The organism is Rhizobium sp. Root491 (genome assembly GCF_001427205.1).
In the GTDB taxonomy this organism is placed as follows: Bacteria; Pseudomonadota; Alphaproteobacteria; order Rhizobiales; family Rhizobiaceae; genus Agrobacterium; species Agrobacterium tumefaciens.
This window is the reverse complement of sequence record NZ_LMFF01000020.1, coordinates 1-57,671: the sequence shown is the minus strand read 5'-3', so window position 1 is coordinate 57,671 and position 57,671 is coordinate 1. Positions and strand designations below refer to the sequence as shown.

The 57,671-nt window shown below is 56.8% G+C and carries 46 protein-coding genes and 8 pseudogenes (1 of these 54 running past the window's edge); 27 read left to right on the top strand and 27 right to left on the bottom strand.

Annotation, left to right across the window (positions count from 1 at the left end; genetic code table 11):
- The 3 genes and pseudogenes from ASD46_RS25485 to ASD46_RS26820 all read right to left on the bottom strand — a co-directional run.
- A protein-coding gene (locus ASD46_RS25485; RefSeq protein WP_060642962.1) for a DegQ family serine endoprotease crosses the window boundary here: on the bottom strand, positions 1 to 1,282 show its 5' portion. 242 nt of this gene lie to the left of the window's left edge; 1,282 of the gene's 1,524 nt are visible here — the first part of the coding sequence; its start codon is at positions 1,280 to 1,282; the stop codon falls past the left edge of the window.
- A 229-nt stretch (positions 1,283 to 1,511) separates the two neighbouring features.
- The gene (locus tag ASD46_RS27980) at positions 1,512 to 1,727 is read right to left on the bottom strand and encodes a hypothetical protein (RefSeq protein ID WP_371414570.1); all 216 of its coding nucleotides are present in this window, start codon (positions 1,725 to 1,727) and stop codon (positions 1,512 to 1,514) included.
- 792 nt (positions 1,728 to 2,519) lie between these two features.
- Positions 2,520 to 2,870: pseudogene (locus tag ASD46_RS26820) on the bottom strand (malate:quinone oxidoreductase); the annotation flags it as partial.
- Between the two features lie 240 nt (positions 2,871 to 3,110).
- Between ASD46_RS26820 and ASD46_RS25470 the strand changes: the two are divergent.
- The 6 genes from ASD46_RS25470 (at position 3,111) to ASD46_RS25445 (ending at position 8,799) form a co-directional block, all read left to right on the top strand.
- Positions 3,111 to 3,944 carry a formate/nitrite transporter family protein gene (locus ASD46_RS25470; protein WP_060642960.1) on the top strand — a complete coding sequence of 278 codons (834 nt, stop codon included), beginning with the start codon at positions 3,111 to 3,113 and terminating at the stop codon, positions 3,942 to 3,944.
- A gap of 37 nt (positions 3,945 to 3,981) precedes the next feature.
- Positions 3,982 to 5,226, top strand: coding sequence for an oxalate decarboxylase family bicupin (locus ASD46_RS25465; RefSeq protein ID WP_060642959.1), 1,245 nt, complete (start codon positions 3,982 to 3,984; stop codon positions 5,224 to 5,226).
- A gap of 130 nt (positions 5,227 to 5,356) precedes the next feature.
- Positions 5,357 to 5,674 (top strand): hypothetical protein, encoded by a 318-nt coding sequence (locus ASD46_RS25460; RefSeq protein WP_060642958.1) that lies wholly within the window; start codon positions 5,357 to 5,359, stop codon positions 5,672 to 5,674.
- A 459-nt stretch (positions 5,675 to 6,133) separates the two neighbouring features.
- Positions 6,134 to 7,717 (top strand): ATP-binding protein, encoded by a 1,584-nt coding sequence (locus ASD46_RS25455; RefSeq protein ID WP_060642957.1) that lies wholly within the window; start codon positions 6,134 to 6,136, stop codon positions 7,715 to 7,717.
- Entirely contained in the window at positions 7,710 to 8,387 is a 678-nt protein-coding gene (locus ASD46_RS25450; protein WP_060642956.1) for a response regulator transcription factor, read from the top strand. Before ASD46_RS25455 ends, ASD46_RS25450 begins: the two co-directional genes overlap by 8 nt.
- Positions 8,388 to 8,418: 31 nt before the next feature.
- Positions 8,419 to 8,799, top strand: a complete 381-nt coding sequence (locus ASD46_RS25445) for a response regulator transcription factor (RefSeq protein WP_060642955.1) — start codon at positions 8,419 to 8,421, stop codon at positions 8,797 to 8,799.
- Positions 8,800 to 8,914: 115 nt separating this feature from the next.
- Here ASD46_RS25445 and moaA read toward each other — a convergent pair whose 3' ends face one another.
- A complete protein-coding gene (gene moaA, locus ASD46_RS25440) occupies positions 8,915 to 9,958 on the bottom strand; it encodes a GTP 3',8-cyclase MoaA (protein WP_060642954.1) in 1,044 nt (347 codons plus the stop codon).
- A gap of 125 nt (positions 9,959 to 10,083) precedes the next feature.
- Positions 10,084 to 10,998 carry a LysR family transcriptional regulator gene (locus tag ASD46_RS25435; RefSeq protein ID WP_060642953.1) on the bottom strand — a complete coding sequence of 305 codons (915 nt, stop codon included), beginning with the start codon at positions 10,996 to 10,998 and terminating at the stop codon, positions 10,084 to 10,086.
- Positions 10,999 to 11,278: 280 nt separating this feature from the next.
- On the opposite strand from ASD46_RS25435, the gene ASD46_RS25430 reads away from it, so the two are divergent.
- The 4 genes from ASD46_RS25430 to ASD46_RS25415 all read left to right on the top strand — a co-directional run bounded on the left by ASD46_RS25430 (position 11,279) and on the right by ASD46_RS25415 (position 15,632).
- A complete protein-coding gene (locus ASD46_RS25430; protein ID WP_060642952.1) occupies positions 11,279 to 11,842 on the top strand; it encodes a hypothetical protein in 564 nt (187 codons plus the stop codon).
- Positions 11,839 to 12,831 (top strand): NAD(P)H-quinone oxidoreductase, encoded by a 993-nt coding sequence (locus ASD46_RS25425; RefSeq protein WP_060642951.1) that lies wholly within the window; start codon positions 11,839 to 11,841, stop codon positions 12,829 to 12,831. The genes ASD46_RS25430 and ASD46_RS25425 overlap by 4 nt, the downstream gene beginning before the upstream one ends.
- A gap of 90 nt (positions 12,832 to 12,921) precedes the next feature.
- Positions 12,922 to 13,767 (top strand): nitroreductase family protein, encoded by an 846-nt coding sequence (locus ASD46_RS25420; protein WP_060642950.1) that lies wholly within the window; start codon positions 12,922 to 12,924, stop codon positions 13,765 to 13,767.
- A 269-nt stretch (positions 13,768 to 14,036) separates the two neighbouring features.
- Positions 14,037 to 15,632, top strand: a complete 1,596-nt coding sequence (locus ASD46_RS25415) for a Na+/H+ antiporter (RefSeq protein WP_323455152.1) — start codon at positions 14,037 to 14,039, stop codon at positions 15,630 to 15,632.
- Between the two features lie 152 nt (positions 15,633 to 15,784).
- Here ASD46_RS25415 and ASD46_RS25410 read toward each other — a convergent pair whose 3' ends face one another.
- Together ASD46_RS25410 and ASD46_RS25405 are read right to left on the bottom strand one after the other, a co-directional pair.
- Positions 15,785 to 16,825 carry an MsnO8 family LLM class oxidoreductase gene (locus tag ASD46_RS25410; RefSeq protein ID WP_060642949.1) on the bottom strand — a complete coding sequence of 347 codons (1,041 nt, stop codon included), beginning with the start codon at positions 16,823 to 16,825 and terminating at the stop codon, positions 15,785 to 15,787.
- A 4-nt stretch (positions 16,826 to 16,829) separates the two neighbouring features.
- On the bottom strand, positions 16,830 to 17,843 hold the full coding sequence (locus ASD46_RS25405) for an LLM class flavin-dependent oxidoreductase (protein ID WP_060642948.1): 1,014 nt from the start codon (positions 17,841 to 17,843) through the stop codon (positions 16,830 to 16,832).
- Between the two features lie 354 nt (positions 17,844 to 18,197).
- On the opposite strand from ASD46_RS25405, the gene ASD46_RS25400 reads away from it, so the two are divergent.
- Positions 18,198 to 18,779 (top strand): response regulator transcription factor, encoded by a 582-nt coding sequence (locus ASD46_RS25400; protein WP_060642947.1) that lies wholly within the window; start codon positions 18,198 to 18,200, stop codon positions 18,777 to 18,779.
- A 26-nt stretch (positions 18,780 to 18,805) separates the two neighbouring features.
- On the top strand, positions 18,806 to 19,591 hold the full coding sequence (fdhD, locus tag ASD46_RS25395) for a formate dehydrogenase accessory sulfurtransferase FdhD (RefSeq protein ID WP_112191887.1): 786 nt from the start codon (positions 18,806 to 18,808) through the stop codon (positions 19,589 to 19,591).
- A gap of 51 nt (positions 19,592 to 19,642) precedes the next feature.
- Here fdhD and ASD46_RS25390 read toward each other — a convergent pair.
- The 4 genes and pseudogenes from ASD46_RS25390 to ASD46_RS25375 all read right to left on the bottom strand — a co-directional run bounded on the left by ASD46_RS25390 (position 19,643) and on the right by ASD46_RS25375 (position 27,039).
- A pseudogene (locus ASD46_RS25390) lies at positions 19,643 to 20,265 on the bottom strand (response regulator transcription factor).
- A gap of 53 nt (positions 20,266 to 20,318) precedes the next feature.
- Positions 20,319 to 22,610: an FdhF/YdeP family oxidoreductase gene (locus ASD46_RS25385; RefSeq protein ID WP_060642945.1), complete on the bottom strand. Its 2,292-nt coding sequence runs from the start codon at positions 22,608 to 22,610 to the stop codon at positions 20,319 to 20,321.
- Positions 22,611 to 22,734: 124 nt separating this feature from the next.
- The gene (locus ASD46_RS25380; RefSeq protein WP_060642944.1) at positions 22,735 to 25,848 is read right to left on the bottom strand and encodes an efflux RND transporter permease subunit; all 3,114 of its coding nucleotides are present in this window, start codon (positions 25,846 to 25,848) and stop codon (positions 22,735 to 22,737) included.
- A 3-nt stretch (positions 25,849 to 25,851) separates the two neighbouring features.
- Entirely contained in the window at positions 25,852 to 27,039 is a 1,188-nt protein-coding gene (locus ASD46_RS25375; RefSeq protein WP_060642943.1) for an efflux RND transporter periplasmic adaptor subunit, read from the bottom strand.
- A gap of 301 nt (positions 27,040 to 27,340) precedes the next feature.
- Here ASD46_RS25375 and ASD46_RS25370 point away from each other — a divergent pair, with 301 nt between their 5' ends.
- From ASD46_RS25370 to ASD46_RS27880, 4 genes and pseudogenes are all read left to right on the top strand, one after another.
- Positions 27,341 to 27,811 (top strand): DUF992 domain-containing protein, encoded by a 471-nt coding sequence (locus ASD46_RS25370; protein WP_060642942.1) that lies wholly within the window; start codon positions 27,341 to 27,343, stop codon positions 27,809 to 27,811.
- 105 nt (positions 27,812 to 27,916) lie between these two features.
- Complete coding sequence (locus ASD46_RS25365; RefSeq protein WP_060642941.1) at positions 27,917 to 28,372, top strand: hypothetical protein; 456 nt, start codon at positions 27,917 to 27,919, stop codon at positions 28,370 to 28,372.
- Between the two features lie 253 nt (positions 28,373 to 28,625).
- Positions 28,626 to 29,340: pseudogene (locus tag ASD46_RS27255) on the top strand (IS5 family transposase).
- Positions 29,328 to 29,534, top strand: a pseudogene (locus tag ASD46_RS27880) (IS110 family transposase); the annotation flags it as partial. The pseudogenes ASD46_RS27255 and ASD46_RS27880, both read left to right, overlap by 13 nt.
- A 256-nt stretch (positions 29,535 to 29,790) precedes the next feature.
- On the opposite strand, the pseudogene ASD46_RS25355 reads toward ASD46_RS27880, so the two are convergent.
- Positions 29,791 to 30,048: pseudogene (locus ASD46_RS25355) on the bottom strand (transposase); the annotation flags it as partial.
- Positions 30,049 to 30,323: 275 nt separating this feature from the next.
- On the opposite strand from ASD46_RS25355, the gene ASD46_RS25350 reads away from it, so the two are divergent.
- From ASD46_RS25350 to ASD46_RS25325, 6 genes and pseudogenes are all read left to right on the top strand, one after another.
- The gene (locus tag ASD46_RS25350; RefSeq protein WP_060642940.1) at positions 30,324 to 30,680 is read left to right on the top strand and encodes a hypothetical protein; all 357 of its coding nucleotides are present in this window, start codon (positions 30,324 to 30,326) and stop codon (positions 30,678 to 30,680) included.
- Positions 30,681 to 30,829: 149 nt separating this feature from the next.
- Positions 30,830 to 31,306, top strand: a complete 477-nt coding sequence (locus ASD46_RS25345; protein ID WP_060642939.1) for a DUF992 domain-containing protein — start codon at positions 30,830 to 30,832, stop codon at positions 31,304 to 31,306.
- Positions 31,307 to 31,553: 247 nt separating this feature from the next.
- Positions 31,554 to 32,255, top strand: a complete 702-nt coding sequence (locus ASD46_RS25340) for a DUF1003 domain-containing protein (protein ID WP_060642938.1) — start codon at positions 31,554 to 31,556, stop codon at positions 32,253 to 32,255.
- Between the two features lie 93 nt (positions 32,256 to 32,348).
- Positions 32,349 to 32,918 (top strand): HdeD family acid-resistance protein, encoded by a 570-nt coding sequence (locus tag ASD46_RS25335; protein ID WP_082546263.1) that lies wholly within the window; start codon positions 32,349 to 32,351, stop codon positions 32,916 to 32,918.
- 226 nt (positions 32,919 to 33,144) lie between these two features.
- Positions 33,145 to 33,435 (top strand): annotated as a pseudogene (locus ASD46_RS25330) (alpha/beta fold hydrolase); the annotation flags it as partial.
- 234 nt (positions 33,436 to 33,669) lie between these two features.
- Positions 33,670 to 33,939: a hypothetical protein gene (locus ASD46_RS25325; protein ID WP_060642936.1), complete on the top strand. Its 270-nt coding sequence runs from the start codon at positions 33,670 to 33,672 to the stop codon at positions 33,937 to 33,939.
- Positions 33,940 to 34,673: 734 nt separating this feature from the next.
- On the opposite strand, the gene ASD46_RS25320 is transcribed toward ASD46_RS25325, so the two are convergent.
- The 7 genes from ASD46_RS25320 to ASD46_RS27975 all read right to left on the bottom strand — a co-directional run bounded on the left by ASD46_RS25320 (position 34,674) and on the right by ASD46_RS27975 (position 42,111).
- A complete protein-coding gene (locus ASD46_RS25320) occupies positions 34,674 to 34,934 on the bottom strand; it encodes a hypothetical protein (RefSeq protein WP_162248403.1) in 261 nt (86 codons plus the stop codon).
- Positions 34,935 to 35,221: 287 nt separating this feature from the next.
- Entirely contained in the window at positions 35,222 to 36,823 is a 1,602-nt protein-coding gene (locus tag ASD46_RS25315) for an MFS transporter (RefSeq protein WP_060642934.1), read from the bottom strand.
- A complete protein-coding gene (locus ASD46_RS25310) occupies positions 36,820 to 37,932 on the bottom strand; it encodes an HlyD family secretion protein (protein ID WP_060642933.1) in 1,113 nt (370 codons plus the stop codon). The genes ASD46_RS25315 and ASD46_RS25310 overlap by 4 nt, the downstream gene beginning before the upstream one ends.
- A 114-nt stretch (positions 37,933 to 38,046) precedes the next feature.
- Positions 38,047 to 38,592, bottom strand: a complete 546-nt coding sequence (locus ASD46_RS25305) for a helix-turn-helix domain-containing protein (protein ID WP_112191869.1) — start codon at positions 38,590 to 38,592, stop codon at positions 38,047 to 38,049.
- A gap of 56 nt (positions 38,593 to 38,648) precedes the next feature.
- Complete coding sequence (locus tag ASD46_RS25300) at positions 38,649 to 39,608, bottom strand: AraC family transcriptional regulator (protein WP_323455151.1); 960 nt, start codon at positions 39,606 to 39,608, stop codon at positions 38,649 to 38,651.
- A gap of 152 nt (positions 39,609 to 39,760) precedes the next feature.
- Positions 39,761 to 41,008 carry a sensor histidine kinase gene (locus ASD46_RS25295; RefSeq protein ID WP_060642930.1) on the bottom strand — a complete coding sequence of 416 codons (1,248 nt, stop codon included), beginning with the start codon at positions 41,006 to 41,008 and terminating at the stop codon, positions 39,761 to 39,763.
- An 848-nt stretch (positions 41,009 to 41,856) separates the two neighbouring features.
- A complete protein-coding gene (locus tag ASD46_RS27975; RefSeq protein WP_200951534.1) occupies positions 41,857 to 42,111 on the bottom strand; it encodes a helix-turn-helix domain-containing protein in 255 nt (84 codons plus the stop codon).
- 937 nt (positions 42,112 to 43,048) lie between these two features.
- Between ASD46_RS27975 and ASD46_RS25280 the strand changes: the two genes are divergently transcribed.
- The 5 genes from ASD46_RS25280 (at position 43,049) to ASD46_RS27250 (ending at position 47,610) form a co-directional block, all read left to right on the top strand.
- The gene (locus ASD46_RS25280) at positions 43,049 to 44,485 is read left to right on the top strand and encodes a cytochrome ubiquinol oxidase subunit I (protein WP_060642927.1); all 1,437 of its coding nucleotides are present in this window, start codon (positions 43,049 to 43,051) and stop codon (positions 44,483 to 44,485) included.
- Position 44,486: 1 nt separating this feature from the next.
- On the top strand, positions 44,487 to 45,497 hold the full coding sequence (gene cydB / locus ASD46_RS25275) for a cytochrome d ubiquinol oxidase subunit II (RefSeq protein ID WP_060642926.1): 1,011 nt from the start codon (positions 44,487 to 44,489) through the stop codon (positions 45,495 to 45,497).
- Entirely contained in the window at positions 45,497 to 45,637 is a 141-nt protein-coding gene (locus ASD46_RS26800; protein WP_082546262.1) for a DUF2474 domain-containing protein, read from the top strand. Before cydB ends, ASD46_RS26800 begins: the two co-directional genes overlap by 1 nt.
- A gap of 103 nt (positions 45,638 to 45,740) precedes the next feature.
- The gene (poxB, locus tag ASD46_RS25270; RefSeq protein ID WP_373465237.1) at positions 45,741 to 47,471 is read left to right on the top strand and encodes a ubiquinone-dependent pyruvate dehydrogenase; all 1,731 of its coding nucleotides are present in this window, start codon (positions 45,741 to 45,743) and stop codon (positions 47,469 to 47,471) included.
- A gap of 1 nt (position 47,472) precedes the next feature.
- Positions 47,473 to 47,610 carry a hypothetical protein gene (locus ASD46_RS27250; protein ID WP_156390108.1) on the top strand — a complete coding sequence of 46 codons (138 nt, stop codon included), beginning with the start codon at positions 47,473 to 47,475 and terminating at the stop codon, positions 47,608 to 47,610.
- 366 nt (positions 47,611 to 47,976) lie between these two features.
- Here ASD46_RS27250 and ASD46_RS25265 read toward each other — a convergent pair whose 3' ends face one another.
- The 8 genes and pseudogenes from ASD46_RS25265 to ASD46_RS25225 form a co-directional block, all read right to left on the bottom strand.
- Complete coding sequence (locus ASD46_RS25265) at positions 47,977 to 52,008, bottom strand: AAA family ATPase (RefSeq protein ID WP_060642924.1); 4,032 nt, start codon at positions 52,006 to 52,008, stop codon at positions 47,977 to 47,979.
- Between the two features lie 318 nt (positions 52,009 to 52,326).
- A pseudogene (locus ASD46_RS25260) lies at positions 52,327 to 52,596 on the bottom strand (NTP transferase domain-containing protein); the annotation flags it as partial.
- A 60-nt stretch (positions 52,597 to 52,656) separates the two neighbouring features.
- Positions 52,657 to 53,040: pseudogene (locus ASD46_RS27970) on the bottom strand (XdhC family protein); the annotation flags it as partial.
- Positions 53,041 to 53,334: 294 nt separating this feature from the next.
- A complete protein-coding gene (locus tag ASD46_RS25250; protein ID WP_060642921.1) occupies positions 53,335 to 53,661 on the bottom strand; it encodes a carboxymuconolactone decarboxylase family protein in 327 nt (108 codons plus the stop codon).
- 1,315 nt (positions 53,662 to 54,976) lie between these two features.
- Complete coding sequence (locus ASD46_RS25245) at positions 54,977 to 55,366, bottom strand: DUF302 domain-containing protein (RefSeq protein WP_082546259.1); 390 nt, start codon at positions 55,364 to 55,366, stop codon at positions 54,977 to 54,979.
- Positions 55,367 to 55,455: 89 nt separating this feature from the next.
- A complete protein-coding gene (locus tag ASD46_RS25240; protein ID WP_035200829.1) occupies positions 55,456 to 56,151 on the bottom strand; it encodes a VIT family protein in 696 nt (231 codons plus the stop codon).
- Positions 56,148 to 56,552: an OsmC family protein gene (locus ASD46_RS25235; RefSeq protein WP_060642919.1), complete on the bottom strand. Its 405-nt coding sequence runs from the start codon at positions 56,550 to 56,552 to the stop codon at positions 56,148 to 56,150. Before ASD46_RS25235 ends, ASD46_RS25240 begins: the two co-directional genes overlap by 4 nt.
- A 540-nt stretch (positions 56,553 to 57,092) precedes the next feature.
- Positions 57,093 to 57,671 (bottom strand): SDR family NAD(P)-dependent oxidoreductase (locus ASD46_RS25225; RefSeq protein ID WP_060642917.1); only part of this gene is annotated, 579 nt, incomplete at its 5' end.

The following is a 57,671-nucleotide window of genomic DNA, read 5'->3' as shown; positions in this document are numbered from 1 at the left end:
TGAGTGCCTGGCGAACGTCATTGGTTATATCCGCAAGACCAATGCCAATCGTCGGGACCTTGTGGGCTGCGGGACCCTCCTTGCCGGCTTGGGCAGAGTCCTGCTGATCTTGACCATTTTCACCGATCGTCAACCGAAGATCTTTCGATTGTCCGCGACGCCAGACCGTAACCTCCTCGCGATCGCCGGGCGCGAGATCAGCGACCATACGAGACAGATCGCGTGGCGATGTCACGGCTTTGCCACCGAGCGCGGTAATCACGTCGCCGGTCTTGATGCCGGCCTTTGCGGCCGGCGTATCCCCGTTGACGCCCGCGACCAATGCGCCTTCCGGTTTGTCGAGACCAATCGCATTTGCAACATCGGCGGTGACCGGTTGGATCTGCACACCGATGAAGCCGTGTTCGATCGAGCCGCTCTTGATCAGTTTGGCAACGATAGCCCGGGCCTGATCGGAAGGAATGGCGAAGCCCACACCGACGCTGCCGCCGTTCGGCGAATAGATCGCAGTGTTAATGCCAACCACCTTACCGTCTCCATCGACCAGAGGTCCACCGGAATTGCCGTGATTGATCGGAGCATCGATCTGGATGAAGTCGTCATAGGGGCCCGAATGGAGGTCGCGGCCACGGGCCGAGACGATGCCGGCGGTCACCGTCGTGCCGATACCGAATGGGTTGCCGATCGCAAGGATCTGGTCGCCGAGCTTCAACGCGTCGGAATCACCCCATGATATGGTCGCCAGCGTTTTTTTTGCATCGATCTTAACGACGGCCAAATCGGATTTCGGGTCGGCGCCTATCAGTTTGGCCGGTAGTTCGGTCCCGTCATCAAGGGTAACCTTTATATCCATGGCCTTGTCGATGACGTGGTTGTTCGTGACAATATAACCGTCCGGGCTGATGATGAAGCCCGATCCAAGTGCCTGAGACCGCTGCCTCTGAGGCTGCTGAGGCACCTGGCGAGGGGTGGGCATGCCCTGTTCGCCGAAGAACTGCCTGAACTGCTCGTTGAATGGCGAGTTTTCACCAAATGGAGATCCGCTCGCCGCAGCGACAGGCTCCGCCTTCGTGGTCGAGGTGATGGTGACGACAGCAGGTTTGTCAGCGGCGACAATCGAGGCGAACGAGCCGGGGCGCGCGACCATACCGCCGACGTCTGGGGAGGTGGTCGCGGCGAAGGCGGTCTTGTTGCCGACGATAAGGGGCGTTGCCAAAGGAACGGCGATCAGAGCTGCTCCGACCAGTGTCAGGATTCTGTGTCTTTGAATGATGTTCGACATAGGGGTTCACTTTCTGTTTGATTTAGACAAGAAGGGCCTTCGCCGCGGTTGGGCGGGGTGCTCAGGCTCGGTTGGTTTTTCGCAGGGGCGGCGTTAGCCGGTGGTCGTCGACCTAGTTGCAGACGCGCGTTCGATACATGCCGCCCGATCTGTCTTGATGCCAAACGACATGGCATGAGGGGTAGTAGGAAGCGACCGGGGCCGGGCCGTAGACGTACGCCGGCGGGCCTTAAGGGGCGGGCGCAAGTTCGGGTGGACCGTAGTCGTGTGCGTGAGCGGCGCCGGCGAGCAACGTGCCGCCGACGACTGCACCTGCTATCCCGGCGGCAAGGCCGCGGCCGAAATTGTTATGTGCTTCAGCCTGGGAGGCGGTGACAAGAGCCGTGCCGGCGATCGTCAAGGCGACCAGACCCGTGGTGACGAACTGACGTGTCGCAGTCAACATGGTCGTGATCCTTCGTTTTTCGGTTACGGCCACGCGAACTTCGCTATGTCCGTGAATAGTACACTAGCCGGGGATTGATTACCGCTGGCTATCTGGGCGGTTAAACGTTCGTAATTTTTGGACAATCCGATTGTCGCAACAACCGAACAGGAGATGTGGAGGGGCCGAATTCGTCAGTCGCCACTTATTTCCGGCATCCCCAATCCGGTTCAAGCAATGTGCCTGTGGAGGTGTCTTCAGGCACACCCGGAATGGCCATAGTCGACCCGACTCCTGTCGGGAGATGCGATCTATCATCTGGGGCGTTCCGCTTCGTCTCAAAGGTATGAAGCCCGATGCCAAGACCATGCGAGACAATAATATTGCTGAACTGACCAAACGATGTGGGTCGGCTTCGTCCCTTAACCTCAAGGGAAATGTCTGATCCCTGTGACTAAATTTGCTGGCGCGGAAGGTAAAAGGGAGCCAAGACGGGCACCTCGCTCAGCTTGAAGAATGAACCGATTTTCGCGTGAGGTGGATTGTGACACCTGAGCGATGAGGTTGGACAGGTTTATTCAGGCGCACTGACGAACGCAAACGAGGCGGTTATGCCAATTTACGACAGGATGCCGGTCCTCCTCTACAAGAGTTAGCACGAGTATGCTGTGAGGGTCCTTCGACGGAATTCTCGCTTTGCAGGCATGGAAGTTCCTCTCAGATCTCGTGGGATCGGACGGACGACGCAATCAGGTCCGCGTAAAAGTCGGCACAGGAGGATGCGCCGACATTGCTTTGACGTGCCGAGAGAGGATGCGGGCAGGCATGCATAAATGCGCCGGGATCCTTGATTGCGCCTTTGCGAACGAAGTGCGACCAGAGCTGGCGGGAGATGTCGAACTCGACGTTGACTTCGAGGGCTTTGTCGATGTCGATCGTTCCGTCAGCGCGTTGAGGCGTATAGTTGAGTTAGCAATTGGCAGCGTGGCCAGTGCCGGCATTGTTCCATCCATGCGAGTTTTCGAGCGCGCAATCGAACAGCGTTTCAAACGCGACCATTGAAAGGTTGGGTTCCAGCTCCCTCAGCGTGGTTGCGACGGTCGCGCTCATGATACCTGCACCGCAGCAACGTGGTTTTGCTTTTGGGCCATCTGGTGTGCGGATAACCTCGCTGTCGCGTTCTGCGGCTTGGAGGCCAAAGGATCACTGTAGGATGAGAGATCGTCGCCTATGGGCAGGAGCTCGATCGATTTACTATGCGGTAGGGATCGGCGACGAGCAGATGGAACCGATACGATGAGGCTAGTCTCCTAAACGTACGTATGGGTTCTGCGATCCAGTGATGAGGATTACGGTCTGGCAACTCAAATGTTTTCGCCCGGCAGGGGTGGGAGAGGTCGAACCATGTACGAAGACTCCGTCAATAACTTAGCCGAAGCCGGCGCACACAAGGCGCAGGTCGTCAAAACCCAGTTCTTCGCATTTCTGATCGGCGCTGCAATGGCCGGCGCCTACATCGGTTTCGGTGATGTGCTGATGTTTACCGCTGGCGCCCATGCCGACCCGGCCTGGTCCCATCTGGTGATGGGTGTTGTCTTTTCCTCCGCCCTGACGATCGTCGTGTTCGCCGGTTCGGAATTGTTCACCGGAACTGCAATGTATATGCCGCTCGCCGTACTGACCCGCCGGGCCGGAATTGGCGATATGATCGCCGTCTGGTGTGCGGCGTGGGTTGGAAACCTCGTCGGCGCCGTGATCCTTGCCGGCCTCATTTATCTGGCAGGTGGTGGTGTTATGCTGGGTGATGGAAGCGCGGCGTTCTTTACCATTGTGTCGGGCAAGATGTCAGCCGGTTCGCTTGCACTGCTCGCGCGCGGCATTCTGTGCAACTGGCTGGTCTGCCTAGCCATCTGGATGGCAGGCAGGACAGATAATGCTGCTGCCAAGATCATGTTGATCTTTTGGCCAATCACGATCTTTGTAGCTTCCGGTTTCGAGCATTCCGTCGCCAATATGTTCGCCTTCTCCCTTGCGCTCATTGGCGACCATCCGGCTGATGTGACCTTCGCCGGTGCAGCTCATAACCTTGTTTGGGTGACGCTGGGAAATATCCTCGGTGGCGCCATTTTTATGGCCCTGGGCTATTGGGCGCAATTCTACAGTAGCGGCCATGTTTCCTTCACGCCGCAAGCCATGCCTGTTCGCATTCGCGCCAATGCCGTCCCCAGCGACAAGTGAAATTCAAATTAATCCGTATAGCGAAAAAGGAACGATCATGAATCCTCTGTCACGACGTCATATGCTTGCCCTTGGTGCCGCCGGCGGCGCCGCGCTTGCTGCTACTGCCGCGAGCGCATCGAGTTTCGGTAATCCCGACCACCCACTGGAAGGTGCGATCAACGCCAACCCGGGCTCCCTGACGGACCCTGGTCCGAAGAATCCCGCGCTGAATGAACAGTTTCCCTCTTTTCAGAATCCGCCGGCAACAGATGTTGGTGACATGCAGCTCTTCTGGGCCTCTTTCAACAACGCACCGAAGCGCATTCAGAACGGCGGCTGGGCAAGGCAAGTGACAAAGGCGGACTTCGCGATTTCGCAGGCCGTGTCGGGAGTCAATATGCGCCTCAGCGCCGGCGGTGTTCGCGAGATGCATTGGCATCGCGCAGCCGAGTGGGCCATCGTGACGAATGGGCGCTGCCGGATTACAGTGCTCGATGCTAAGGGGCGTGCCTATATCCAGGATGTCGGCGTCGGCGACCTCTGGTATTTTCCGGCAGGTTTCCCGCATTCGCTTCAGGGCCTCGGTCCCGATGGTTGCGAGTTCGTGATCGTCTTTGATCAGGGGGACCAATCCGAATACGGGACATTGCTCCTGACAGACTGGCTGGCACATACTCAGCCAGAGCTGTTGGCTAAAAACTTCGGCATGCCGCAGGATGCATTCAAGAATATTCCACTCGATGACCTGTGGATTTTCCAAGGAACCGAACCTGGTCCTTTGTCGATGGATCAGGAGGCGGTCGCTTCCGCCGGACTACCCGAATACCCCTTCACCTATCGTCTCACCGCCTCCGCACCAATCAAGGAGAGCGCTGCCGGCATGATCCAGCTTGCTGATAGCAGCGCCTTTACCGTGTCGAAGACCATCGCCGCTGCCATCGAGACAATCAAGCCAGGTGCTGTACGTGAGATGCACTGGCATCCGAATGCTGATGAGTGGCAATACTGGATCAAGGGGGAGGGGCGCATGACGGTGTTCGACGCCGGTCCGAGAAGTCAAACCGCGGATTTCCGCGCTGGCGACATCGGCTACGTCAAAAAGAGCCAGGGCCACATCATCGAGAATACCGGAAAGACTGACCTACAGTTCGTCGCAGTGTTCAAGGTCCCTGAATATCAGGAGATCGGTCTGTCGTCGTGGCTGTCGCATACGCCACCCTCGCTCGTTGCGCAGCATCTGAATATACAGCAAAGAGATATCGCGAAAATTCCGCGCGATCAGCCTGGCATCATGCCCTGAAAATTATCGAACCACCAGAGCTGCATCACGCGCTGCGCCTGGGGTCGGGCTCATCTCGACTTGAAAAGGTTCGAGTGCGCTGTCTGTGAAGCAATCCAGCTTGACATTTTAATCTGACAAAGAGCGAATTATGACGACCTTCATGCAAAGCGCCGAGCCCAGCCATGTCGGCGGCCGTATCATGGAATATTTGCCGACTGTGGATGATCTTCGGTCGCTTTCCCCTACCGCGCGCCACGACATCATAATCGAACTGGCAGCTAGGCTGGATGAGATTTCCCGAACAGCCCATGAGCGAGAGAGGGACGATCTGGAGGCCATGTTGGCCTATCTCTCCATATCGTTGCGTGAATCAGCCATAGAGATTGCGTCGGAGTGCTACGGTCCATTCCTCATCGAGCGAATGTCGGCTTCAGTGAAGCGGATAGAGCAGAATTTCGAAAGGTGATAAAGCCAAGAAAAAGGAAATCTCGTCACGTAATTCGTGCCTTCAATCAAAAAGGGGAATAACTGGCTCCACAACCATGTTGTGGGGCTCTCTTTGTGTTTGATGGTGCATCTTGTTTGCCGCTCCGAACGTCTAGATCTGGCGACACCTAAGTATAGTTCCGCTACCGCGCCGTCGGCAGTAGTCTCCATCTCGTACCTCGATCGCCGCCCCCCAACGACGAGGTCGGTAGCAAGCAGCTACCCGTCCGGGTTTCCCCTCCCCCCGGACGATCTGCGGATCACCGCAATCCGCGAAAGGCCGTCTTCCTACCCTCGGAAGACGGCCTCTTTCTTGCGAACCGATTGTCTCGGAAATGCACCAGACAGGATCGTCATTAAGTCGATCAACTAGACCATTGTATAGGTCCGGCAAGAGGCTCGAACCGGTATCCTTGATCTATAATATTTGGAACCGACCATGACACAGGTGCTGGAAGTGAGATTGGCAAGGCAAGGCGCAGGTAGTCACGACTCTATCTTCGGTGGGGCGGCTCTGTTCGTCGCTTTAACGGTGTTTGCCGTCGACACCTTCACGGAGATCGAAGGCGCGATCGCCGTCATCTATGCAATATCACTGCTTCTGGCCGCGGAAGCGGTCAACAGGCTTGGCCTCATCTTGCTCACCGCGCTGTTCATGGTGTTTTCATTGGCGTCGTTCTTTTTCACGCACGCGCCTGATCCTGATTTCCCAACATTCTTACGCCTTTGCGTCGCGCTTGCGGCGCTCGCTGTGACAGCAGCGCTGCTCTTGCGCAATGAGAATGCGCGCAGCGCCCTGCTGCGGACCAATGCGGCCCTGCTCGAAAGCGAAGAACGCTATCGCTCGATCTTTGATCGCACGCGTGTCGCATTGTGGGAACGCGACTACTCGAAATTGCTCCAATACATCATGGTACTGAAGTCTGCCGGCGTGACGGACATGAAGGCCTATATCAAGGATCATCCCGACGCTCTCGATGAATGCATTGGAAAAATCAAAGTGGTCGATGCCAATGATGCCGCTGTGGAACTTCTTGGATCGTTTACTTCGGGTGAGCCCGGTGGCGTTCTGCATCGCATAATACCGAAGGACAGCGACACTTTTGCCTCTTTGCTGCAGGCGATCATGGATGGAGCGACCTATTTTGAGGACAACGCCGAGGTATTTAACGAGGCCGGCGAACGTCGCGTCGTTCTCTTGGGCATTAGCTTTCCGACTGACCCGCAAGCCTTCAATCGTGTCATCGTGAGCATGGTCGACGTTACTCAGCGAGAAGAGGCGCGCATGGCGCTGGCTGAGGCGCAAGCGGAACTGAGCAGGGCATCCAAAGCCGCTATGATTGGCGCTCTTTCTGCATCGCTTGCTCACGAACTCAATCAGCCGCTTGGCGCGATCGCTGTCAATTCGCAGACCCTCGTCAGATGGCTTGAGCGCGACCCGCCAGATATCGACGCTGCGAAGCGCTCGGCCGAACGGATCTTGCGCGATAGTAATCGCGCCAGCGATATATTCAAAAGCACCCGAGCAATGATGCTCGCAACGCCAAAGGAGAGCGAGCCGATCGAACTCGAGACCCTTATCAGCGACACGCTGACACTGATGGATCATGACCTGCAGCGTGATCGCACCGAGGTGCAGATCGTCCGCAAGTCGATAGTCCCTCCCTTCAAGGCGGCTCGCCTGGAGATGCAGCAGGTCTTGATCAATCTAATCTCGAATGCGTCCCAGGCGATGGGCGCATCGACGACGCAGAAACGGCTCGTAACGATTATTCTGGATGCCCCCCGTGATCGTGATCACATTTCCATCGCGGTGAGAGACAGCGGTAACGGTCTGGGCACCGAGGCCAAACAGAATTTGTTCAAGCCCTTCTTTACTACCAAGGATACGGGCATGGGAATTGGTCTTTCGATTTGCAGAAGTACCATTGAAGCCAGAGGCGGTACGCTCGACGGAAACAATCATCCTGATGGCGGCGCAATTTTTGAGATCAAATTACCCAAGGAGACAGCCGATGCTTGAGTTGAAGTCCAGCAAACGGAACCTCGACGCCCCTGTTATATATATCCTCGACGATGACCTTTCCATGCGTGAGTCCCTCGTCGATCTCTTCCTGTCTATGAAATTTGAGGCTCAGGCTTTCGCTAATCCCAATGAATTCATGAGCCTGGCAGATATTACCCGCCCGGGATGCATCGTTCTTGATGTGCGCCTGCCCGGCATCAACGGCCTTGATTTTCAGACCCAGCTCGAGCGTTCGGGAAGCCTGCTCCCAATCGTGTTCATGACGGGCTATGGTGATATCTCGATGAGCGTCCGTGCCATGAAGGCGGGAGCAGTCGATTTTCTCGCTAAGCCATTCCGCGATCAGGACATTCTGGACGCGGTTCTCGCCGCGGTGGAACGCGATGCGGCACGCCGGCGCGAAATGCGTCGCCACCTTGAAGTCACGACACGCTTCGAAACCTTGACGCTGAGAGAGCGGGAGGTCATGGAGGCGGTGGTCGAAGGCCTGATGAACAAGCAGATCGCGTTCAGGCTTGGTATTAGCGAAATCACGGTGAAACTGCATCGTGGCAACGTGATGCGCAAGATGCAGGTCAAGTCGGTTGCGGAACTTGTGCGTGCCACCGAGCAAGCCAACGAACATCTGGTAAGGTCAGCAAAGCCCGCAATTGTGCGCGTTGCGTGAGCACACAGCAAACTCATGAAAGTTGGAATAAGTGCCTGATACCCCTCTCATCGCCATCGTTGACGACGACTTGGCAATCCGTGAAGCGCTCGATGACCTTGTGAAGTCGCTGGGTCATAGAAGTAAGCTGTTCGAATCTGCAGAAGCGTTTCTCAGATTTCAGCCGCGCGCATCTATCGATTGCATGGTTGTCGACGTCAAAATGCCAGGTCTGAGTGGTATCGAGCTGCAAGGGCATCTGAACCAGGATGGCGACCGACCGCCGATGATTTTCATGACGTCCTATCATGACGACCGGACGCGAACGGCGGCCTTGGATGGAGGGGCTCTGGCGTTCCTTGGCAAGCCAGTAGATCTGTCCAAACTGATCGAGTATATCGACGTGGCATTGGCATTGCCAAAGCGAACATAGCCGTTAGGGCGATTGAGCGGGCGATCAAGGTACGTTCTCGTATCTCATACGGCAGGTATTTCGAAGGGCTCATAATTTGCGCGCCCTTGAGCCGCGGTGACCTTCACGATCCAGTTCAACCGCCGGTAACGCTCATGTGGCGACCAACACTCGGCCGATTGTGCCCACGGTCGATAATGAAGTCGTGGCCTTTCGGCTTGCGGGTGATCGCGTCGTTGATCGCTGCCTGCAGACCATGATCGCTCTCACCCGCTCTTAGCACCGATCTCAGGTCAGCGGCCTCTTCCTGACCGAGGCACATATATAGCGTACCCGTGCATGTGAGGCGCACGCGGTTGCAGCTCTCGCAGAAATTGTGGGTCATCGGCGTGATGAAGCCGAGACGGCCACCGGTCTCTGCAACCTTTACATATCGCGCCGGTCCCCCTGTTCGATAGTCGAGGGAACGAAACGTAAATTGTTGCTCGAGCTCAGTTCGCAGCTTCGAAAGCGGCAGATATCGATCGGTCCGGTCTTCGTCGATCTCTCCCATCGGCATGGTTTCAATGACTGTAAGATCCATGCCTCGGCCATGGGCGAAACGGATGAGTGCCGGCATTTCTGCCTCGTTAAAACCCTTGAGCGCCACGGCATTGAGCTTAACTGCAATGCCGGCGTTCTGAGCAGCGTCGAGACCATCCATAACCCTGGAGAAATCGCCCCAACGGGTGATCTGACGAAACTTGTCTGGGTCGAGCGTGTCGAGAGAGACGTTGATGCGACGAACGCCACAATCGAAAAGCTCCGCGGCGTGGCGTGCAAGCTGAGAACCGTTTGTTGTCAACGTTAACTCGTCGAGGCCATCACCGATGTGTCTGCTGAGCTGGCGAACCAAGTGCATGATGTTCTTGCGAACGAGTGGCTCACCACCAGTAAGACGCAACTTGCGCACTCCCAGTTCGATGAAGGCCGAGCAAAGCCGGTCCAATTCGTCCAGAGTCAGTAGGTCCTTTTTAGGAAGGAACTGCATGTACTCGGCCATACAATAGGTGCATCGGAGGTCGCAGCGGTCGGTTACGGAAACCCGCAAATAGGTAATGGCGCGTCCGAACGGGTCGATCAGGCCATTCCTAGTTGTCGCAGTGAGAAGGTTAGCTTTGTTCTGGGCCGCCATCTGCATTATGTTTCCTTCCACGTTGGCTCATCAATCTCGCAGACGAAGCGACGGGACAACCATACAAACGTATAGGATGGGACTATGGGACCCGTTACACACAGCAAGAGGTGACGGGTTGAAAATGCGCCTTATCTTATCGGTTCCCAGTTCGGCGGGCTTCCTGTTGAAGCAATAAGCGCCTTCGCGAAGGCCTGAACTTTGGCACTTGGGCGCGGTAACGCACGAAGCAGATAGATGCCGGCAGGATCATTGTTCCAGTGGTCATGGCCGCCGAGGACCTCGATCAGCTTGCCTTGATGGACATCAGGACCCACGACCCATGTGGGTAGAAATGCAATGCCCATCCCTGCTTCGGACGCGCCGCGCAGTGCCTCGAAATCATCACAGCGGAATGTTACTTGTCCGTGCCCGCTCTCGCCCGCCGGTGAGCCAAGCACTTCGGTCCAGCCCAGAAGATCGGCTCCGTGAAGCTTGTCGAGCAAGCGATGGCGGTTGAGTTCCGCTAAGGTTGCCGGTGTTCCTGCCTTTCCGAGATATTCCGGACTTGCGACGAGAAGCCGGCGGAAGGGCGCTAGCTTGGTCCCGATCAAAGTGCTGTTGGGTAAGATACCCATGCGAATGACCATATCAAGGCGCTCTTGTACCGGATCGGCGAGCCGCTCCGTTAGCTCCAGTTCGATTTTCAAGGCTGGGTGTTCAGCCTGCAGGGCAGCAACGACCGGCAAGACATAGCGCTTGCCGAACGTGGGAAAGCAAGCGATCCGCAATGTGCCAGACACCGATCCGCCGAAAGCCGAGACCTCGGCGCGCGTGTCGGCGAGATCGCTAAGAAGCCTTAGGGCGCGCTCGTGGAGTTTTTCACCTGCATCAGTCAGGGTGAGTGCCCGCGTCGAGCGTATCAGCAGCGCGACGCCGAGATCGTCCTCGAGCATATCGATCTGTCGCACGACCGCAGACGGTGTGACGGCTCTCTTCCGTGCGGCTGCGGAAAAGCTACCCGCCTGGACAACGTCCACGAATGTAGAAAGGGATTCTGCTTTCATCTTTGCGCTCCGGGCAAAGCCGCTTTGAGGAAATTTGGGCTTATACGTCGCACGTGCTCGGCGCAATCTCTTGGCTCGCCAAACGGCCACAGAAAGAGGACCAAGACCAAAGGATAGGGCCGAGACCTATCCGTATAATTGAGGCTCGCTCCCCCCGATGCCACTTTGATCCCAGAGCAGACAACGGTTTGCTCAAGACGATCATTATCAGAGCGCCACGAACACTGCCAGCAAAGTCCTGGTTTTTTGGGTGCCGAAATCAGACCGAAAGGAAAAAGCCATGAAAGTTCTTACCGACAAGCTGCTATCGTTCTCCGCTTACTCACACGACATCGACGTCCCGCTAGACCAGATCGACATCGCCGATTGGCTTTTCAATCTCCCAGAAGCAGAATATCAGCGTTGCTGCGCGCCGGACCACGTCGCCTGCGGTGCTACCTTCACCGACGATGGCCGCAAGATGTCGATCAATGTCGAGAAGATTGGGACCGGCCTCGTCATCCAGCACTATGTCGCTGATGAAGCCACCCCGTCCTATTGCAAGATGAACTCGATCTCCGACGTCTTCACCCCGACCGGTGAGCGCACGCAGGTCAACGTGATCTGGGAGCTGAAGGCAGAATCGATCGAGGGCAACCGTACGCGCTACACCAATCAGGTTACATGCCACCCGACCGAGGCGTTCATGGCGTTCATTGAACAGCATGGCCAGTCCTTCGAAGATGCTGCAGCAGCTCGTCAGGCAGCAGGCGGCGATCACAATCACCGCGAAACGCCGAAGTTTGCCGAAAGCATCGCTCGCAAAGCGCTTGCCAAGGCCGCCGTCAAGGTTGCTGCAGAGTGAAGGCGATCGTTTATGATCAGTTCGGCAAGGCGGATGTGCTCCGCCTAGCCGACGTTCCACAGCCGGAGCCACGCCCAGGGGACCTCCTCGTCGAGGTCAAAGCGCTCGGTGTCAATCGCGCCGATCTCCTTCAGCGCCAAGGCTATTACGGCACCTTAACTTATGGAGAGAGTGCCTTGTTGGGATTAGAGTTGTCGGGGGAAGTCGTGTCCATCGGTTCAGATGTTACTGGCATCGCGCCGGGCGACCGGGTCATGGCTATCGTGGGCGGCGGCGCCTATGCCGAATACGCTCGGGTTGATCGCTTTATGGCTGTGCCGGTTCCCGAGGGATTCGGTTTCGTCGAAGCTGCGGCGATCATGGAATCCTTTGTCACGGCGTGGGAAGCGCTTGTCCATTTGGGCGAGATTGCTCCAGGTAACTCCGTCCTCATCCATGCCGCAGCAGGCGGCATTGGTTCGGCGGCCGTTCAGATTGGAAGCGCGCTTGGAACCCGTGTGTTTGCGACTGCGTCGGCATCGCGCCGAGCAGAAGTCGAAGCGCTGGGCGCTCGACGGGTCTTCGACTATAATTCGGAGGACTTCGAGCAGGGTATTCGCGAAGCAACGGACGGCCAGGGCGTAGACGTGATCGTCGATTTTGTGGGTGGCCACTATCTCGGTCCAAACCTGCGCAGCCTTCGTCCAGGTGGGCGATTGGTCCAGGTCGGTCTGCTAAGCGGACAGGATAATACCGATATTTCGCTCGGGCTGGTCCTCCACAATCACTTGAAGGTCATCGGTACAGTGATGAAGTCACGCAGTGCCCAGGAGAAGCGCGCAATGGTGCAGCGTTTCGCCAAAGATGGTCTTCCAATGTTCGAGGATGGTCGCTTGTGTCCGGTCATCAGCCAGACTTTTCCGCTCGCTCGCGCTGCTGAAGCGCACCGCTCGATGGAAGCGGGTGGCGGCTTCGGCAAGATCGTCCTGACTATTGACAACGAAGACTGATTTCTCCGGCAATATCTCATGCGGTGGAGGCTATCTCACGGGTCCGACCGAGCGGATGTGGTCATCGCATAAGGATAAACGAGGGTAGATATGGACGCCTATAGAAACTACGCGGTCAAACATGGCCGCCCTGTCGCAGATGCGGTTGCCGATCGCTACGGAGAAACTGACGAGCAGGTTCGGACCGGCAATGTCGTAGTCGATCACATGCTCATGCATCGAACCATCAGGCGCTTCACATCAGAGCCGGTCGCGGAAGCCGACATCGTGACCGCGATCGCGGCTGCCCAGTCAGCGGCGACATCATCGAACCTGCAGAGCTGGAGCGTTATCAAGATAAGCGATCCCGCGCACAAGCGCGAGGTCAACCGGCTATGCGGTAACCAAGGGCAGATCGAGGAAGCGTCGCTCATGCTCGTGTGGCTTGCCGACCAGAGCCGCAATTATGCAATCGGTCAGGCCTACGATACGCCCCTCGAGGCATTCGACTATTTCGAATCCATGATGCTGGGCACAGTTGATACCTGCATCGCTGCGCAGAATGCAGCATTGGCCTTCGAAGCGCTTGGCTATGGAACTTGTTTCATCGGCGCGGTGCGCAACAATGCTGCCGTTCTTGCGTCACTGCTGCAATTACCAAAGCGCTGTGCTCCGGTGACGGGTCTTGTCGTCGGTCGCCCGCATCCGGCACATGATACGGACATCAAGCCGCGGTTGCCTCAGGATGTCGTGGTTCACGAGGAGGTCTATCGGATAGCAGGACGGCAGGAAATCTCTGCCTATGACGACGTCATGAACCAGTTCCAGGGCAAGCAGGGCATGGCTCCTGTCGGCTGGTCCAGTGCTGTTGCTGCCCGCCTCGGTACAAAAGGAATTCTCCATGGCCGTGACCGATACATGGAATTTCTACGCGGCGCGGAAATGGGTGTGCGCTAGGTGCAAATCTGATGCACAACTCGCGGAACTAACCCGTTCCAGGTCCGGTCTATATGAACCCAAAACGCTTTGGGTTGGTCGTCTTCAGAGGCCGCCAAGATCAGGCAAATCCGCCGGTATGCCAGAGACAGATACTGCACGTCGTTGCGCGCATATCCTCAGCATAGCCTGCGGGTTCTGGGCGGGCAGGTCGTTACGCCATCTCCGAGCAAACCATCTTCGCGACGGTTGCCCCGTCAGCATGCCTCATGATCTGCGAGACTGCCGACATGTCCATCGAACTTGAGTATGATTTCCTGATCGGGCTGCTGATGGCCGTCCTCGGACTGGCGTTGGCAGCACGTCGCCTGCGCTTGCCGCCGGCCGCCGCCTTTATCGGCGGAGGGATCGCCATCGCCTTCATCCCCGGCATCCCCGTCGTTGCCATGGATCCCAACCTCGTGATGGTTGTCTTTCTACCACCGCTCCTGCTCAGCAGCGCGTATCAAACGGTTTGGCTCGACTTCAAACAGTATTTAGCGGCTATATCCTCGCTTGCGGTTGGTGCAGTTGCGTTCACAACCGTTGCCGTTGGCTATGTGGTGCATTGGTTACAGCCGGGTATTCCCTGGTCTGCTGCTTTCGCGCTCGGCGCCATCGTCTCTCCACCCGATGCCGTCGCCGCTAAGGCTGTCCTCGAAAGATTGCGGCTTCCAAACAGAGTGACAACCATTCTGACGGGCGAAAGCCTCGTCAATGATGCAAGTGGGCTTGTCCTGTTTCATTTCTCCATATCTTCCGTCCGCAGCGGTTCCTTTGACGCTCCCGTCGGCCTCGAAACCTTCTTCCGAGTGTCCATCGGAGGTGTGGTGGTCGGGTTCTGCCTTGGATGGGTGGCGCTCAGACTGTTGAGGAAATTCGGAAACAGCGAGTTGATAGTCACCGGCACTCTGTTGCTTGCCGCCGTTTCCTATATGGCCTCTGAACAACTGGGGTTCTCAGGCGTGCTAGCAACGGTCACGACGGGACTGATGCTCGGCTGGCAGCAGCATGAGATTTTCTCGGCTGCGACCCGGATCCGTGCCCAGTCCTTCTGGCGGGTCCTTGTCTTTCTTCTTGAATCCCTGCTGTTCATCCTCATTGGGCTTTCATTGCGACAGGCTCTTAGGCACTTCGAAAACGTCGGCGACGGTCTTCAGACACTCGGGCTCCCGGTGGTTGCTGTCGTCGCAACAGTCATAGCAGCGCGGTTCATCTGGCTCGTGGGCTCGGATGTGGTATGGACCGTCCTCTCACGGCTCGGTATCCGTCCCAAATATCCGCCGTCCCTTCCGATGACGATGATTGTCAGTTGGGCGGGGATGAGGGGCGTGGTTACCCTTGCGGCTGCTTTATCCTTGCCGATGGATTTTCCAGGGCGCGACCTCATTCTTGCGTCGGCCTTCGGTGTGATCCTTGTCACCGTCCTTGTTCAGGGAACCACTCTGCCCCTGCTCGTCAAGCTATTTCCCTCTGTCAGCCTGAAAAGCAATTCGCAGCTGGCCAGGGACGAGGGGACCATCCGAAAGAAGGTTGCACAGATCCAGTACCAGGCGATGCTTGACCACTGCCGTGAGACGCGAACGCGCCGCCGGCCGCGAGTATCCGATCGTGACCTCTTCAGTGTAGAAGTTAGCCCCCATTTCGACACCGCGCCGGAACTGCGAGGTCCTTTGTCGACGGACCATTTCGATGCCACCCTCTATGCGATCCGTATGGGTCGCTCCGAGATTCTCAAAATGTATCGGGCTGGTCAGGTCTCTGACCGGATCATGAAGAATATCGAGCAGGATCTCGACCTTCAGGAAATCGCGGCCGAACGGCGCCGTGACGAGCGAATGCAATAGGCCATGCGACCAGGACGCGGTGCGCCAAATTCGCGTACGGCTTGGCGTATAGCACTATCCCGCTCAACACCACCGTCAAAAAGAAAAGCACCTGACCTGGCCATTTCGAAGCATGAGCGCGGTGCTTTTGGTTTGGTACCTTTCGGCTATTCCTATGAAAGGCGCTCGGCAAGTGCTGCCAAGGTGAATTCGCGGTTTGGCGCCCGGTCTTTCGGCTGTGAGGAATAGGCTGCCGCGACCGGATTGATCATGATCTCCGAGCAGCCAAGATCGGCCGCAAGATTGGCTACAGCCTTTGCGGCGTGATCCGGCGACCCAATGATCCAGGAGCTGCGGAACATTTTAACGAGCCTCTCGTGATGAGCTGGAAATTCGTCGCCATCGGCTTCTTCGACAAGCATCTGCGATTTCACCGGTTCACCAGAGCGGAAAGAGGACATGAAGAAGAGTTGAGGCCTGGCAAGCCGCTCGGCCTCCAGATCAGTTTCCCCAATCACCACAATCGCGGACACCAACACGCGCGGCTCAGCAAGGTAGGCGCTCGGCCTGAACTTTTCCCGATACAGCGCGATTGCCTCCTTCGCGCCTTCGGCGCGAATGTGGTAGCCGAACGCATAGGGAAGGCCGAGTTCGGCTGCTAGCTGGGCGGAATACCAGGAGGTCCCGAGGATCCAGGGGGCTGGTGCGCCGGTCGCGTTTGGCACTGCCTGGAAAGTGAATTCTCGACCGTCCTGCGCAACCGTCAAACCTTCGGGCCGGTTCAGAGCAAGTAAATTGGTGAGATCGCTGATCATGGCTTCGTCTGACTTCGTTTCCGTGTCGCCGCGTAACAGGGAACTGGTTGCCCAATCTGCACCGGTCGATCGGCCGATGCCGAGGTCGACGCGGCCCGGATAGCAGGCCTCCACAATGCCCATCTGTTCGGCGACCAAAAGCGGCGGGTAGTGTGCCAGTAGAACGCAGCCGCCGATCCGGATACGCTTGGTGTGGGCGCCAATGACGGGTGCGAGCGAGGCAGTGTGACTGGCCGCGACCGCCGCGACATTGTGATGTTCGGCAAGCCAATAGCGATTGTAGCCAAGGACCTCGCCATGCTTTGCGAGCTCGATCATAGAATTGAAGCAGTCCGTTGCCGATTGGTTCGAGCGGATCGGGCCGATGTCCAAGACGGAAAGGGTTAGTTTTTGGCTCATACCGTCAACTCACGATCCGGTTGGCAACCTGGTGGAAAGCACGGATCTTGTCCTCGATGTCGAAACACATCGTCGTCAACATGACCTCATCCGCATCGTAAGCTGCCGCCCTTTCGCCGATTTCCTTGACCGCATCATCGACCAGCCCGATGACCTCGCGGTTGGCGATCTGCTTGAGATAGGCCTTCTGGCTTTGCGAAAATTCTACCTGATCCATTGTCTCGGGCGAGGGGACCGACTTCGGATAGTTACCGCTGTCGCGCATCAGACGGAAGTAGTCCGAGGCTTTCTTCAACTGCTCGAGCTTTTCGGTGGTGTCAGCGGCGATGAAGTTGAGGGCGATCAGAACACGCGGTTCCGGGAATTCGAGCGACGGCTTGAAGCTGCGGCGATACTGGTCAACAGCCTCCCGCGTCGCCGTTGGGTTGATGAAGAGCGCGACTGCCAAACCCATGCCCTTCTCCGACGCCATACGGCCGCTGTCGGGATGCGAGCCCGCAGAGAGAAGCCAAAGCGGCGGAGCGCCACTGACCTTCGGCATTGCAGTCGAGCGTTGATGTTCATCATGGAAAAACCGCTCCAGCTGGCCAACTTGCTGGCTGAACTCGATCCCCTCGGGCGGATTGAGGAGGGCGGTCGTATAAGGATCGCCACCGCTTGCGCGACCGATCCCGCAATCGACACGACCTGGAAACAGCGCTTCGAGAACCCGGAAATTTTCGGCGACCTTGTAGGCTGAATGATTAGGCAACATCACGCCGCCGGAACCGAGCCGGATGCGGTCCGTCTTCGAACCGATCGCCGCCAAGAGGACTTCCGGTGATGATCCTTGCAGGATGCTCATATTGTGATGCTCGGATAGCCAAAGCCGCTCGTAACCGAGGTAATCCGCTTCACGCGCGAGCCAGACTGTGTTTTGGATTGCATCCGATGGGGACCCGTGTTCCGACAAGGTCGATTGTTCAAGGATAGAGACTTTCACCGCGGCTCCTTTTGTGAACGTGACGATCCTCTCCATGCCGGCGGCATGCTCGCCGGTAGTTTTTCGAAGAGATTGAGATCGCCGACGTCATTGTTCTCAAGCTGAAGAGATCTGGATGCCGTCAACAGCGGCACAACTCCGAGAACGCTAGACCAAGCTGCAGGGAGCTGTAACTATACATGAGTGTAGGAGCGGATCGAGTTTCGGAAACCGCGCGGGAACACCTGAATTACAAGGCAAATCTGTCGTTCTGCCACCGTCATTAGAGCCTGCGAAATCATGGTCATTCCATCTGATCCGCCAACACGTATGGTGCGACCTAACCCAACGTATAGTTTAGATATCTCGGCGTTCTCCGTAACCTTCGATCATAATCGGAGATTGACCCGCATGGCAGAAGAACTTTTCGGCAAGGTATTGATCGGGGCCTGCGAGCGTCTGACGGTTCTTATCGTCGACCCTGCCCAGGCACCGGAATCCGACATGGTCCAGAAGGCGGTCCATGGTGGTTTTCAGGTTCTCATCGCAAGGAATATCGAGGGTGCTATTGCCCACATCCTCTCCTCGAGGATATCGTTCTGCGTGACTGAACTGGTGTTCGACGATGGTGAAGCACATGACGTGTTACGACTGCTTGCGGCCCATCATCCCGGTTGCAGAACGATCGTCCACAGCGCGTATTGCAGTGTGCCGACAGCTGTTGCCATGACACGAGCCGGAGCGGCAGATGTTCTGCCGAAGCCCATGTCAGTCGAATTTGTTCTGGCAATTCTGCTGGAGAAAGATTTGAGATGCTCGACCCGGATCGAATGCCTCCAAGGCCCGAATGCAGTGCGTGACGAGCACATACGACAGGTGTTGATTTCATGTGGAGCCAATGTTTCGCGAACTGCCCGCCGACTGTCGATGCACCGACGCACCCTCCAGAGAATGCTCGCAAAGTCTGATACTTTGAAGGTGCTAGTTCGATGACGTTTCTGAGGCCGACCCTGCAATCGATGCTGACACGCTCGATCCGGGATAAATGGACAGAAAGAAACAGCGTTCTCTGTGTGCCCGAGGAAGTCCCGATCGCGATATCCTATGGTGGCTCATCGCACGCCGTGTTGATGGCTACACCGGACGACCTTGTGGATTTCGGTATCGGCTTCAGCCTGACGGAAGGTGTTATCGAGAATATTTCCCAAATCCGCTCTGTCGATATTGTCGAAGGAGACCTGGGCATCGATCTGCAGATCTCGCTGGTGGATGACGTCAACGAAATGTTGCGAGCACGCAAACGCAACATGGCCGGGCCTGTCGGTTGCGGACTGTGCGGGATCGAGTCGATCGATCAGGCGATGAGGACGTTGCCGGACCTTTCATCCATCCGGTTCCAGATCTGCCATGAAGCGGTCGTTGCCGCGACTGCCAAGCTGTACGGCGCTCAAAAACTTCACAGGGAAACCAGAGCCGTACACGCGGCGGGTTTGTACCTTCCGGAGATAGGTTTGGTCGCGGCGCGCGAGGATGTGGGTCGGCACAACGCGTTGGACAAGCTCTGCGGACATGCGATCCGTTCAGCCGTGGATCCCCACCGGGGAGCGGTCGTCGTAACGAGCAGGATTTCGGTGGAGATGGTCCAAAAAACCGTGATGCTCGGCTGTCCTGTACTGATCGCAGTCTCGTCACCCACTGCCCTTGCCATTCGCACCGCCGAGGCCGCCGGCGTAACGCTCATCGCCCTCGCCCGAGGAGAGGACTTCGAGATATTCACCTGTCCGAGCCGCGTGGTGCCTCATTGACGGTAACGTTTTAGCGTTGCTGGGTACAGGCGCAACAAGGCTAGATCACGGCTACTTTCCGTAGCCGAGCGCCTCACCGATCCTCACCAGGTCCGCAAATGATCGCACGTCCATCTTGCGCATCACGTTGCCGCGATGGAGCTTGACGGTGACTTCCATGATCCCAAGTTCAAAGGCTATCTGCTTGTTCATGAGCCAGCGGACCACAAGCTGCATCACCTCCTGTTCGCGGGCAGTCAAGGTCTCTTAAAGCGCCGCCGCCGCCTCTAGGTCAGCGTCACCTCTGCGGATTTCGGCGTCGCGCTCAAGTGCTACGGAGACGGCATCCAGGAGAGCCTTTTCTCCAAAGGGCTTCGTCATGAAGTCGGATGCCCCTGCCTTTATGGCCATCACGGTCATGGGGAGGTGGCCATAGCCGGCATGAAGATGTTCGACATCTTGTTTCACTTGGCATTGAGATGTGCCTGCAATTCGAGCCCGTCGACATGCGGCAGTCGAATATCAAACAGGATGCACCGCGCCCCGGATCTGGCGGCCGCGAGGAAGGATGCGGTATCCCCAAAGGCAAGGGCGTCCATCGATATCGACGTGAACAGATCAACAAGTGGTTCACGCATCGAACGATCGCCGTCGACGATGTAGACGACCGCATAGGAGGTTCGAGAGGCGATCATAATATCAGTATTTCCATTGCCTCCTCAAGCCATGTTAAGGTCGCTTCTCCTTCTTAGCCAGTCTGGGAGCGAAAGATCTTGACCGGAACGCCCTTGTAGGCTGGTGTTCCGGACTTGTGATCGTAATGGGTCAGGGCGACGACAGCGTTCATTTCCGGATAATAGCCGCCGACCGAACCTTGGGGAAGGTCATAGGCGACGGCAGTATATCCGCGAACCGACCTCTCCGGTCCTGTGGTAACCGCAACCACGTCGATCCGATCGCCGTCCTGCAGGCCGCGAGCCTTGAGGTCGGCAGCGCTAATGAAGATGACATCGCGCCGGCCAAAGACGCCTCGATATCGGTCGTCTAGTCCGTAGACAGTCGTATTGTACTGGTCGTGGCTACGCATCGTGGCCAGCACAAGCGTTTCGGGATCCTTCAGTCTCGGATCCTCGTCCAGACCGCAGGAAATCAGGAAATTCGCCTTTCCGGACGTAGTGCGCCATTCGCGATGTGAAGCAGGAATGTTAAGCCTGAAACCTCCACGTACACGCACGCGCCTGTTGAAATCCTTGAAGTCGGGGAAAACGATCTCGATCTTGTCACGGATCCGGTCGTAATTATCGATCATCCCCGCCCAGTCGATCCCGTATTTATCCCCGAGCGTTGCCTGGGCGATTCCAGCCAGAATAGCGGGTTCGGATTTGAGGAAAGGGCTTGGTGGATTGAGGAAACCGCGCGAGGCATGCACCATTGACATGGAATCTTCGACCGTCACGGATTGTGGTCCTGACGCCTGTGTATCGAGGTCGGTCCTGCCGAAACATGGCAAAACGATGCAGGTCTTTCCGGTCAAAAGATGCGACCGGTTCAGCTTCGTCGAAATGTGGACGGCAAGATCGAGCTTGCGCATACCGGGAAAGGTCACCGTCGGGTCCGACATGGCGACCGCGAGATTGCCCCCGAGGCAGATCAGCGCTTTAGAGCGGCCTTCTGCGATAGCTTCGATTGCCTCGACCGCATTGTGGCCCTTATCGCCCGTCGGCCGGAATCCGAAGGCACGTTCCATGCCGTCGAGAAGTGCTGCATTGGGAATTTCAGTAATCCCAACAGTCCGGTCGCCCTGGACGTTCGAGTGGCCGCGGACCGGACATATCCCGGCACCTTTGCGCCCAACATTACCACGCAGCAACAGGAGATTTGCGGCCTGCTGAACGTTATGCGTTCCGTTCGCATGCTGGGTGAGACCCATGCCATAGCAGAGGATGACATTCTTGGCCTTAAGATAGACGTCTACCGCGCTTTCAATTGAAGCACGCGAGAGGCCGGAATAATACAGGATCTGGTCCCAGCTGGTCTCTTCGACGTCACGGCGCAACTCGTCGATGCCAAGGGTGTGTTCCGCTATGAAGGCGCGGTCGAGGACACCTGGTCCGCCCTTTGCGAGATCAGCGGCGTCCCGTTCGAAGATAAGTTTCATCATGCCCTTGAGTGCCGCGAGATCGCCGCCGGTGCGAACCTGATGATAGGCGGATGCGATCTCTGTCGAGGAGAAGGTCGCCATCTCGATCGGATCCTGGGGGGCCGCGAATTTCTCGAGCGCCCGCTCTTTGAACGGATTGAAGACGACAATCGGCGTGCCTCGACGCGACGCTTCATGCAGAGTCGTCATCATGCGCGGATGGTTGGTGCCCGGATTGTGCCCGAAGCTGAAGATCGCATCGCAGTGGTCGAAGTCTTCGAGCGTGACCGTTCCTTTGCCGACACCGATCGATTCCGGAAGTCCGACACTGGTCGCCTCGTGGCACATGTTCGAACAGTCTGGGAAATTGTTGGTGCCGAAGGCACGCACGAAGGCTTGATAGACGAAAGCGGCTTCGTTCGAGGCGCGGCCCGATGTGTAGAATTCGGCCTGATGCGGGCTTTCGAGGGTGTTCAACTCCTTGCCGATAAGGCGAAAGGCTTCGTCCCATTCGATTGGCTGATAGCGGTCGATCTTTGCATCGTAGATCATCGGGTGCGTCAGCCGCCCCTGGTTTTCCAGCTCGTGGTCGGTCCATTTCCAAAGCTCGGCAACCGTATGGTCGGCGAAGAAATCGGGGCTGACGCGCTTGGCAGTCGATTCCCAGGTGATCGCCTTTGCACCGTTTTCGCAAAACTCGAACGACGAGGTATGTTTCGGGTCGGGCCAGGCGCAGCCGGGACAGTCGAAACCTTCAGGCTGGTTCGCTTTCAGCAATGTTGCCGTGCCTTGTGCAACCACCTGCTGCCTGGCGAGCGTCTCGGCAACAGCTTTCAGAGCTCCCCAGCCGCCTGCCGGTTCATTATATGCCTTAATGCCGTCTGGGCGCTTTTTCGTCATCGGGGGTCTCCACAGTTGATCGTTGGCAAGCCTAGCAGCTCAAGGGGACGTCCGAAGCTATACAGAAGCATAGGTGCTATAGACGCGCACCACAGATTGCCGTTCGTTCAAAGAGAATGCCGCATCATTGCTGTTCGCGTGGCTTGGGCTGCTGAGATAAGGGACTTTTTTGTCCAAACAGATGGCTAAGCCGCTCGAGATAGAGATAGACAACCGGTGTTGTATAGAGCGTCATGAACTGACTGATGATCAGGCCCCCGACAATCGTGTAGCCGAGTGGCTGGCGCAACTCTGATCCGGTACCATGTCCCAACATCAGCGGGACGCCCGCGAGCAATGCCGCAAAGGTCGTCATCAATATCGGGCGAAAGCGCTGAAGACAGGAATGGCGGATCGCCTCTTGTGGTGTCAATCCCAAGTCCCGCTGAGCTTCGAGCGCGAAGTCGACGATCAAGATGCCGTTCTTTTTCACTATACCAATCAGAAGGATCACCCCGATCAATGCGATAATTGTGAAGTCGAAGCCAAAGCCCCACAACATCGCAAGTGCCCCAAGCCCGGCCGAGGGAAGCGTTGAGAGGATTGTTACCGGATGGACGTAACTTTCATAAAGCACCCCCAGAATGAGGTAGATGACACAAAGCGCGGCAAGCACCAGAAGCGGTTCGCTTGCCAATGACGACTGGAAGGCCTGCGCATTACCCTGAAAGGTGCCTGTCAATGATGCTGGCGTGCCAATCTGGTTCTGCGCGGTGCCGATGGCACTAACGGCCTGGCTGAGCGCCACGCCTTTCGCAAGATTGAATGACAGCGTCACGGACGGGAACTGGCTCTGATGTGTGACGGCAAGAACCGCAGTTGGTCCCGTCGACTGTTTCACCAGAAGGCTAAGCGGAACCTGCTCGCCAGTCAGCGGCGATTTGATGTAAAGACCATCGATGGCCGCCGGACTGTCCTTGAAGCCGGGACTGACCTCCAGGACGACGTGGTAGCTGTTGACGTCAGTGAAAAACTGGGCGACTTGGCGCTGACCAAAGGCATCGTAAAGCGTGTTGTCTATCGTCTGTGCTTCGATGCCGAAACGCGCAGCCTGATCGCGGTCGATCGCAAGCGTGATCGTCGCGCCGCCATTCTGCTGGTCAGAGGCGACATCTGCCAATTCCGGAACTGTCTTGAATTTGGCAAGCAGTTTACCTGCCCATTCATCGAGCTCTGATCCGCTGGCGTCCTGCAGAGTGTATTGATACTGGGTTGCCGATGCGCGACCACCAACATTGATGTCTTGGGCCGGCTGCAGGAAAATTTGGGCGCCGTTCATCTGCTCCAGCTTCGGATTGAGCCGGCGAATGATGTCGCTGGCTGATGCCGTGCGCTGGTCGTGGGGTTTTAGCGTGATGAACATCCGGCCGATATTGACCGTTGTCCCGGCGCCACCACCGACCGCCATCCCGATCGTCGCGACATCCGGATCGCTTTGTATGATGGCGCCCGCCTGCTTTTGCAGTCGAACCATCTGGGCGAATGATATGTCTTGAGACGCCTCTAGCTGACCGATCAGCAATCCCGTGTCCTGGGTCGGGAAAAATCCCTTCGGGATCTCGATGAAGAGAATAGCAGTTGCGACCATCGAGGCGAGGAATACCGAGAAGGTAAGGGCATGAAATCTCAACGCCAGATCCAGCGTTCGGCGATAGCCGGCAAGCAGTGCGTCAAAGCCCTTCTCGAAGGCCATGAATATCGGGCCACGCTTAGCCTGCACTTCGGGTTCCAGAAAACGAGCAGCCAGAGTTGGAGTGACTGTCAGTGACACGATTGCTGACACAACGATCGTCATCGTTACCGTGAGTGCGAATTCCTGAAAGAGTCGGCCGACCAGACCGCCCATCAGGAGAAGCGGTATGAACACTGCAACCAGAGATGCGCTGATCGAGACAATCGTAAAGCCTATTTCGGCTGCCCCATCGAATGCCGCCACGCGCGGCGATTTGCCCATTTCGATATGGCGCTGGATGTTCTCGACCATGACGATCGCATCGTCGACGACGAAGCCGATCGCAATACTCAATGCCATGAGTGAAAGGTTATCCAGGCTGAAGCCGGCGACATACATCAGCGCCAAAGTCGTCATCAGCGCCAAAGGCACGGTCACACTAGGGATAGCAGTCGCCCAGAAGCTTCTCAAGAAGACGAAGATGACCATAACGACGAGGCCAATAGTGATCGCAAGCGTCGTCTCGACATCCAGAACCGATGCCTGGATGGTTTCGGTACGGTCGCTGAGGATCGAGATGTCGACCGCACCGGGCGAAATCGCCTTCAACTGCGGCATGGCGGCCTTTATAGCCGCCACCGTGTCAATCACGTTCGCGCCTGGCAGTTTGAAGATCGGCAGCAGGATCGCCGGCTTGCCATTCGCCCATGCTGCAAGCTGCATATTCTCAGGCGCGCTGACGGCCTGACCTATGTCCTTGACTCGAACGGGAGCGCCACCCTTGTAGGCAACGATCGCTTCGTTCCAACCTTCTGCGTCGAGCAACTGGTCATTGTCGTAGATCGTATAGGTACGCGAGGCCCCCTGAATGGTGCCTTTCGGCGCATCGGTTGAAAGTGTTGAGATTGCACTTCGGACGTCTTCCAAACCGAGGTTTCGACCTGCAATCTCTGACGGGTTGACCTGCACCCGTATCGCCGGTTTCTGCTGACCAAAAACGACCACCTGCGAGACTCCGCTAAGCTGGCTGATATGCTGGGCGAGCACATTTTCTGCATAGTCGTCGACGGCCGTCAGGGGGATCTCGGCGGAGGTCAGGGCAAGGATCATGATCGGCGGGTCGGCCGGATTTACCTTCCTGTAGGTGGGGGGAGAGGGCAGACCTGTCGGCAGTTGGCCGCCCGCAGCGTTGATCGCGGTCTGCACGTCCTGTGCTGCGCCGTCGATGTCGCGCGAGAGATCGAATTGCAGGATGATAGAACTGCTTCCCAACGTACTAGTGGAAGTCATCTGCGACACGCCGGGGATCTGTGCGAACTGCCTTTCAAGCGGCTGCGTGACAGACGTGGCCATCGTGCGCGGGTCCGCACCAGGTAATTGCGCCGAGACTTGGATCGTCGGAAAATCAATCTGTGGCAATGCCGCAACCGGCAGGAAGGGATAGGCAGCGACCCCGACCGCAAAGAGAGCGACCATGAACAGCGAGGTGGCGATGGGCCGCTTGATGAACCAGGAGGATATCGACATCGGCTACTCCTTCGCTGCGGTTGGGGCTGCAACGGGCGTCGCGTCCACCGCGGTACCTGGGGAAAGCCGGTATTGTCCCGTCACAACGACATCGTCGGTTGCCGCCAAACCGTTTGCGATCATGGCAAAATGTTCCTCGATCGGCCCGACTGTTACATTCTTCACCTGCGCCCTCCCATCGGAATCTACGACGTAGAGGAAGTAGCCATCCGGTCCGCGTTGCAGCGCAGCGGACGGCACCGTGAGGGCGTCAGGAAGGAGTTTTTGAAGGATACGTAGAGAGATGGACTGGCCCGGCCAGAGTTTTGCCTGCGGGTTGGCGAACGTAGATTTGATCTTTATCGTGCCGGTGTCCTGATTGATCTCATTGTCGATCAGAAGGACATCGCCGCTCCCGAGCTCCGTTGTCATGTCCATTGACAACGCCCTGACCTCGACCGGTCCGGCAGCCAAAGCGCTTTTAACCTTTTCAAGATCGCCCTCGCGCAATGTCGAGATCACAGAAATCGGATCCATTTGGGTAATAGTAACGATCGGGGTCGCACCACTTGGGGAAACCTGATTGCCGGGGTCGATTTGCCGAATGCCAGTGCGACCATCAATGGGTGATCGTATCTGAGTGTAGCTCAGCGATATGTCGGCGTTTTCCTTGGCGCTCTGGTCCTGCTGTAGCTGAGCGCTGAGCGCGTTTACTTGAGCCCGCTGCTGTTCCAGTTCCTCCTGGGTGACGATTTGTTGACCTGCGAGTCTCGTGTCTTTCTCCAGCAGATATTGAGCATTGGCAAGATTGGCTTGATCCTGCGCAGTCTTGGCCGCGGCTTCATCGACTGCCGCCTGGAACGGACGAGGGTCGATGACGGCCAGCAGATCACCCTTGTGAACCTGCTGGCCCTCGACAAAGCTGACGCTCTCCAACTGTCCGCTGATCTGTGGCGTGATGTTGACAGTGTTTTCTGACTGAACGAAGCCAAGGCTATTGAGATAAACTGGCACGTTTTCCCGCTTTGGGTTTGTAACCTCTACCGGCACACCTACTGGTGGCCTGTCTAAGGCAAAAGCCGGTAAGGGCAGAAATTCCAGAGCAATCGCCGAGATCGCGACTACCCCGACCGAGGCGCCCAAGATTCCGAGCAATGCCATCGTGTGATGCATTTTGACACTGTACCGACTGTCGCCATGTGAGGACTTCATATTGCGCTCCGATTTCCAGGGACGAGGGCGCGACCGGCAAGCAGTCTTCGTGCCCGATGCCGTCAATGTGCGCGTTCTATAAAAAGATACCGGAAGCGTGATGGAGCGTAATCTATGCGCTGGTCTAGCTACCCCTGCACATAGGTAAGGGGTGGACGTCCGCGCCAGCCCTATCTGCCTCCGAGGCGGATGATCAATACCCATGTAGGGGGCGAGTAAATGTAGGGATGATGTTTGCGCTGGCGCCCCGGGGCTAGTTTTTTGGATGCGCGCATTCCAACCCCAAAAAACGGAGAGCTCGATGAGCCGTATGTCCTTGAGAATTGCAGTCGTCCTGATATCCACGGCATCGTTTGCCCAGATGAGTCACGCACAGACAGTTGACGACCAGCCTGCCGGAACGATGAGATGTGAAGTCACCTCGAATGGGGACACGCCGGTCGCCGCGAAGGAAAATGTCGTCTGCGACTTTTTCTCTGCCACCGATGGTGTGGCGACCCGTTACGATGGTCGCATAACCGATGTCGCTATTGATGCCGCGGAGGTCGACGACGGTCATATGACCTGGCTCGTACTCGGCGCAGCCCCGAACGCCGATTTTGCCGGGTCATACAGCGCCTCCCCGGCCGGCCCCGAACTCAATATGCCAGGCCATGCCATCGTGTTGAAGAAAAGCGACGGCAGCGGTGTTGTGCTCCGACCCTACCTACTTCAGGGACATGGCCTCAACTTTGCCGTTGGGGTGACGGGTCTGTCGCTCGCCAGCCGCTGAGCGGGCGGCCATACGAAGGGATGGGCTGGTTGACCACAGGTATGATTTCCTGCGCGGCAAGAAAGTTCGAATTTCTCCCTGTTCAATTCAAACCGGAGAGTAACTATGCCCCTTACGAAATTTGCCGCGAGCAACTGCAGGACTGGCTTCGCCATTATTGCGACAACCACGTTGTCTCTGGCGCTCGCGGCATGCCAGACGTCCGCCGAAAGCGTTCAACACAAGGAAAATGACCTTGCAGCCGCAGGCTTCGTTGCGCGGCCGGCAAACACGTCGGCGCGTGTCGCGATGCTCAAGCGGCTGCCGCCGAACAAATTCCTGATGCGTAGCAAGGGGAATACCGTCAGCTACGTCTATGCCGATCCGGTCAATTGCAATTGCCTCTATGTCGGAACCCAGAAAGCCTACGGTTCCTACCAGGCAACCAAGAAGCAGGAGCGGATTGCCGATCGGCAGCTTCTGGCCGCGCAGACCTATCGAGACGCAAACTGGGATTGGTCCGGTTGGGGGCCTGATTTCCCAGAATTTGACGGTCCATTCGGACCCGGCTACGGCTGGTAAGCGAGCGCAATACTGCGCTGGCTCAATCCACGTTCTGCTTGTCGTCGCCGACGTGAGGGCATCATGCCAGCTACCCCCACAAAAGGGTTCATGTTCGAAGGCGTGGTTAGGAATGCGCGATCCACCGCGGGGTCGCGCATTTTCTTATGAGGGAAGCAAACTTCCGCCTACGGTGGAGGACTAAATCACATACCCATAAAATCCGTTTTTTTAAGCAATTGTGATTCATTGGCCTCATGATTTGGAGGCATTGATGGCACTCGTTGATTTGACGGATTTCGAATGGACGTTGATTGAACCGCTTCTTCCGAGTGAGGTACATGGCAAGGCCCGGGTTTATGACCGGGTGGTACGGAATGGTATCTTCTGTAGTCTAGGAACCGGAGCGCCTTAAGCGAATATTCCAGCCCGATACGGACCCCATAGTACCTGCGTAAACCGCTTCAATTGATGGCGCCATGCGGGTCATTGGTCGCTTATTTTCAACGCAATAACGGAAGCTTACGATGGCGAATCCAGATGACCGACAGTTCGTCGATTCGCGTGCATCAACACGCCGCTAACGGTCAAAAAAAGACGAGCGATCCAATCGAATGGGTCGCTCGCGTGGCGGGCTGAAAACCAAAATCCATGCTTTGGTCGATGAAGACGGCCGTCCAACCCGGCTTAAACTAACAGCAGGCCAGGTTCATGACTGACGCTCGCAAGCAGATATGTTTGAGATTGTTCAGGCTAGAAACACCCTTCTGGCCGATCGCGCTTATGACAGTGGCCGGTTGCTGCGGGAACTCAAGGTCGTTGGAGCATGGGCTTGCATCCGCCTCATGCCGAGCAGGGTGAATATCCCCTTCTTCAACCAGTGACTCTACAAGAAGCGCAATGAAGTCGAGAGGTTTTGCAACAAAATCAAACACTTCTGTGCAGTAGCAACCCGATACGATAAGCGCGGTGATAACTTCGTCGCCTGATCATTCATGGAGCACGGTCATGCATGCTGCATCTCGATCGGAGAAAGGATCGTCTTGGCGTCTGGATCGATACCTTGCGGCTGAGAATGCACGTTAACAAGGTGGCCGTAGCTTTGGCTGCCAAGCTGGCCCGTATCGTTTGGGTTGTTCTGACAAAGGCGGGGGCTACGTACCTGCGTCAGGTCACAGCTTGACCGGATCGCCTTTCTGGCCGTTGGGGCCGGACAGATTGCAAGGTTCGAGGGTGATGACGAGACAGTTGATCGACATTCTGTAAATCCTGGTCGAAAGCGGGCTTCGTGCCCGAAGAAGCTATTTGGAAACAGAATGTGCGGATCTCATCAGGGCCTGGCTGCAACAGCAGTCCACTCGCGAGAGGCCGGATACATTAACGCAAACTGCTATCGCCAGAACTTGAAATCCTTGCAATGACAGGGCCGACCATACATTTCGCCGAATGACATCCTGCAACATCTCACGATCCAGCGTCAGGTCCGCGACGATCCTCTTCCACCGCGCATTCTCGTCCTAGAGCTGCTTCAGCTTCTCCATCTCCGGCGGCAGCATGCCCGCGTATTTTTTCTTCCAGTTGAAATAGGTCGCCTGGCTGATCCCTGCTTTCCGGCAGATCTCCGCCACCGACACTCCTTCATCACCCTGCTTCAAAATGAACGCCTTCTGTGCGTCCGAAAACTGCGATGCTTTCATCGACTTCCGTTCCTTTCACAGCCAGAAAAATGCACCGGAAAACTCTAACCAAAAACGGTCCAGTTTGAAGGGTTCAGATCACTGTCAGTTTGCATCTTGCGACAAGGCATGCCGGTGTCTCGAAACACCAAACGTTGGTCTAGGTCGCAGAGACTTGTGTGTGATTTCGCCTTCCTGCTTAACCCCATAGTTTTCTCTCACCGCTTCAAACGCGGTCGAGATGCCGCCCGGCGATCCGTCAGCGGCATTCACCATCCACAGTGAAAGGAAAAGCTATGAATCGCGTCTCGAAACTTGCAGCCGCCGCAGCCCTCGCCACAATGTCGTTTGCCGGGGCCAGCTATTCTGCCGACAGTGCCAGCATGAATTGGGCTCCGGAATTGGAAAAGACCCTGACAACCTTCAATAAACCCTTCAACATTGAATACACCAATGACTACAGCGCCAGCGACAGTGACAGCAGAAACCCAAATGCTGTCCCTCTGCCGGCGTCGGAAGTTCAGAAGCTCCAGGCTGCGATCGAATCCAACAAGGCGCTTGCCCGTCGCCTCGTGCGCCGCGGCGCGATCCTCGATGACATCGTGAACGCTCAGCAGGCTGCTGACGGCAGCGTCACCTTCTGGCTGCGTTAATTGAGCCAGCCTGGTCCAATCTCTGGGCCAGGCGCCCCCCACTCTTGTCGACCGCGCCAAATGGCTGGCTCTTCTCCGCGGCGACCGCTGCGCGCTCCTTTCATAGGATCGCATACTCTCAACTGATCCTCATTTGGAAAGGACCCCCTATGCGTAAATCTCTGATCTCTTCTCTCGCCCTTGTCGCTGTGATCGGTCTTGGCGCGAGTTCCGCCACGGCAGCTGAACATGTCGAAGCCGGACGCCTCGATTGCGACGTTTCCGCCGGTCTCGGTGTTATCGTCGGATCGCAGCAGAAAATGAACTGCGTGTTCACGCCAAGCGACGGCACCGCCAAGGAGGCTTACTCCGGCACGATAACTGAATTCGGCCTGGATATCGGCGAAATCAACAAGGCGAAGCTCTCCTGGCTCGTCTTCGCGCCCGCATCCCGCGATGAGGCTGCCCTGTCTGGAACCTATACCGGTATCACGGCTGACGCCGCCATCGGTGTTGGCGTCGGCGCCAAGGTGCTCGGCGGTGGTCTGCACGGCACTATTGCGCTGCAGCCGATCGCATTGCAGGCCGAAGAAGGCGTCAATATCGCGGCAGGCATCACTGCGCTGACGCTGCATGCCGCCAACTAAGCAAGCCGGGGCGTGCGGAAACCTGCCACACGCCTGTTCTGCCTGTGGGGTCGGCGCCGCGCTTGCACCCGCAAACAAATTTGGGGGACCCAGTTTGAATGCCCTGTCCATAACCGAAAGAGACGAACCGAAACCACGGGGCCCGTCGACAGCAAACAACACATATGCTGTCCGAGCGATCGATGCGGTAACCGGTGTGTTGCTCGAGCCAGGTCAGGAATGCCGGATCGACGAGTTGAGGCCAGGCGTGGCCGATTACTTGCGCCGCCACCATCCCTCACTGAAACCGGACGACACGATCGACAGGCGTCGGATTGAAGATCTTCGCCGCCAATCGATACTGGATCTGCTTCGTGAGGATCGAGACGAATTGACGCCGATCGAAAACGAAGTGGCCGAAAGCATATGGTCGCGGGAGACGCTCGCTGAAAATACCGAAACCGAGTTCGATGACAGCGAAACGCTTGGAAGCCGCGTTGCAGACCTCGTCGCGGAGTTCGGTGGGAGCTGGACCTTCATCATCGGCTTTGGGAGCGTTCTTGCAGCCTGGATGGCCTACAATAGTTTTGTTTCGGCGCGTGATGCCTTCGACAACTATCCCTTCGTCTTGTTAAACCTCGTTCTCTCGACGATCGCAGCCTTTCAGGCACCCGTGATCATGATGAGCCAGAGGCGGCAGGAGGCGAAGGACCGGCTCCGGTCGACCAACGACTACAAGGTCAACCTCAAGGCCGAGCTTGAAATCCGCAGACTGCACGAAAAGCTAGACCATCTCATCACTCGGCAGCGACGGTCAGTGGATGATGCCGAGCAGCACGCGCTGGTTACCGGTGCTGGAAAGAAAGAACTTCTCCGGCGTTCCAAACAGCCACGCCCGAAGGGGGCGCGCCAGCGCGCCGCGATTGCGCGCAGATCATCTTCGTTTCCACCGGGCGTACCGGCAAGGTGAGAATACCTGCCGTCATCAATCGATTTTGCATCTACTGCGGTTTCCTACCCGGGACCGCCACGCTTTCCAACTCGTTCATGAAAGGAGCCCGCCATGACTATGATCACCGTAAACGCCAACCCAAGTATCGCTTTAAAAAAAGCCCGCGCCAACTGGGGCTGGTATGTGGCTCTCGGCCTCGCACTGATTGCCGCCGGCTTCGTCGCCAGCATCAACCTCTTCGCCACCACGCTCGCGTCGGTCATCTACATTGCAGCAATGATGCTCGTCGGCGCCGTCCTGCAGATAGCACATGCGTTTTCCGCAAATGGCTGGCGCCGCCGCACTTTTGATCTGGTCAGCGGGCTGTTCTACGGTATCGCCAGTGCCTTTCTGATTTTTGATCCCATTCTCTCCGCAGTCGATATCTCGCTGGTGATCGGCGCACTCCTGATCGTCGCCGGTATCTTCAAGATCGCAACTGGACTGCGTGTGCGCGCAAACGAGGGTTGGGGATGGGTCTTTGCCAGTGGCATTGCGACCACCGTTATCGGTGTCATCATCCTCGCGACCTGGCCGACTGTCGGGCTCGGGCTTCTCGGCGCTATGCTGACCGTCGATCTCCTTTTCCAGGGCTGTGGCTTTCTCGCTTTCGGCCTCGCCCTGAGGCGGCGCCGGAGCTGATTAAACAAACCTTCATCCGGTGCTCTTCGAACAGGCCATGAAGGTTCGCTTCCGCGCAAGAGGAGGATCGCAGCATGTCATCACCCAACAGTACGAAAGAAATGGAGCCCGTGGCTTTCGACGAGACCGCGCCTCTGCCGGGTCGTGGTCTTGTCCGGTTCTCGCAGTCAGTTCGCAATATCGCTCGAATGACGGTCTTCGCTCTGTGCTGTGGTGTGCTCTCAGGAATTGGGGGAATGTGCGCCAGGGCATGATAGGCGGAGCCAAGCCGAACTACGACGGTATCAAGGCATTTTCCGAAACGGATCAGACGGAAGACCTGAAGAAGATGACGGTTCCGACGCTCGTTACCCAGGGCGACGACGACCAGATCGTGCCTTATACCGACGCGGCTGAACTGCAGATCAAACTGCTCAAGAATGGCACGCTGAAAATCTACAAGGGTTATCCACATGGCATGCTGACGACCCATGCGGACGTTGTCAATCCGGACATTCTGGCGTTTATCAAGGGTTGAACCGGATCGCCGTTATCCCCGATCTTGGTCGGGTAGCTGATGACACGTGGCGAGTGTTCGACCCGCCACGGTGGGTGCGAGATTGCCAATGCCGGAATCCTCGGGCAATCGATCCGTTAAAGCTGCGCCTGTCATGGCAGGGTTCCTATATCTTCGGATAGTAACCGGCAGGCGTTCGATCCGGTAGTGTTACTTGAAGATCTTTTCAAATCTATTTGCCGCAGGAGGCTAACAATGGAATGCGAACTGACCATGTCCGAACTCCTGACCGATCCGCTGATCCGCGTATTGCTCAAGGCTGATGGGATATCACTTAGTGATTTTTCAGATTTCATTCGCGACGCCGCCGCGCGCCTGAAACTGTCATCGCCTGCATCTGCGCTCAAAGAGCACCACGCGGGCCCGCGTGGATTGATCTGGCATGAGCAGTCAATGACTGGCCACGACACAACGATTGAGATTCACAAGCCGGCATTCTCATCCCTAGCGCCGACCTATGTCTGAACGTTTTTTTCGAGGATCTGACTTTCGCTGCGCGACACGCTTGTCGGCGGCCAACTATGCTTCGATCTCCTCTCGGGGGGGATCCACGTTTACCTCGGCTTGGTTTTCATCCAGCACTATCAAATCTGCTGCGCGCGACAGGGATTGAACACTGGCCGAACCACGATCGAGGAGGGATACGCGATGTAGTTCCTCTCTGCTGGTCGGCGACCACTTAACGCGACAGGATTTACGTGCGACCGGGCGGCTTGGAAAGCGACGTAGCAAATCCAATGCACAAGCGGGGCCGTCTTCCGTCTGCCGCCCAGCGAGACGGCTGACGATTGCCCGACTGAGGACAGCGAATCGGGCGGCGGCGGCCAGCGAGCTGCCAGGAAGGATCAGGATCGGGCAATGCTCGACGTCGCCGAAACCAATGGACTTACCGGACCGCCTGTCGAGTTTCCATAACTCCAGGTGTCCACGTTGGGATACTGTGGCTGTCAGGTAGGTCTGTAAAAAAGTAGAGGCTTCCGCGGATGGGACGATAAGCTCATGGTCAACCGCTGTGGTGAAAAGCGTTGCATGCAGATGCCGACCGCCTCGAGCATGAGCCGGTTGCTATCGTAGATTAGGCCAGGACCAATTCCTGCGGGTAGATCGAATAATTCGTGTCCGGTCGATAGTAGAGCAACCTTTGGCCTCGGCTTGACAAGGATCGCATGCGCGGATGACCATATACGGTATGGCTCGCGTTAAACTGTGTCCAGCGTCCGGCTTGCGTGTACGATATCGTTACCGACGCCGCGCACTTGCGGCTTGTCGGAGTCAGCTTTGAACAGGCGCGCTAGTTCGCCGTCCACACTGGTATCTCCCTGCATTACAAGGCGATAGGCTCCCCTGGGGATGCAAGCAGCGTTGCTGGCACCGATCCTGAAGAATGTTGTCTGCCAAGTCGCGATGGTGGCATTGTTGTTGAGTTCAAAGCCCATGCTGTCACCAGACAGGTCGGCCAAGTTTGCCGCGATGATGTCCGTTGCTGCATTGTCTGTTCGGAAGAGGTGAGAGCGACGAGGTCACAAGGAATGATGAGACCGAGTGCGACAGGGATCTGCACCTCGGTTAACCTCTGAAATGGCTCAAAATATCCGAATGTGATGGACGGAACCTCCGAGGGCGTTTTTCGTACCGGGTGTGCATCCTTTATTTTAGAACCTTGCTGAGGTTAGCGCTTTGCACGCTACGGAACGACGCCTGGATATGGCATTTGAAGGATGCAAGGGGTGCATTTATCCACCAGTCCTCAAGACTCCAGGTCGCCGGGCTCCGGATGTTTGAAGTCAGGGTGGAGCGGCCCATAGGGCATCGAGACCATAAAAGCTGCAACGAGCAAGCCGAGGACCGCCGCCCAGAATGACAGCATAAACAGGTCGCTGTAAGCAAGGACGGAGGCCTGATTTCTTATCCTGGATGCAACCAACGACAGGCTCTCAAGATGCGGTCTGTATCCAACACCGAAGACATGTTGCAGCTTTTGCAGGATGACATGAAGCTGTTGCGACGCTGTAGTAATCGGTGTGTTCAGTACGTCTGAATGATACTGCTCCCGATGCCGTTGCAGTGTTGCGAGGATGCTGATCGCTAACTCGACGCTTCCAAGTCGAACCACTTGGATGTAGGCCGAAACCGCAGTCGAGCGAGAAGGATCAGAATTGCCGATAAGGTAGACGATGGAGCCAAAAAACGCGAACGACTGGCCGGCCGTATGGAGGATCACCGTTGGAAAGAAATTCCATGGTGCCCAGTCGAGTGTAAGAAGTGAACCTAATTGCGAGCCTGTCGCCATTAGTCCAAGGCCAAGCACGATGCACAAGCGGGCATCGAACCGGTGTAACAGAACGGCGGCTATGGCAATGAATAGAAAAACTGGAATCACGGCCCCGGTCAGGTAAAGCGTGGAGATCGAAATCGGTCTCAATCCCACGACATTTTGCAGGAAGCCGGGTATGGCAATCGAAGCGCCAGCACTTGAAAGCGCGTAACAGATGATGATTGCGTAGCCGAGACCGATGTTGCGGCTCATGATAACGCTGAAATGAGCCCAAGGGTGCGCCACAAGCGTTTCGTTGATCAGAAACCCGATTGCAAGGATTGAACCGCCGGTCAGGAGCGCAATAATCGTGCCCGATTGGAACCAGTCTAGCCGATTTCCCTGGTCCAGACCGACATAGAGCATCGTCATGGAGCAGCCGAGTAGCATCATCCCACCCCAGTCGGCATGTTCAAGCAGACCAACGTTGATATCCTCTTTTGGGGCAGCGATTAACAGGAGAAGCGCGACAAGCGGCGCAAGGATGACGTCCTGCCAATACATCCACTGCCAGCCGAGATAATCGCCATAAAAACCGACAAGGACAAATCCGAGATTCTGCGACAGCGGCACGCGTAGGACGTAAATAGCGATTCCGATCAACCAGTATCTCTTGTCCAGATTGCGGAAGATGACCATTATCGTCGCTGGGATAAAGACGCCTAGCAAAAGCCCTCGAATAGCATGCAGTGTGAAAAGCAGCGGCCCATCGTTCACCAGTGGGATCTCAAGGGATACGATGGCATAGATAAGGGCCGTCGGTATCATTACACGTCGTACCCCGAAAACGGTCGCAAGCCACGCCACGCCAGAAGCGATAAGGATCTGTGGCGCGTTCGCGATCGTGCTCAGCCAAGATGCCTCATCGACACTAAGAGAGTAGGCTGCACGCAGGTCGGGCATTCCAACAACGAACACGCGCGTGTCGAACCCGACGACAAAAGAAGCGAGAAGCAACGCTGCGACGATCAGCAATGGACGGGTGGCGGTGGTGCCGCTCGTAACCGGCCCGAACGAGCGGACGGCGGTGCTCATGGCACTGCGTCACCCAGGGTGTCGACGGTGACCGTGGCCGACATTCCCGGTCGCAGCTGTTTCAGCAAGGCTTGGTCCGGATCGATGGCAATTTTTACGGGAATCCGTTGAACGACTTTCGTGTAGTTTCCGGTTGCGTTGTCGGGGGGAAGCAGAGCGAAAACGGAACCGCTTGCGGGAGAAAGATCAATCACTCTGCCACGCAACGCTTTCCCCGGAAACGTGTCGATTCTTATCTCGACCATGTCTCCCGCTGACATTCTCGAGAGCTGGGTTTCCTTGAAATTCGCCATCACATAGACGTTTGGCAAGGGGACTTCGGATATGATGCCTGTGCCGGCGCTGACGAAATCGCCTTCATGAACGAGCCGCCTGCCAAGCATGCCATCAAAGGGGGCGTAGATCCGTGTGTAACCCTGGTTGATCCTGGCGGTGTCGAGATTGCCCTGAGCTGCGTCGACTTGAGCTTTGAGTAGCGGCTCCTCGCCTTGCAAAACCTTCAATTGCGCGCGTTGCTGGGCAATTGTGGCGGTCGTCGAGCGCACGGATGCCGCAGCCTGCAATGCAGCGGTCTGAGCTTGCTGCAGCGCCTGTTGCGACGTGGCGCCACCAAGATCAGACTGGCGTCTGTACTCCTCATCCGCTTGCATGCTCTGCGCCAGTGCCGAGGTGTTCTGTGCTTCGGCGGCATCGATCGCAGCCATCTGAAGCTCAATCTGATTAACTAGGTTAGCGAGGGTCGCGTGTGCCGAAGCAACGTTTGCCGAGGCAACGGTGACCGCCGCTTCGAACGTGCGAGGATCGATCTCAGCCAAGAGCTGACCCTTGGCAACTTTTTGGTAGTCGGCGACCGCCACGCTGCTGATCGTCCCGCTGATCTGAGCGCTCAGGGTCGAGATATCCGCGTTAACGGTTGCGTCATCGGTGGATTGATGCGCGGCGCCAGCAATCCAGCTATCCCAGTTGCCGATGACCGACGCAGTTGCGGATCCGACGACGACGACGGCTACGACCGGGATCGCCACGCGCCGGATCGTCGCCAAGACTGCGGAGGGAGGCTGCGTTGGCGCAGACGAAGCACTGCTCCCGGTGGAGGTCTGGTCGATCATCGTTGCTGGAATCCGTCGTAGTCGAAGCAAAAATCTATGCAAAGGATACCAATGTGCTTTGAAACCCGACACTATACGGAGGAATAGGTCGAACCACCTTGTGTATGGTGGTCTTCAGTCAATCTCGTCAGGATTATCCGCCGAGAGCGCGCCGCGCCGCCACACCGACGGCGGCACGCCTGTAGATTTGCGAAAGGCTTTCGCGAAATGCGCCTGATCGACAAACCCACATCTGGTCGCGACTTCGCTTAACGGCATTGTCGCTTCGGCGAGTAGCTCCGTCGCTTTTTCGAGGCGCCGTTGTACCAACCAACGATATGGCGACAGGCCGGTCGAGGCTTTGAATGCTTGGGTGAAATAGCTTGAAGACAAGCCGCAATTGACCGCGATCTGCGTCACAGTAGAACGAGTAAGGAGGCTGTCTTCGAGGAGCGACAGAGCCTGGGTCAGCCGAAGAGGTGACAATCCACCCCGTTTGAATATCGACATGTGCCAGTTGCCGCTCTGTTTTAATGATTCAGCCAGTTTTGCGAATATCCAACTGAAGCGAATGGTGGTGTCGGGCAAGTCAGAAAATAATCGAAACGGCTTTGCTAAAAAGTCAAAGATGGGGATCAGACGAAAATCATCAGTCGAGCAAGGTCGTCTGCCGATGCTCAAAGCCGCAATTTCTCGTGCACAAAACCATGCTCGGGGACGACGATTGACTATTGTGCTTACTTGGCGGAACGGAATTTTGTGGAGATCGGATAGAGACCGATTGTCGGCGCTGGGGGAGCGTTGCGCCTCCAAGCGGCTGGTGGCACACCTTTGGCCTCACCGAAAGCCCGCGTGAAATGGGCCTGATCGGAAAAGCCGCACGCAGAGGCAATTTCCTTTATAGACAGCTGGGAGTTCTTGAGCAAGTCAATCGCCTTTTCGATCCGTCGCTGAGCCAGCCACCTGTGCGGCGTTCCACCGGTCGATATCTTGAATGCTCTAGCGAAATAGGAGGAGGAGAGCCCGCATTCAGTCGCGATATCAGTCAGAGTCAGTTGGCCGTTCAGATTGGCATCAATCAACATTTTTGCCCGGTTGAGTTGCGTTGGCGTCAAGCCGCCACGACTTAATCGCGCGCGTTGTCGCGAGGTGCCGTAAGTCGAAGCAAGATGGATCAGCAAACCCGTGCCGATATAGTCGAGCAAAAGCTGATTGGCCTCGCAAAAGCCATCAAAGATCGGAACGAGCGCGCTGACAATGCTCTCAACAATAGGATCGCTGGTATCGGCACCCGGCGCGATGTCGAAACTATCCAACCGCGCTGAGCCGATCTCATCATCAAGTGAATTGAGCGCTCGCCTTGAGATATGGAAATTCACGCAGTCGAAAGGCGTTTGAAGGTCCGCTCGCCAGGATCTGGAATAGTCATAGAGGGTGAAGTTGCCCTTTTTGCTTCCGGCAAAATCCAGTCGCTCTCCATCGAGCCAAAGTCCGCCTTGATAATCGCGGAGCTGCGAGGACAACATGAACGCATCCTCTTTCACATGATCGTCGGAGAGACCATGCCCAGCCATGTCGCACTTGAACCTCGACATCGCGAGGAGACCGCCAGTCAAGGTCGACATCGCAATATACGGCGCTTGGTCGGCTCTCAGGTACTCCATGTTACGATTGTCTATCGTTCTTGTACTGGGCAACGGCGTTTCTCCATTCACTCCTTGGGTCGAGACTTTATAGAGCAACCTAGCAGATAAAATTAAGCAGAGCTATGGATCGGGACGCGCTGGATAGGCGCGCAACATTGTGTTTTCGCTCTAGCCAGTTCCCTGCACGTTCGGAAATTAGAACATCAGCCGGTTGTTGCCATTGGCAATCTCAAGAGCATCGTCGTGCCGTCTGTCTCCGAGCGTGCGACATCGAGGCTTCCGCCGTGCAGTTGCGCGATTGTGCGGGCGATTGCCAGTTTGACGCCCCGGTGTCCTTGCTTTGCTGTGTAAGACAGATCAAAGATTGCGTCCCGAGCGCCGACAGGGATAGTTTCACCGGTGTCCGAAAATGCCAGAACGAAGAATTTGTCCTGCGTCGCATTCGAAATCGTTAGTTTTCGGGGGGTGTCCACTGCCTTCATCGCGTCAAAGGCAATGCTCACCACGTTGACGATCGCTTGTTGGATCTGTTTGGCATTGCCACGAACCAGCATCTCCCGAGGAATATCGCAATAGCTTTGAACGGAAGCATCTTGAAGATCTGGCGCAATCGCTTCCAGCGCCTCAATCACGATCGCCTGCAAGTCTACCGGTTTGCTGTCGGGACCGCCGGCGGGTGATGTCTTGCGATAGGCTGCAACCACACTACCGATCGCAAACGTCGATGAGGCAATCTTCCTGAGGGACTGCCGTGCTTTTTCAACTTTCGGAGCTTCTTGGTTGAGCCATTGGAGACCCGCGCTGGCATGGGCTACAACCGCCGAAAGTGCGTCATTTATCTCTATCGCGATTGACTCGGCGACGCCGGCAATAATGGCGCGATCGACTCCGTCAATTTCGGTTCGCCTGTCAGATGGAGTTCGATCCATGAGGTGGCTTGTGTCGCCGTACTGTTTGCTTTCCCTGCAACGCGGTTTAAGAACCCGTCCCAATGCCAAAACGTAGAGTTCGATCGCGCTGACAATATGTCCCGGAAAGCCAGCACCCCGCGGGTCCGATTCCATGTAAACTACCCAGCTGGCGCCGTCCTCCCCGCCAACCTGCAAGCATAATGCGGGTTCCGCGTTATCGGCGGGGCGAGGTGCCCGCAGTGGATCCCCGACCGTTAACGTTGTGTACCGTTCAGATATCGGGTTCGAAGCGATCAGCTCGAGAAGTGCTGCTTCGCCCGGGGCAAGACTAGCCGACTGTGGATGAGTAGCAACTGCCTTGTCGCCTTCTATGACAATCTTCGTGTCGACGACCAAATTCTCGCCCTTTTGAACAAGGAGATATGCCTTGCATGCGCCCGAGAATTGAACTGCGGCAGTGAGGAGGTCTTCAACATGTGCATGCTGCACGCGAGCGTCTTGTGTGAACGCCCCTTTCAACTCCCCGCCCGCGTCGGTCATCGTCACCACCCTGTTTCACCAATTGCACTCGGTGGGGATAGAAAGACCGCGCCGGATGCGATCGTCAACGCATGATAGCTTCGAACCGACACTTTGGGGCGTGTCCATTCAATCCAGGGGGCATTTGGCGCAGTATCTTTCAAAAAACATCAACGTGCCGAGACTGGCATGCTACAAAGGTTGTGCTGACACCTGCGGATTCGAAGTTCGGAAGGTTCAACGACGAGATCACAGAACAGCTCAAAATTTGCCTTGGAGACTGGTATGAACATGCTGGTTCCTCCAGTTTACCCGCATCGTCACCGCCAGATCCACAATCGCCAGCAGTCCCGTCGATCGCGGAACGTCTCGGTGGTAACCATCCATAGTTCGCGGGTCGGCGGATCCTCACCCAGGTCAATACACACAAGATTTGCCCGTTGGTCGCCGGCAGATCGCGTTAGCGCGGCAATCCCTAAACCCTAGCAACTCATCTGGGCCTGAACGTTTCCGTTCTTCGACTTCAATGTGACCTCGGTACCGGCAAGCTTCCGCTTGAACTAGTCTATAGCTGGAAATGCGTCGAGCGATGTATTGCGACCAGCGTAAAGCCATCGTCCATTCGGTTCGGGAGTTCATTCCCTTGGCGAGATAGAGGCTGCAACGCATGTCAATCAGTCGCCGTTGGACGATATCGTCCTCGGCGACGGATGGATCCGGAAGGAAACGTCCGCCTCGCGTTGAGCGAGGCCGAGGACGTAAGCTCCCGTCAAAAGTTCAATTTCGACCTCGGGATTGAGCGTCGAAAACGTCTCAATCACCGCAGGTGAAACCCAAGCGCAAACAAGTCGGGCGACGATATACGCAAGCTACCTTCCAGTTTTTGCTCGTCGCCTGCCAGACGCCGTTCCACGGCCAGGGCGGCTTCCTCCATGTGCCAGGACATGGGGCCGGCTCGGGTGTCCCCCTTCAGTCAGTACATTGCCGTCCGCGGTTCGTTGGAACAGATCTTGGCCTGTTGCGGCCTCCAGGGCTTGCAGCCTGCGACTGACAGTCCGATCGCCGATCTTCGGAGGACGGTCGACCGCGCGAGGTGTACCGCTTCTCGCCGCGGTGAGGAAAATTCGAACGTCACCCTATTTCTCATCGGCGCCGCCATCTCTGCCATCGGGACCGAAGCCCAGAACCACTGCGGTTGGGCGACTGCAACGCTGATGGCCTGTGCAGCAAGCGCCGTCGCCGTCAGTCTTCAGTTGAGCAGGCGGGTTTCTAAATGACCAGCGAAATGGGGCGGGCATGATGCTCGCCGCATCGTACACCAATTCCCCTGAGCGCCGGTGTCAGTAGAGGACCTTGCTGCTAAGGAGCGTGGCCAGCCTACAGCCTCATAAAGGAGGGCTAGGCCTACGTATCAGTTATTCCGCGGCGCTTTCCCCTTAAACTCTCCTGACCTCAATCGGCTCAATCTTCGTATCGCCGCCCCCCGATACGCTTCATCGAAAGCCCACCCTTTATGGCGATCTCAGCAACCGTTAATGGACGGCTGGCTCAACTCGATGGACCGCCGGACATGCCCTATTACGGCCTTGCGCGACCTGCTCGGCATGACGGGCACAAAGTTCGAGTGCAGTATCGACCAATCCGGTGCATTCACCCTGCAGATCAACGGCGAGCCGGTCAGGTCCTGCATGCTTGCAATCGGGAGAAATCGATGGCGCGATAACGACGATCGAGGGGATTGGCGAAACGGAGGAGGGAAGAGGCATCCACAGTTTCTGGCTTTCGCTTGAGGTCTTGCAATGTGGCTACCGCCAGTGCGGGCAAATCAAGCCACTTTCGCTCTTCTTGCCCGCGACCCGAAGCCCGACGATGCGGCCATTGACGCTCCGATGTCCTCTGTTCGGCCGCTTTATATCAAGGCGTAGCCTAGCTATACCTAGGTTTAATTGCGGGCCAGGCGCCCAGCCGCGATTGTGTTGGCAGATGCTTCTTTCAAGCGTTCGACATTCGAGCACGTAACGCTCGCCATCAATTAATCAATCAACGCCAAGGAGCGTCTCGATGCTGGGTTTCAGCGCATTGGAACTTGCGCGATTGCAATTCGCCTTCACCGTCTCGTTCCACATCATTTTTCCCGCCATCACGATCGGACTTGCCAGCTATCTCGCTGTACTCGAAACGCTGTGGCTGATCCGACGTAATCCAGTTTATGTCGAACTCTATCACTTCTGGTCTAAAATCTTCGCCGTTAACTTCGGCATGGGCGTCGTGTCCGGCCTGGTGATGGCCTACGAGTTTGGTACAAACTGGAGCGGCTTTTCGCAATTCGCCGGTGGCGTTACCGGGCCGCTGCTGACCTACGAGGTCTTGACCGCCTTCTTCCTGGAAGCGGGCTTTCTCGGCGTCATGCTGTTCGGATGGAACAAAGTCGGTCCTGGACTGCATATGTTCGCAACAGCCATGGTCGCGCTCGGCACGCTGATCTCGACTACCTGGATTCTCGCATCCAACAGTTGGATGCAGACACCGCAGGGTTTCGAGATCATCAATGGCAAGGTCGTTCCGACCGACTGGCTGGCGGTGATCTTCAACCCATCCTTCCCCTTCCGACTGGCGCATATGACGCTTGCCGCCTACCTGTCAACGGCGCTCTTCGTGGCCGCTGCTGCCGCTTGGCACCTACTGCATGGGCGCTCGACACCCGCGATCCGCAAGATGTTTTCGATGTCATTGTGGATGCTGATCATCGTGGCACCGGTCCAGATGTTTGTCGGCGACGCGCATGGCCTTAACACGCTCGAGCATCAGCCGGCAAAGATCGCGGCGATTGAGGGCCACTGGGAAAATGATCCGAACGCCACCAACCTGCCCCTGATTGCCTTCGGTGTTCCTGATATGGCTGCCGAAGAGACAAAATATGCAATTGAAATTCCTTATCTAGGCAGCCTGATCCTCACTCATACGCTGCATGGAAAAATCCCGGGCTTGAAGGAATTCGCTCCACAGGATCGGCCGAACTCGACAATCATATTCTTCACTTTCCGCATCATGGTCGGTCTCGGGCTCGCGATGTTCCTGCTCGGAGTCTGGGGTGCGTTCCAGCGCTGGCGCGGCAAGCTTTACGATACAAGGCCATTCCTCCTGTTCGCCCTTTTTATGGGGCCAACCGGGTTAATCGCGGTCCTCGCCGGCTGGATCACCACGGAAGTCGGACGCCAGCCCTGGGTGGTGTACGGCATCCTGCGTACCCAGGACGCGGTATCCAATCACGCGGTCCTGACCCTGACCATCACGCTGGTCATGTTCATAGTGATGTATTTCCTGATCTTCGGTACCGGTATTGGCTTCATGCTGCGGATGGTTGCCCATGGCCCAGACGAGGGTCGTGGTGGCACGAGCCCTCAACACGAGGGACAGATCAATCGTCCCGCGCGTCCGTTGTCTGCAGTTCCCGACACAATCAACGCCGCGCCGATGCGCGAAACCACGGAGGTTTGAGATGGGTGTTGATCTTCCCCTCATCTGGGCTGTCATCATCGCATTCGGCGTCATGATGTATGTTGTAATGGATGGTTTCGATCTCGGGATCGGCATCCTCTTCCCGTTCATCAAAGATCGCCATGAACGCGATGCCATGGTTAACACCGTGGCGCCGGTCTGGGATGGTAATGAAACCTGGCTCGTGCTCGGTGGTGCTGCCCTGTTCGCGGCCTTCCCGCTGGCCTACGGCTTCCTGCTCAGCGCTCTCTACCTGCCGCTGATGTTCATGTTGGCCGGTCTGATCTGGCGTGGCGTCTCCTTCGAATTCCGCTTTAAGGCTTCCGATCGTCACAAACCTTTTTGGGACCGTGCGTTCGCTGGAGGCTCCTATGTTGCGACCTTCTCGCAGGGCGTGGCGCTCGGTGCCTTCATTAATGGCTTCAAGCTCGAAGGCACGACCTTTGCCGGCACAGCAGTCGATTGCTTCACCCCGTTCAGCATATTCACCGGCTTTGCCTTGATGGTGGCCTACGCTCTGCTTGGTTCGACCTGGCTCATAATGAAGACGTCGGACGACCTGCATCGTCGCATGCGGGATTTAGCACAATGGATCGCCATCGCCCTTCTCGTCGTGATTGCTATCGTAAGCATCTGGACGCCGATCATGCATCCTCAGGTCGCCACACGGTGGCTGAGCCTACCCAATCTGTTTTTCCTTGCTCCCGTTCCGGTGCTGGTGCTTGGCGTGACCTGGCTTCACCTCCGGGTTCTGCGAAGCCGTGAGGTTCACGCAGCACCGTTTATCATGGCGCTCTTGATGATCTTTCTCGGTTACACCGGTCTGGCAATCAGCATGTGGCCGTATGTTATCCCGCCGTCGGTCACGATCTGGGCCGCAGCTTCCCCGCCTGAGAGCATGGGCTTCGCACTCGTCGGCACGCTCCTGATTATCCCGATCATCCTCGTCTACACGACGTGGTCCTACTACGTGTTTCGCGGGAAGCAGACGGTCGGCGATGGGTACCACTGATGACGATCAGGACCTCTGTAAAGGAACCGGCCAAGCGTGTCGGCTGGATGATTGCCATCTGGACCATTTCGGTCATTGGCCTCGGCATATTCGCCGTGACCTTCCGCTTCATCATGTCACTGGCGGGACTGACCGAATAGTCCCGCCACGACCCAGTCAAATCCGAAGACTTTTCACGCGATCGCGTGCCGGCATTGAGAAAATGCGTAGCGATCAAGAATTTAAATTACCATCAAGGAGCGCATCATGGCCAAGAAAGCAGCAGACCTCATCACAGATATCCTCCACGCTGCGGGCGTGCGTCGCATCTATGGCGTCGTAGGCGACAGCCTGAACGGACTGACCGAGTCGTTGCGGGTTCGCAAGGACATCGAATGGGTCCACACCCGGCATGAAGAGACAGCGGCCTTCGCGGCTGGCGCTGAGGCCCATCTCACAGGCGAACTTGCAGTTTGCGCCGGGAGCTGCGGGCCGGGCAACCTTCATCTGATCAATGGCTTGTTCGATTGCCATCGCTCGCGTGTTCCAGTTCTCGCCATCGCCGCCCAGATCCCATCGGCGGAAATTGGTCGCGGCTATTTCCAGGAAACCCACCCCGATCAGCTCTTCCGAGAATGCAGCCACTTTTGCGAGATGGTCAGCCATCCCGATCAGCTTCCTGGCGTTTTGGAATCGGCAATCCGTGCAGCTGTCGGCAAGCGCGGCGTGGCTGTCATCGTCGTCCCAGGTGATGTGGCGCTATCCGAGTTTACCGGTAAGATTTCGCAAGCAGCAGCATTCGCTTTGCCCCAGTCCACCGTCACGCCGCAACCCAGCGAGATTGTACAGCTCGCCGATATTCTCAACAGCAGCGCCAAAACCACACTGTTCTGCGGCCGCGGTTGCCAGGGCGCCCATGCCGAGCTGCTGATGCTGGCCAAACGCCTCAAGGCGCCGATCGTCCACGCCCTGGGCGGCAAGGAGCACGTCGAGTGGGAGAACCCTTTCGACGTCGGTATGACTGGTTTTATCGGCTTCTCCTCCGGTTACGCCGCCATGCATGATTGCGACACGCTCGTGATGTTAGGCACCGATTTCCCTTACCGCCAGTTCTTCCCGTCCAATGCCAAGGTCGTCCAGGTGGATATACGACCGGAAAATCTCGGCCGCCGCGTCCCCCTCGATCTGGCACTCGTCGGTGACGTCAAATCGACGATTGAGGCAGTGCTCCCGCTTGTCGAAGCGAACCCCGATACTGCCTATCTCGACTTCTGCAAAGAACGGTATGTCAAGGCTCGCGCCGGTCTCGATGATCTTGCTACCGGAAAGGCTGGTCGCAAGATTCATCCCCAGTATCTTGCGAAGCTCGTCAGCGATCACGCTACAGAAGACGCCGTCTTCACTTTTGACGTCGGCACTCCTACAATCTGGGCGGCTCGTTACCTGAAAATGAATGGCAAGCGCCGCATGATTGGCTCTCTGTCACACGGGTCCATGGCAAACGCGATGCCACAGGCAATCGGGGCCCAGGCTGCTTATCCCGGTCGTCAGATCATCAGCCTTTCCGGCGATGGTGGCTTTGCCATGCTGATGGGTGACTTTTTGACGCTCGTCCAGCAGGACCTGCCAGTCAAGGTCATCATCTTCAACAACTCGACGCTTGGCTTCGTCGCGATGGAGATGAAGGCGTCGGGTTTCCTCGAAACCGGAACGACCTTGAAAAATCCAAATTTCGCAGAGTTCGCCCGATCTGTAGGCGTTCATGCAATCCGCGTCGAGGATCCCTCCGAGTTGGAGGATGCGATCAAGGATATTCTGGCGTATGACGGGCCGGCGCTTCTAGATGTAGTCACCAACACTCAGGAGCTTTCCATGCCACCACAGATCAAGGCGGAGCAAGTGAAAGGCTTCAGCCTTTGGGCGCTGCGTACGGTAATGAACGGCCGTGGCGACGAACTCATTGATCTGACGCTTTCGAATTTCCTGGAGCGCTGACATGATCCTTGAAGCAGCACTTGAGCGACCGATCAAAATCGGCACCCTAAGTGTAATCTTTCCGGACGGGACGGCCAAGGCTCTTCGGAACGGGCGGCGAGCCTCGGGCATCAATGGCGATCTGACGCAAAAGGCGTAGGGTCGGGCTGGCGAGAAATCGGGCGTTGGCCTTAGGTGAAGCCTATATGGATGGCGACGTCAAACTTGGCGATCGGGATCTTTTTGGCACCCTCGATTTTCTGGCGATGAACTCGATTACCGCGGTAGCCGTCCCTTCGAAAAATTTATGACACGCAGAATTACAATTTATGCTTCTGTCATAGACGCTAGCGGATCGACCACATTGAAACGGAGGCATCGGCAAAAAAGAATAGGGCAACGTGAACTGCGGACGCCTCCGCGACTCACGTTCGCTAAGTAACGGTGAGTATAGCACAGCGGCACAGGTGGTGCCCGCCACAAAGCGAGAGATAATTCGCTAGCGGATTTGCTTCGACAATTCTCGCTACGCAGCGGCTTCGGCGCCTTTATTTGCCGGACTGGTCGTCAACGGAAGCCGGAAAATCATCGTGGTACCAGAGGAATTTGTGCTGCCAATGCTCAGGCCCCCGCCATGGACCTCGGCAATTGTCTTGCAAATCGCAAGACCCATGCCGAGACCCTTGTCCTTGGTGGTGAAGAAGGGATCGAAGATGGAGTCCCTTGCCGATGCAGGTATGCCGGTTCCGGTGTCAGAAACGGCGAGGATCACGAAGGTATCGCGGACCTCGCTTTCGACTCGGAGACAGCGGCCACCCGATTGCGGCTCCATCGCATCGAGCGCGTTGGTCATCAAATTGAGGACCACCTGTTGAACTTGGATCGGATCGGCGAAAACAGAGCTACCTTCGGCGAGCACACATTCGATTTCAACCCCGTCCGCACGGCTGTCCGTCTCGACAACTGTGAGGACGTCTTTCACCACGTTGTGCAGGTCTAGGAATTCGAGATTCGCCGGCGCCTGCTTCGCAAGCGAACGAAGGGCGGAGATTATGTTGCTCGCCCGCACACCTGACTGTTCGATTTTTGTGAAATTCGTGATTGCATTCTGAACCTGCGGGACCGGTTGCTTTAGCCAGCGGATGCCAGAATTGGCGAATGTAACGATAGCAGACAGCGGCTGGTTGACTTCATGAACGATCGAGGCCGCCATGCCCCCCAGAACGCTGACATGGGAATTCTTGATGAGTTCGGCGCGAGCACTTCCACGGGCCATGTCCTGGCTCTTCTGAGCGGCGCTGCCTCGCTGGTGCTGCTCCAACTGTCCCTTCAGGCGGAGAGCTTCCGTGGTTGCGACAACAAAGAGCTCGATGGCCTGTTCGATTTCGAGCGAGAAGGCATCGCTGAGTGCGTTGTTCTCCAGATAGAGAATGGCGAAAACACGATCCTTGTCCTTGAGGGGAACGCAAAGAAGCGACCTGACTGGGCATTCCTTTAAGGCTAATGCATGCGCGTCGCCAGCCTCGGTCTGTGCGTCGCCGTATCGGAGCGAAAGTGCAGATTCCACCACAAGCCTGACGATCGTGGCAGGGGCCATCTCGGCAGTCACGCGGGTCTTTTCTGTTAAAACATTCGTGACGCCATCACGAAGGCGCGTGCTCGCGATGATGGAGAAATCGTCGCCATCGACACTGATGAGTTGGCCGCGCATGGCGCCAGAATATTTCACTGCGGCAACGATAAGATCCGTCGTGAGCGAGTCGGATCTTTCGATTGGCTGAATAACGCGATCCGGAAGCTCGATATCGACAGGAACAGAAAAGACCTCGGCAAATTCAGCCCGTAGTCCGTTAGCCAACTGGTCCGCACCCCATTTCTGGTAATGGGCCTGGGCCTGTCGGATATGGCCAAAGGCGGCAAAAGACAGGCCAGTCTCAAGGGAAAGTCTCCCGGCCCGCTCATGTACAAGAGCGAGCTCGTGCCAGAAGCCCGCTTCCTTTGCAGCCTTGATCGAACGCTCATACTGGCGAAGCGCTTCGATCGTGTCGCCAGCGGAGAGTGCGGCTTCGGCGTCCACAAAAGCAAGCTTGTTTTCGAATGTCGCGGGGTTCCGTTCGGCCAGAACGCGCAATATGTCACGGTCATCGTTGCTGGGGTTACCTACGCCGGTCATCTGGTTTGCCAAGGCCGAATAAAAATGGAGATCCGCAACGTGGATATGAGCGGGGGTCGTCCATTTCCATTTTCTCGCCTGAGCAAACGATTTCATGGCGAGTTCGATCTGACCACGATAGAACTGTGAAATGCCTTCGAAGAGGTGGCCCCAAAAGATCAGGGGAGACATTTCGGATGCTGTGTCCGAGGTCGCAAGTGCCAGAATCATGCCTGACTCGACACTGCGATCTCTTAAGCCCTGAACGAATGCGAGCTGAACCTGCAGGATCCGGATGACCTCCTCGAAGCCAACACTCCGCGCCATTGCGATGCCGCGGTTGGCTTCGTTGGTCACCACGGAGAGCGGCGCTCCCATGGAGAGCAAATCCGAGACGATGTGGTTGGTCGCATAGCATGCCATGCTGATATCGCCGCTGTTCCTTCCCTGTTCGAACGCCTCTTTGGCGCGAGCCAGCGAGTAGGAAAGAGGCTTTAGCCAGACCGATACCTGGTCGAGCGCGACCAGAGCCGAGGTCCGATACGCGCTATAGGCATGCGTGCCCGAAAGCGCCACCCCCGCCTCGGCCATAGCCAGAGCATTCTCGTAGTCGCCATATTCGCTGGCAAGGCAAACTCCGCACCAGGCGAGACCATAGCATGTTGCGTCGCAGACACCGTGTTCGGCCGACAGTTCGACAATTTTCGCTGTGTGTAGGAATTTCAAACCGTCATCGGAAAAAAACGATGATTGCAAAGTTGCCAAGAGACCCACAGCGACAGCGATCGTGTCGTCCGAGAGGCGTGCATGTTCTCTGATCGTGGGTAGCGACAATCTTTCGACTGCAGCCGTTACCGCCTCATATGCGGCATCGAGTTCTGCCTTTGTGGGCTTTCGCGTAAGCGAGATGCCAAGCAGTCTCAGACCGGAAAGAGCCACTTCGATTGCTTGCTCGAACTGTCCCCGCAATATAAGCACTGCGGCACGCAGACGCGCAGCTCGAGCCTGATCTGCTGGCGAGCCGGCGTAAGCAATAAGGCGATCGAGCTCTTGGTCGTCGATAGCTGCTCCAAATTGATCGACGAGGATAGCGCAGCGAAGCTCGGCAAATCCCCAATGATATCTGTCCGAGGACTTGGAGAATGAAACGAGTTCCATACCCTTTTCGGCATAGCGAAGCGCGCCATCCAGTGAGCCGACCGCTTTAGCGATCTGGGCGGCTTTTATAAGAGCAGCAAGCGCAGGCTCAAGGCCTGCAAGCAGAATGGGACTGGTTCGAGCCTTCACTATCTGTTCGGCTACGGCAAGATGTTGGTCTGTTCCCGCGGCGTTTAGCTCCAGCATGCTTTTTGCGATATAGGCGTGCCTGGATGTCTTGTCATCCTTACTAAGAGCACCGCGGATATGCTCCCGAACCGAGTCGTGGGAGAATTGGCACCAATTCCCGTCGATTTGGACCAGCCCAAGGGTTTCTGCTGGCTGTAGCGATTGCTTGAGGGCGCTGATTGAAACCTCGGCAGCAGAGCACAGAACGCTCTGCTCGCTTGTAAAACCGACGCAGGCGGCAAATTGGAGAACCCGCCTCGTCTCCGATGGAAGTTCGGCGACGAGGCCGCTCAGCAGCGAGTTCAGGCTCCAGTTCTTCTGATCAGAGACGAACTGAGCCAGATCCGGTGTGGTCTCAGCCCGATTAAGTACATTCAAGATGAGCTGTATATGGAACGGGTTCCCTCCTGCAACGGACTGGACAAGGCGCGCCAATGGGCCGGTTGTCTCCCCATATCGCTGGGCGGAAATCAGCCCCTCCACAGCATCGAATGCAAGCGTCTTGAGGAGAATATCGGTAACCCGAACAGCAGTGTCACCGAGAAAATTCTGCAACCCAACTTCTCGAAATTCCGACGTGTAATCGGTCCGATAGGTACCGACGATCAGCATGTCCCGAAAGCCGCGCTCGGACAAAGCCCGCATCAACTGGATCGAGCTTTCGTCGAGCCAATGGAGATCGTCGACAAACAGGACGAGAGGAGTGGTTGGAGAGCTGCTCGCTTGGATCGCGTCGATCAGGTGATCCTTTACCCGATTGGTTGTCGATGACGTCACCGCGTCACGAACAGATGCAAGCTCTTCGATTTCCGATGCGGGGCGAAGCTGGCGAAGCGCCTTCAGGATCGCACTGTAGGGTACTCGTTGGAATGCTTCGTCGGCCTTGCCGACAGCGTATTTGATATATTCGTTTGCGTTCAGAAACGCGTTGACGACTGACGTCTTCCCGAAACCGGCGGCACCGCCGATCAAAACGATTTCGCCGAAACCAGTCTGCGATACCCTATCATAGGCCTGAAGAAGCACGTCGAGTTCGGTTTCCCGACCAAAGATTTGCCGGTTTCCAAGAGCATAAGTCATCAGTTTCCCATCGGGTATAGGCTTGCAAAGCAAGCCGACAAAACATCTCGGCAAAGCGTTGTCAAAGCGATTTTGCATCGCAGCAATAGTTTTGGTGAGCCTTATTCAAAGGACATGCATATCGTTCAACGCCACCTGGAGAAGGGGCTTGTTGCTGGCAGGTTGATCGTCTGGCTTTGGATATTTTCACCGCCCTGATTGTGCCGTCGACGGTGTCCACAACATTCAACGCGACCATACCGATATCGCATAACGGGTTGGGCAGGGGCTGGAGTGAATGACATGCGGGGCCCCGGTATCGCCGTCAAGGAGGGCAATCTAACCTATCTGGGCAATTGCTAAAATCACCCGATGGCCGGGCAGATCGCCGCTGCTGCCGCGCACAATCTTTTGCCCATTTACCTCTTTGAAAACTCTGGCGAGGCACTGGACGTGTGATGCTCGAAGATCGGGCATGTCTGCCAACTCGACCAGCACGGCGTCTGGTCCCGACATATCCTGATTTGACGGGCCGAGCGCCAGTGACTTCCCCATGCCACCAGCGTAGCGGTTGCTGACCACGACCTTCATCGGCAGTCCTGCGAGCGCCGCCTGAACCTCGGTGACACAGAACGCCCACTATTGCCGTCGGCTTTGCTTCAACCAGTGTCATCGCCTATCGCCGCACCAACGGAATGCTGTCAAATTCAACAAACGGTTTGTATAAACCTGCTGCCATCCTGCCCGATCGACCAGCCGCCAACAGAACCGCTCCAATCTTATCATCGGTGCCTTGATCCTCGCGATTTCGGACGCCGCGAAACCTTCTGATGCCAAGCGATCACATCGCTTCCGATTGGTACGGGTGCTGCCCAGCGCACCCGCATAAAACGCCTTAGATCGCAGATCCATCGCAAGGAGAGGCGTTTCCGCATCGATATCGTCATGCAGAACCGCGGCCGTGGTAGACGGACCTATCAGCTGTGGGAGTTCCTCGGTCCGGCCCGGATCCACGACTATGACATAGACATTTGCCGCTCTTGCGAGGCGCGCGACCGCAGAGCAATGTTCGAGGGCTTGAACGCAATCTCGTCTGCCCCCGAAACGCCTTTGCTGGGACTCGTCTCCACTGGGCGGATCTGTGTTTCATTGTTATCTTCACCGTCGCTCGAGACGCCTTCGAAGGGCACCGTGGCGAGCGTCGTAGAAATCAGACGTTTTTGCCATTACCGTTCCGATTTGCTTGAAGAATGACAGACCGGGTGTCGCGCGCGAGATTGGAACAGACGATTCCGGACGGTGAAAGCTCAAGATTGATCCGGACCCGTCGAGATAGGGTGCAGCCCTTCATTCAATGTCGAGGGCCCCGAGCGTTTCTTTGGCAATCGAGGACGCGCTGATAGCGGCGGGGAAGCCACCATAAAAGGCGAGATGGGTGATCACCTCGCTGAGCTCTTCCTTGCTGAGGCCATTCTCGATAGCGCGGCGCAGGTGCGCGCCCAGTTCGCCTGGTCGATACATAACAACCAAAGCTGCAACGGTGATCATGCTGCGGTCGCGCTTTGACAGGCCTTCGCGTGCCCAAACCTCTGAGAACAACGGATCGTCGACAAAATCGGAGAGCGCTGGCGTGAAGGCCTTGGCCATGTCGCGGGGGCGGATCTGCTTGGACATCAGGGTTCTCCGGTTGATTTTGGATCGTCTCAAGCCTACGTCTCGCCATCCAAGCCGGCCATTGAGCCAAAGTCTGGCTAGGACTACACCTTTGTATAGGTGATGTCCTTTGCCGGCAGAGGCTACGTTTACGAAGAATAGTACTGTGCGGAAGGCTCTACGAGGTTACGACGGCCTTACCAAGCTGCCGTTGCGTGCACCCTACCAGCGCGACTCAGCATTTTTGCCTTGGAGCAAGCGCTCCGTACGACGTTCGCCCTCCTGGAAAATCCCTCTTGGTAACTGGTACGATAGCCAGGGCTATCAGCCAGCCTTGAACACGACGACTTTGGAGTACGCTACATGTCTATCACTTACACAATCGGCCGGCACGACCGCGGCTAGGCCTATTAGTTGGAGGAACATTGTCGGAGTTTTTCTCCTCCCACGATCTGACCATGCAAGCGGCGCAAAATGGGGCGGCTCGTCAGCCTGTGGGCGGTAGAGACATCCTCATCACTTGAGAAGTGCCCGGCGGTCGCTGGTACACCGAGCTGGTCGACGGCGAAGATCGGCCGGAAACAATGGTTGTTGGTGTGTCTTCTTAAATGAACCGGCTTTGCCATTCGAAGATTTAATTTCGAGTTACGGTGCAGTGGCTATTTTACTGGGTGTCGCCTTTGAGGGTGAGACAGCTGCTTTTCTGGGAGGAGTCTTTTCCGATCGAGGCATGGTGCCTTATTAGGAAGCTGCGGCCGCTGCAACTGCGGTTCGTGGATAGGTGACCAGACCCTGTTTTATGCTGGTCGTTACGCCAATCGTTTCCCATTCGGGCACCGATGCATGCGACACACGCCGAGCGGGTGAAAGCACTTTTGGTCGCTCACCCTGACGCTCTCATCTTTTCATTTCGTTTCATTTTCGGCTTTCGAATGATAAGTGCTGTCACCACCCGTCTTTCCGGTGTGCCCCCGTTTGGTTTTTTCACTATCAATCTGGTCAGTGCTTTGGTCTGGGGCATAGTCGTGACGACCGCCGGCCTTTTTTGCAAACGCGATCGAAACAGCTTTTGGCCATTTGGGCCTCTACCCTAACCTCGTTGTTGCGCTGGTGATCGTTCGAATCGTTTGGGCACTGGTCATTTGTCTCACACAAAACGAGCCAGCACCTCCAGGCCGAGCTGCGTATGGCGGCAGAAGATAAGCCACGCTGTGCAATCATCCGCAACATCTGGCGTGCCCTGGATACCTGAGCGCGAAATCGGAGACACCGCCACAAGCCGGGCGCAATCAAGACCCTGTCAGGCAGCCTGCGACAGTGCAGGGGAACCAATGCCTCAGATCGCGGCGACGGCGTCTTGCAGCAGACACCTCACCTGGCCAGCGACCGTCTTGAGGTGGGGATTGTCGATCGCTTGCATCGAGGCGACGGGATCGATGGCGCTGACCATGATGGTCCCTTCCTCCAGCGATCGCACGATCACATTGCAGGGCAGCATGGCGCCGACCCTGGGCACCATCTTCATCGCCTCAAGCGCCATCATCGGATTGCAGGCGCCGAGAATGAGATAGTCAGCTACATCGACGTCGAGCTTCTTCTTCATTGTCGCTCGCACATCGATTTCGGTTAGCACACCGAATCCTTTGGTCGACAGGGCCTCCCTCGTGGCTGCGACCACAGCGTCAAATGGCATGCCTTTGATTGTCTTATCGAGTGTATAGGCCATGATCTCACTCCCTGGCGACCGGCGCATGCCGATCTTGTTGCCGGTGTTGGACCCACACCGGAGTATATCCTCTGAGGGTCGCGCACCTCCTAGACGGCGGTGCCCACCAGCGCGCCAATGCCTGCCGTCAGCGCCATGGCAAAGGCACCCCAGAAGGTGACCCGGATTGTGGCTTTCATCACGTCTGCCCCGCCAGCCTTGGCGCCGATGGCTCCAAGCAGCGCGAGAAACAACAGCGAAGCAGCCGAGACGAGCCAGACAAGTTGGTCTGCCGGCGCCAGCCACACCATTGCGAGCGGCATCGTGGCACCGACAGCAAAGGTCAGCGCCGATGTCAGGGCAGCCACGATCGGTCTCGCAGTGGTGATCTCGGAGATGCCGAGTTCTTCGCGGGCATGCGCCTCAAGCGCATCCTTCTGCATCAACTGCTCGGCCACCCTTCTGGCCAGATCGATATCGACACCGCGTCTGGCATAAAGTTGCGCCAATTCTTCTCGCTCCAGATTGGGTTGGCTCTCAAGCTCCAGTCGTTCGCGGTTGAGATCGGCCTGCTCGGTGTCCGCCTGGGAGCTTACCGAGACATATTCGCCCGCCGCCATCGACATGGCCCCTGCCACAAGTCCTGCGATGCCGGCGATCAGAATCTCGGAACTCCCCGCAGCAGAGGCTGCCACCCCGACGATCAGGCTTGCGGTCGACACGATGCCGTCATTGGCGCCGAGAACGGCCGCTCGCAGCCATCCTATCCGGGAAACGAGATGCGTTTCGCTGTGAAGGCTCCTCATAAGGCCCTCCGGATGACGCCATCAAGGCGAGCTGCGAGAGCGATGGTGTTGGAGATCGTACCGTATTTGCGGACGTTCTTGTGCAGGAGTTCGAGCCGCTGTTCGCTCTCCTCGGTATCGACCAAGAGTTCGTAGTCGATGGAGACGATACGCGGCAGATCATCCTGCCGGACGGCATGAAGCATCACTTCGACACCATCGAGAGAGAAATCGAGGAGGGGCAGGACGCGCTCGATCCCCTTGATCATGCAGGCTGCAATCGACGCCAGCAACAGTTCGGCCGGATTGAAGGCGTCGACCGGGCCGGTCAGTCCGGTAGCAAGCCTGATATCTGCATTCTCTGTGCGCGCCACGCTCTCGCTGGGATCAATCCGCCGTGCCGAGATTCTGTATTCAAGCATCGCAAGTCCTCCCTCATGTGACCCTCTTGGAGGAACACGAGAGACACCGTATCATCTGACCTCATGCGGGACTTGATCGACGTCAAGACAAGGGAAGACCGACAACCACCAAGATCATGAGGCTTGCTGCAAGGACAGCATAGCATATGCAGTTGGGGCAGACTAAGACCTCGGCGGGACAAGCTCTAGCCACTGGATGCAGATCAGCACGAAGGTCACAGTTGCAAACAGAGCCAGTGTGTCTCACGAGGTCAGTTCGCCTGCCCCCTCCGGCGGTATTGCGGTTGAGAAGAAGAGGATCAGCATCATGCCGATCCCGGTGGCGACAATCGGCGTACCCGTCTACCTACTGACCCGACCCAACACCGGCTGGAGGTTTGCATGTTGCGCCAGGCCTACCCGTGTGATCATTATTATCGTACGCGCGATGATGCTGTTCAGCGTCGCGACGACGGCGCTCGCGCTCAGACGGTTCGTATCCTTTCAATGGGAGGCCTGAAAGCGACCTCCCATCGGATGAAATTAATCAGACCCACGTCGTTATGAGTCAACGGGGAAGTCGGTCGAGACCGAGACGGTGCGCCATTCGGAGAGAATGGCGTTGTCCTGTGCATGCTTCTTTTCGATCGCTGCGACGGTATCACTACCGAGCGGGAGGCGGACCGGCGGATTGGGGGCGTCAGCGAAGGCGATCAGGACCTCTGCCAGTTTTTGAGGGTTGCCCGGCTGGTTGTGGCTGAGTCCGGCCGCTATCGTGCGGACCTTGCCAGCGGTCGCTTCGTAGTCGCCAATGATATTGCCGCTCACCGACAAGGACGAACCGTCGAGGAAATCCGTGCGGAAATAACCCGGCTCGATGACGGTGACACGGATGCCAAGCGGCGCCAGTTCGTCATGCAGGGCTTCGCTCAGCCCCTCGACGGCAAATTTCGTCGAGGAGTAGACCCCGAAACCTGCTGCGCCGCGATAGCCGCCGATCGACGAGATATTCAGGATGCGGCCGGAACGAGCCCGGCGCATGAAGGGCAGGACGGCGCGGGTCACGTTGAGGAGACCAAAGACGTTGGTGCGGTATACAGCCTCGACCTCAGCCACGGTTGCTTCTTCGACGGCACCCAT

Excerpts from the sequence above, each read along its gene's own strand:
- ASD46_RS27980 (WP_371414570.1), bottom strand. The coding sequence starts at position 1,727 with ATGTTGACTGCGACACGTCAGTTCGTCACCACGGGTCTGGTCGCCTTG.
- ASD46_RS25470 (WP_060642960.1), top strand. The coding sequence starts at position 3,111 with ATGTACGAAGACTCCGTCAATAACTTAGCCGAAGCCGGCGCACACAAG.
- ASD46_RS25465 (WP_060642959.1), top strand. The coding sequence starts at position 3,982 with ATGAATCCTCTGTCACGACGTCATATGCTTGCCCTTGGTGCCGCCGGC.
- ASD46_RS25460 (WP_060642958.1), top strand. The coding sequence starts at position 5,357 with ATGACGACCTTCATGCAAAGCGCCGAGCCCAGCCATGTCGGCGGCCGT.
- ASD46_RS25455 (WP_060642957.1), top strand. The coding sequence starts at position 6,134 with ATGACACAGGTGCTGGAAGTGAGATTGGCAAGGCAAGGCGCAGGTAGT.
- ASD46_RS25450 (WP_060642956.1), top strand. The coding sequence starts at position 7,710 with ATGCTTGAGTTGAAGTCCAGCAAACGGAACCTCGACGCCCCTGTTATA.
- moaA (WP_060642954.1), bottom strand. The coding sequence starts at position 9,958 with ATGCAGATGGCGGCCCAGAACAAAGCTAACCTTCTCACTGCGACAACT.
- ASD46_RS25435 (WP_060642953.1), bottom strand. The coding sequence starts at position 10,998 with ATGAAAGCAGAATCCCTTTCTACATTCGTGGACGTTGTCCAGGCGGGT.
- ASD46_RS25430 (WP_060642952.1), top strand. The coding sequence starts at position 11,279 with ATGAAAGTTCTTACCGACAAGCTGCTATCGTTCTCCGCTTACTCACAC.
- ASD46_RS25420 (WP_060642950.1), top strand. The coding sequence starts at position 12,922 with ATGGACGCCTATAGAAACTACGCGGTCAAACATGGCCGCCCTGTCGCA.
- ASD46_RS25415 (WP_323455152.1), top strand. The coding sequence starts at position 14,037 with ATGTCCATCGAACTTGAGTATGATTTCCTGATCGGGCTGCTGATGGCC.
- ASD46_RS25410 (WP_060642949.1), bottom strand. The coding sequence starts at position 16,825 with ATGAGCCAAAAACTAACCCTTTCCGTCTTGGACATCGGCCCGATCCGC.
- ASD46_RS25405 (WP_060642948.1), bottom strand. The coding sequence starts at position 17,843 with ATGGAGAGGATCGTCACGTTCACAAAAGGAGCCGCGGTGAAAGTCTCT.
- ASD46_RS25400 (WP_060642947.1), top strand. The coding sequence starts at position 18,198 with ATGGCAGAAGAACTTTTCGGCAAGGTATTGATCGGGGCCTGCGAGCGT.
- fdhD (WP_112191887.1), top strand. The coding sequence starts at position 18,806 with ATGCTGACACGCTCGATCCGGGATAAATGGACAGAAAGAAACAGCGTT.
- ASD46_RS25385 (WP_060642945.1), bottom strand. The coding sequence starts at position 22,610 with ATGACGAAAAAGCGCCCAGACGGCATTAAGGCATATAATGAACCGGCA.
- ASD46_RS25380 (WP_060642944.1), bottom strand. The coding sequence starts at position 25,848 with ATGTCGATATCCTCCTGGTTCATCAAGCGGCCCATCGCCACCTCGCTG.
- ASD46_RS25375 (WP_060642943.1), bottom strand. The coding sequence starts at position 27,039 with ATGAAGTCCTCACATGGCGACAGTCGGTACAGTGTCAAAATGCATCAC.
- ASD46_RS25370 (WP_060642942.1), top strand. The coding sequence starts at position 27,341 with ATGAGCCGTATGTCCTTGAGAATTGCAGTCGTCCTGATATCCACGGCA.
- ASD46_RS25365 (WP_060642941.1), top strand. The coding sequence starts at position 27,917 with ATGCCCCTTACGAAATTTGCCGCGAGCAACTGCAGGACTGGCTTCGCC.
- ASD46_RS25350 (WP_060642940.1), top strand. The coding sequence starts at position 30,324 with ATGAATCGCGTCTCGAAACTTGCAGCCGCCGCAGCCCTCGCCACAATG.
- ASD46_RS25345 (WP_060642939.1), top strand. The coding sequence starts at position 30,830 with ATGCGTAAATCTCTGATCTCTTCTCTCGCCCTTGTCGCTGTGATCGGT.
- ASD46_RS25335 (WP_082546263.1), top strand. The coding sequence starts at position 32,349 with ATGACTATGATCACCGTAAACGCCAACCCAAGTATCGCTTTAAAAAAA.
- ASD46_RS25325 (WP_060642936.1), top strand. The coding sequence starts at position 33,670 with ATGGAATGCGAACTGACCATGTCCGAACTCCTGACCGATCCGCTGATC.
- ASD46_RS25315 (WP_060642934.1), bottom strand. The coding sequence starts at position 36,823 with ATGAGCACCGCCGTCCGCTCGTTCGGGCCGGTTACGAGCGGCACCACC.
- ASD46_RS25310 (WP_060642933.1), bottom strand. The coding sequence starts at position 37,932 with ATGATCGACCAGACCTCCACCGGGAGCAGTGCTTCGTCTGCGCCAACG.
- ASD46_RS25295 (WP_060642930.1), bottom strand. The coding sequence starts at position 41,008 with ATGACCGACGCGGGCGGGGAGTTGAAAGGGGCGTTCACACAAGACGCT.
- ASD46_RS25280 (WP_060642927.1), top strand. The coding sequence starts at position 43,049 with ATGCTGGGTTTCAGCGCATTGGAACTTGCGCGATTGCAATTCGCCTTC.
- cydB (WP_060642926.1), top strand. The coding sequence starts at position 44,487 with ATGGGTGTTGATCTTCCCCTCATCTGGGCTGTCATCATCGCATTCGGC.
- ASD46_RS26800 (WP_082546262.1), top strand. The coding sequence starts at position 45,497 with ATGACGATCAGGACCTCTGTAAAGGAACCGGCCAAGCGTGTCGGCTGG.
- ASD46_RS27250 (WP_156390108.1), top strand. The coding sequence starts at position 47,473 with ATGATCCTTGAAGCAGCACTTGAGCGACCGATCAAAATCGGCACCCTA.
- ASD46_RS25265 (WP_060642924.1), bottom strand. The coding sequence starts at position 52,008 with ATGACTTATGCTCTTGGAAACCGGCAAATCTTTGGTCGGGAAACCGAA.
- ASD46_RS25250 (WP_060642921.1), bottom strand. The coding sequence starts at position 53,661 with ATGTCCAAGCAGATCCGCCCCCGCGACATGGCCAAGGCCTTCACGCCA.
- ASD46_RS25245 (WP_082546259.1), bottom strand. The coding sequence starts at position 55,366 with ATGGCCTATACACTCGATAAGACAATCAAAGGCATGCCATTTGACGCT.
- ASD46_RS25240 (WP_035200829.1), bottom strand. The coding sequence starts at position 56,151 with ATGAGGAGCCTTCACAGCGAAACGCATCTCGTTTCCCGGATAGGATGG.
- ASD46_RS25235 (WP_060642919.1), bottom strand. The coding sequence starts at position 56,552 with ATGCTTGAATACAGAATCTCGGCACGGCGGATTGATCCCAGCGAGAGC.